Here is a 57,671-nt window from a genome sequence, read left to right on the forward strand (position 1 = left end):
GAAGCTCTGCAATGAAATTGCACACAAATTAAATACGCGCCCACGCAAAAGACTTGGGTATAGGACACCAACGGAGTATATTCATGCGCATCTGTAGCAAGTGTCGCACTTCAAACTTGATACTAAGCTGTATTATTTTTTGTCTCTAGGCGGGACACTTCCTAATACTGAACGTGTATCTGGCTTACTTGGTGGCGGCGGCGGTGGTGGGTTTTTCTTGTTCGACATTGTTCAAGTCCTCTTTAGCGTTTTGGTGGTTTACCATTTTCAATAATTCTTCTTGGTTTGGGTGCTGTTGGAGCATTTGGTGGAGGTGGTGTAGCACCTGATTTTGAGTTTGTAGCCATTCTCTCTGTGCCTCCTGGAAATTTTGGTTATTTGATGCAGCCTGCTCTATGTTATGACTCAGTTTATCAACTTCTTCAACAAGCGAGCGATTATATATCAGGGTTTCTTTACGCGGTGACGATGTGTCAAGGTCAAAACTTACAAATAGCACACTCGCTATTAAAAAAGGAATAGCTGCAACTAAAAGCCACCTAATAGAGTTATGCGTGTGTGCGAACCTAGAATCGTTCACTTTGGTATTGTGTGAAGAACAATCTCTCAATTGTTCATAGATAAATTGTGAAACCATGTCATCTACATCGACTATAGGCTGCTTGTTATCGGGATATTGTTGATTATATTCGACAATTGAAGACGCGTACTCTTGAACCTCTAGACGGTAGTTATCCGTTTCTAATGGACTCGACATTCCTTTATATTCGCTTCCCCAAAAAGCAACGACCAAATGTCGAACACCGATTAAAGAAATAAAACCACTGACAATCGTTAACGCTGCAAATGTTGTTGCTACCTCCTTATATGAGGTGAAATCAAGCATTCTTAACATATAACTGGCGATTGAATACCCAGTGAAAAATAGAGCAAAAGTTATTTGAATACGGGTAAATATTTTTTCGCGGGTTTCCATTTCATGAAAGTAAATTTTCTCATAAAACGAAAACAGTTTTTCTCTATCCACTAAACCTCCTATACAGTTAACAGCTATTAGACAGAAATATTCTGTATTTAGTCATAGAGTTCTTCTGTCTTTCTCCCTAACATAGCTAACACTATCTAACTTTTTCGGCAATTTATCAGTAGCCTAAAATTAGAGCAATCAATGGATGCATTAATGTGCATATTAATTCTATATAATTTGCTTTCAATCAAAAATTCTTCTGCCAACAAAGTAAAAACCGCCCAATTTAGCGGCTTTGTTTAGCGCCTACGTCTTGTTTTTATTGTCATTCTCGTAGCGGTGGCTTTTACTACGCGTCCACCTCTGAGCATATCCACTTTTTGGGGTTGGCCGTTTTGTTTACGACCTTTGGGCTTACAACATCGTTTTGCCATGATCTTAATTGATGATGGCATAGAAACCTAATTTCGAAGCGAGGGCTTCAAGCGGTGTGAATCATTCATAAATTACCGTCAAGTGTAGAATACTATCGATGCTTATTGAAACTCGGTTGCCTCAAACGAAGTACGGTCTTCCGAACTTATTTCTATCATTCTAGGTTCTGTTTCCTAGGCCATATAGCTAAACTGAAACTTTTACGAATGAACTTGCACCTGGGTTAAAACAAGAGTTGATTACTTAAGGCCCTGTTAAGGAGTGAGAAACGCAATACAGCATCTAGCCAGTTGCAAGGAAAAGACAGCGAAGCAGCAGCGGCACATCATGATGAGTGGCCGCTGAAGACATTATCAATCAGAAGTGGATTTTCAACATGAGCGTATCACCAAAGGACGGGATGAGACTATTGTCGACTACCTCGATGTGCAATCCCAACAGATGTCCCATGAATCGAATATCCGCCAAGGTGTAGATATACTCTCTGGAGTTGTAATTGTACACCTCTCCTTGATGGGTGATCTCTACATTGAGATCGAATAACCAGCCTTCAGAGCTGCAGACGGGCTTTTCACTTGGCCATCGACAGAAGACATCATCTGATGTGGCTCTTTCTTTGATTGGTAGCGCTTCAAAGTCGCCTAAGACGTCGGACAACTTATGAAGTTCAAGAAACAGTGTTGCATTAGCAGCGGCTTTGCGTTGGCAAACCTGAAGCAATTGATGCAAATCAGCATGTATCAGTCGGCAGGCAGCATAGCGCACCATTAAGAACAGATCGATACTACCCTCTTCAATGTCATCAAGAGGATCTGGTAACCATTTATGCAAGTAATCACTGTGGTTGATCCCGAAAGAGTTGACTGCGAGCGATTTCATGGCCGGGGAACCGTCGACGCAGAAGCCTCGCTGTACACCAGACTGTAGCAACTCTGCGGTATGCCGGGCTGGTCCAGCGAAGAGCTCCAGGCTTGTAGTCGGGCATTGAGGACAGAGCTGGGCCAGTTCACGGCACTGGGCAGCAAAGTCACGATCATTGGAAAAGGCATCATACAACTCCGGTCGGTTGGCATGAAGTTCAGAAATATCGGCGATGCTCATAGAGGCTTCCTTGCAATGATGGAAATGAAATTGAAATGGGTGAGCCAGACAGTAACGTCGTCAAAGCCCAGAGTGGTTAATCGATCTTGGTGGGTGGCGAGGGAATCTTCGACCAGAACATTTTTAAGCGCTTGACGTTTATTGCTGATCTCTTTCTCTGAATAGCCATTGTCACGCTTAAAGTCGTAGTACAGTTCGGTGGTGTGTGCCGAGCAAGAGACCTTTTCTGATAGGAACAGTAGTCCGCCGGGTTTGAGGCTTCTGTACAATGTTGCCATTAGGGCGTCTCGCTGTATGCGAGGCAGGAATTGCAGCACATAGTTAAGAATAATGATGTCGCTGGGTTCGTACTCAATGTCGTTCGCTGGTGAGCAGACTAATTGTGCATGTGTGCCGATGAGTTTTGCTTGGGCGCGATCTATCATCGGTTGAGAGGCATCGACTCCCACCAAATGTGTTTGGCTAATCTTCTCAGCGGGCAAATAGGAAATGAGTGCTTCTAGCAAACTGCCCGTTGAGCACCCAATATCATAAATTCTTGCCGGAAAATGGGGTTGTCTGCCAATCTGTTTAATGATGAACTCTTGGACGGTTTGATAGCTAGGAATGCTGCGAAAGATCATGTCGTCGAAGCAAGCCGAAACCTGCTCATCAAAAGTGAATGACGTGACGTCGTCACGGGTGAATAATTTGTCTTTGGTTGTCAACATAAGTTCTACCAAAATTGCGTTGATTAACTAGTTTGATTGTGATGTTCTGACTTAGGGCGTGCATTGTAAATAAAATAAGGGATGGTAGAGAGTAGGCACGCCAGTCCCAGCAACCATCCTACGGCTTGGCCGCCTGCGTGATTGTATACCCAAGCGCAAAGAACGCCGCCGACGATGCTGACTCCCTGCTTGGCCGATGATTCAATCGATAAGAATAGAGTCCGGTGCCGATCGCGGGTGATGGCTTGATTGATCCCACTGCGTAAGATCGGGCCCTCTACAAAACTCAAGACATAGATAAGAATAAGGCAGAGGGAAAATACCCAGCTGTTACTACTTAAACCCAACCCGATAAAGGAAAGTCCAAAGAGTGAGCGTAAAAGGGGCACGTAGCGTTCGTCAAACAGGGTGGCGCGTTTAGCGATGATGTACCCGAGTACCAGTGCACTGATCAAATACGCGAGTGAATAGGCTTGGGAAATGTGAGTTTCACTGAAGCCTTTGCTGATCCCCATTGGCATCCAAAACGTCTCCAAAAAACCAAAGCACAACCCATAGGAAGTGGTTAGGAAAAGAAAACGATTGAAGGAAAGCTGTCTAATCACAGGCCAAACTTGATTGAGCAACGGGGCAGAAACTGGGGTTACATCGCGCTCCGCGAGAGTTTTCTCATGCAAGATCACCAGAGAAAGAACGGAGAGGATGATCATCAACAGGCTCGCGAGGGCGAATACGATGACGTAATGATAGTGACTTGACACGATACTGGTGACCCCGACACCGAGCGCGATTGAGGTGGCTGTTGCAACGCCGTTCCATGCAAAGGCCTGTTTGCTTTCTCGCTCTCTCTCCGGTTTGTCGAGCTGATTAATATACCAAGACTCCAGCGTACCGGACTGGAAAGAACGAGCGATACCCCAAAGACCATAGGCGACGAATAGGCACCAATGGGTCTCCGCCAGTGCCCAGATGAGGAAAGTGAGCGCGTGGAGCAACAAGCTAAACGCAAAAACAAATTTCTTTTTCACCCTATCGGACACATAACCTGCAGGAATGTCGCAAATCAGGTAACAAACCGACGTGATTGCCACGGCGAAGCCAATATCCAATGCGGTCATACCTTGCTGCATCATGTGCACCGTCAAGATCGGGAAAAGCAGTGCGGACAGCAACCAGTAGACACTGTTGAAGACAACATAGATACAACTAACAGGCTTCATACTCACGATCGTTGGTAGTGAGGCGTTGTAAGCAGGTGTGTATCAGGTTAGCGGCACTTTGCTGAGCCGTGCCTAAAAATACCTCCCCATGCTCTTCCATGACAATGCAATTGGCCTGAGTCGAGGCTCGACATTGGGTGATTGCATCGCCTAATTCGGGTTCCCCATACGCCATTTCACCGATCATTGGAAACAGTGCTTTTGCACGCTCATTGCGGGTAAAATTAATACTGTCATGGGTATGAACGATCTGATTGACATCAGGGTTACGATCAAAGATCACGCATGCCTCAACCGCATCGGATGAAGGGATGTAGGCGCCAGAATAAGTGATGAGGTTTCGCGAGCGATCGAAGGCTTCTATCATGACAATACGATGCAGGTCCAGCTGATGAGCCTTAGGTGTTTTCGTCGCGGTAATATAGATTTTCCCTTCTGCCTTGATGGCAAAATAGCCATCGGTTTCAGAGCGATGGTACATATGGTGTGTCCCATACCGTTGAGCAGAATCTATAAAGAACTGACGAACTTGGTCAGGCAGTTGGTTTACGATGCTTTGGTCCGAGCGGCAATGGGTACGGTACTTGATACGTATGGTGTCGCAGATGATGTTGTCCACCAGTTTCTGGTGGGAAGCCGTAAATCGGCTGCCGTTGTAAATATTGGGCCTGATGAGATTAAAGCCGTCTAGGCGACCTAGCGTCGTTTTACAGGTCGAGATTTGATTTTCGTACCCGACCGCATCGTGGTCGTTGGCATAGGAAAACGCCAGCGAGCTTGATGTGTAGTGAGCGGCCGTTGTGTGTTTGACACGATGAGTTAAGGCTTCATCATAAGCGTCTTGCAGCCGAAGAATCGAGTGGGTGATCGGCAATTGACTCTGTTCTATAGCTTGCAAGGCGTCATCGAGTGAGGCCATGACCTGAATATTCAAGCCATAAGTTCTGGACGTTGCAATGGCCTGATTGATCAGCTCGGGATCGTTGAATTGATCGTAAAAGATGATACCTACATCGGCAGGTGCTAACTCCTGTCGGTACTTAAGCATGGTTTAGATCTCCAGTTTCGATTTCAAAACGAGGTGGTTTGGGTAGGCACCAGACGTCTTGAATGCTAAGTGCTCGATAGTGTCTGCCACGGTTTGGTGAGGGAGCAAATCGTCGCCCATACTGCCTAGCGTAATGTGGGTAAAGGCGCACTCTTGAAACAGGCTTTGCAGCATGTCAGTAACGTCATGCTGAAGCTTTTTGCTCAGAGCGAAACACGGGTTGCGAGTTTGACGGTTGAATTCGGCAGTGGAACCAATGGAGACGAAATGACTGCCGGGTTTCAGCAACTGATTATCATTGAGCGCGTGGAATACTTCGAGTAGACCGAAAGGTCCAGTGGCCAAGAATGGCGCGAGTTCATGAGGTCGCAAATCACCGCTTTCGCCCCAACTGGCAGGCAAATACACGACCAGATCGAGCGGCTTCTCCTCAAAGTAAGCCAAGGCTTGATCAGAAAGGCCTTGAGTCACATCACATGGGACATGCGGATGGGGATTGCCCTCAGGGACACTCCTGGATAGCGTCACAACGTCGTGCTGCGCAAAATGTGTGGTTAGAGATTGGCCGAGTCCTTTGCTCGCACCAACGATGAGAATTCTCATTGTAATCTTCCTTCTGATAATGGAATGCGTGAGTCCCAGCCATGATCGACATAAGGAATGGAGGGGTGCTCGAGCAAAGCCAGTGTGCCTTCACTGGTTTGCAGATCGGCCAACTCCGAATCCAAGATTTTTTGGTAAAAATAGCCAAAGTACTCATAGAGTTCGGCGACGTGATCACGAATCGAGTCGATATTGAGCTCGCCAGACTCGAATTTCTCGAGAAACAACGCCATGATGCCCAACGCAAACTCAGGCGCGAGGTCGAAAAATGCCTCGACTTCGGGGGTGTCTTGCAAGCGATAGTTGAGTTGCGCACTTTTTTTCGTGATTTCATAATGGGCGATCCGATAGACTTCCATCAGAGGCTCAAAGCGGGCATCAAAAATGGCGGTTTCATGATCAGGCTGATCCTTGTAAAACAGCAGCCACTTTATGTACGTTTTATCCGACAGCTTGTGCTCGCCCGCCCCACTCCAAGACGACTCCATGTTGAACAGAAAGTTTGGCATGCCAAGAAACGCTTTATTTGGGTGTGCGTGTAGGGCTTTCAGGGTTTCGATATTGGTTCGCAGTGAATCAATGGTCGTGTTGCGGTTGAAGGTGATGAAGCTGAGTGTCATGTAGATCTCTTGCTCCATCAGGTGGGTAATTGATGCGATAAGACGAGTTTTCCGCACATTTTTGTTCATCTCGATCAGATCATGTTCATCGAGTGACTCCACTCCGATAAATACATTGACCAATCCTGCTTGTTTGAGTAACGCCAATTCACCGAATTTAGCCAATGTGTCGGCACGAGAGTAGATCATGAACTTGATATCAGGGAATCGTGCGATGATCCCTTGGGCAATCGCGCGTACTTCCTGGTGTCTTGCCTTAGTCAGACCGATGAACTCTGAGTCCATAAACACAAAATGGCGCACGCCATGTCGGTAGTATGCTTCAATGTCATTTAAGGTGTTAGCCGCGCTCCGAGAAACGAAAAATTTCTCACCTAGGTTCTGACTGATGTAGCAAAAATCACAAGAAAACTCGCACCCTCGCGTGGTTTCGATTGCGGCTTTAAATAGGTGGCGTCGCTCTGGCTGGATCGTACATTGCGTGAAATAAGGTTGAGCCACAAAGCCGTATTCAAAGGTAATGTCCGGATTGGGGCTCACACTCGGGCACAGTGTGGTCAGCAACTCGCGCTCATTTTGCTCGATTAAGGTGACTTGTTGGATGTCACTGATGGGCAAATGGCGAAAACGTGCCACTTGACCGTAGATAATGACGGGCTTGTTCAGCGCACTCAGTGCGCTCGCCAGTCTGATGGTATAGTGCGGGTTAGAGCCTGTCTCTCTCGTAAAGATGACATAGGTGTCGACGTGTGGATCATAGACACTCTTGAGACTGTTGTTTTTGTCGAGCACAAAGTCATGAATTTGGTAATCGAGTGTGATGTTTTGCGCTTGGCAATAGCCTAGGAAATAAGAGATAAAGTTGTCTTCGCGTAAGTCCAAATCGTTATAAAAGGACTGTTGAGGTGGGCGAATAAGCTTAATCATAAGACTCGTTCTCTGTTGAAAAGTGTAAGAGAGGGAACAGAGCTCCCTCTAAGTTACCCATTTAGTCGCGGTCTATGGGCTGACGCCCATGGTTGAGACGTAAGACGTTTTTACGCTTGACTGGGTGTTTTCTTTGGTTTTTTTCTCTTCGACCAACTTATCGATCCATTTCATCTTTTATATCCTTAACAATAGAAAAGTGATTAAATATCTTATTGATAAATAAACAATTAGTTGCACATCAACTAATTGTTTAACAAAGTATACAAAAAAGATTAAATGTAAAGAAGGTGTTAATGGATTTTGTGATTATGGTCTCTAGTTAGTAACGTGTCGCGAGAGTTTGGTGTAAATAGTTTGATAAAAACAATGGACTTTCTCTCGTGGTAGTGCGATGAATCGCCGTGTAATTTGGTAAATCAATGACGACGTACCTTTAGCCTACTGCATCGCTCTTAATGGTGGAGGTTATTAGTGATTATTATTATTGATCCGATGGAAGGGGGAGATTTTCAGGGCTAAGGGTGACTGACCGAGCCCACTCTCTGTGATTAGACAACTAGGGCTGTCAAAGCCAAGCCACTAGGTCCCTTGCACCACTGTTTGGGTGTTCGATCTGATACCCTGGGCAACGTTGAATCCAACAAGAGGACATGAGAAACTGGCCATTATCGATTGTTAGTACCCATAGGTATTTGTTTTTATTCATATCTGATCAATGAGGTCAAGGAAGTATTCTGGCCTAGTCAGTTCTATGGATACAAGGCGACGTAAATTAATTGAGCGAGTGACGATATGTTTGTAGAAAGAAAATTCAAAAACCTGATGATCTCCAGCGTCAACCCTATGGCGGAAAGTGTGCTAATTTTATCGCACGGGGGCTATACCCCCAGAAGAGATAAACTCAGAAGAGGGAGTGGGTTTGTCACGATCCCACTTGGGATCACGGTTGAGTTCAACTCTGATGAAGATCGACCTTCGATTGGTACGAAAGCGAACCACCTTCTAATGGGAACGCCTATCGTACCAATCAGTACGTCGTTGCCTGGCAGTCTCATTCACGATTATTCGCTATCACACAACCCATTGTTTGACAGTTACAAACCAAACAACACTTATGATTTGATTAAAGTATCAAGTGATGGCAAGGCGCACATGAAGGATGTGTTTGCGGCAATACAGCAACATGGATTGAGGTATAAAACTATTCGAAGCTTTCACTGTCGAATAAATAAGCTCACCTACGATTTCTAGCACTTTTTACGCCCCTGCGACAGCCCTGCCTATTCACATCTATGCGCATTGAAGTGTTTCTTAGCACATTTTAATGCGTAGTGTGGATCTCACGAATGGTCAACTCTTTCAATGAGGGGTCACTCAAAAATGTATCCGCTTTTCCCCTCCAACCAGTAAGCCTTTGATCAACGCGCGAGAGGGAGTGCCGCTCATTTGCTTATTGACCTAGGCTTAAGGGGAACCAATTGGCCGTAGCAGAGACGATTACCAAAAGTTGTCGACCGTTTGATGACCGGCGTGCTTGCAGATAGATCGAATTGACTGCTGATGCCCTCCTCTCCATCGATTGGCGATCGCATTGCAAATTTACCTGTATAAATAATCAGTTCATGTGTTAATATACGTCCTAGAACTGCCATTCTAGGACGTATGATCGTGTTTAAGGGAGAAAGATCGTTTGACGACGTTATCGGTGTTGAGTGAGGTGCCGTTTGAGCGCTTACTGCCGCATGAATTTGCAGAGGGGCTCGCGGCGGCGCAGCGCGCGGGTGAAGCGCTCGAAGGCCATCCGCTGGTGGAGGCCGCGATCACGCATTATCAGGGTGAGTTCTTTCGCCGAGCAGAGCGCTTGCAGCCGGCCAGTCTGGTGCGCTTAAAAAGTGCGTGGGCGACCTTTGTCGCCTGGTGTTGTGAGCAAGATCGATGTGCCCTACCCGCTTCACCGCAAACGGTAGAGGCGTACTTGATTGCGGAACAAGATAGGTTACACCGTAACACTTTAAAAGTGCAGCTTTGGGCGATCGGTAAGACCCATCAAATTTCCGGATGTCCCGATCCCTGCCAAAACGATTATGTCAAAGCGCAGCTGCAGCAGATCCATCATCGTAAAGTGCGCCAACGTGAAGTGATCAGGCAAGCGGTGGCGCTACGCGAAAGCCACCTGAATGCGTTAGTGGATCTGTGGGACCGACCGGAAGCGAGCTTGACTGAGTGCCGTGATTTGCTGATCGTGAGCATGCTGTACGAAACCTTGCTGCGCAAAAGCAATCTAGAAACCTTACGTGTGGGGGACGTCGACTGGCAGGCTGATGGCAGTGGGTTGATCAAGGTGTTTGTCACTAAGACTGACAAAAGTGGGGATGTGAAGTACAGCTATGTGTCGCCCCCGACTATGGATCTGCTGGCTCGCTATCTCGGCCATGCCGATATTGTTGATAACCCGGAGGCTTTTCTCATCCAGAGAGTGAAACTGTCTAGTCAACAACTAAAAGGATCGGCGCGTACTCAAGCGGCGATATCACCAGTCTCGGCTAAGTTGATTGGGCGAGTTTGTGCCAAAGCGGCTAAAACGCTTGGTTTAAGCACTGATCGCCCTTTTACAGGCCACAGTGCTCGGGTCGGCGCGACGCAAGATCTGCTGGCCGAAGGGTTTTCATCTCTGCAAGTGCAGCAAGCCGGGGGCTGGAGTTCGGAGAGAATGGTTTTGCGCTATGGAGGTAGTGTACTGGCTTCTGAATCTGCGATGGCGCAACGAAGACAAAGAAAATCCCCGAAATAAAGGCTTTAACGGCTATTTAACCAGGGTGAAATGGCCCCTGGTTGTAAAGTCCAAGGGCCATCGAGTGAAGATTATTGTGTCATTCTAGCGTCGCCAATAAGGCGTTGATCGCGACGTTCAATTGGTGATCTCTATTCGCCGCCACATCCGCGGGGGAATTGTAGGCAACAATATCAGGCTTCACTTCGTTGTTCTCCAACCACTTCCCCTCATCATTTTTAAATCCAAGTTGAGGGACACCGTAGTCTAGGAAGGGTTCTTGTTGGATTTCCCACAACACGAAAGTGCCGGTGCCAGGGACGGGTTCACCCACCAATTTCCCTATTCCCTCTTTTTGATAGAAGTAAGGGACGATTGAGCCGTCGGAGTAACTCGAAGCATTCGCCAGCATAATACTGGGTTTTGCCCAGCGGCGTAGAGGAAAGGTGCCCACAGAGTAGCCGTCTCTCGACAGGGCGGAACTGTGTCTTACGCCTGACAAAACCTGCATGATTTGGTCGTGTAAGTTGCCCCCTGTGTTGTAACGAACGTCAATTACGACGGCCTCTTTATCGCGGTAGCGGCCAAACAACTTATTGACCAATTGGCGATAAGCGGCATTATCCATTTCAGGTAAATGAATATAGCCAATTCGGCCCTTCGACAACCGCTCAGTGAGCTCTTCGCGCTTCGTAACCCAGCGTTTATAAGCAAGATGGGCTTCATCAGACAAAGAGATCGGTTTGGTCACCACCGATATGGTGTCCTGATTGCCTGGAGTGAGCACCGATAAGCGCGTCAGCTTACCTTCCAGGTTATTGAGCAGCGGATAGATGTCGTGTCCAGATAGGACATCGATACCATTAACTGAATAAATAATGCTGCCCGCTTTTATTGGCTTGCCAGGCAGATCTGCCGGGCCACCACGTAAAATACTGCGAACCCTGATCCCTTTACCTTGGTACTTGTCATCATAAATTAGTCCGAGCGAAGCAGCAGACTCCCATTGATTTGGGTGGCCAAAGTAGGTTGCTCCCGTATGAGAGGCATTCAGCTCTCCCGCCAGCTCACTAAGTAACTCAGCAAAGTCGATGTAGTTGTGAATACTTGGCAAGTGTTTTTCATAGGCCCCTCGATACCACTCCCAGTTTACACCATGCAAATCCTTGTCGTAGAATTTGGTTTTAGTCAGGCGCCACACGTGGTCAAAGATATACTGCTTCTCTTTGGTAAAATCGTATTCAGCTTCCAAGCTAAAATGCACGCCCTCACTCTGGCCACTGGCGAGATCGATTTTTTCTAACTGACCATTGCCAATCAGCAACAACGTCGATCGGTCCTGGGTCACCGTCATGGATTTGATGTCATCCACTGAACGAGTCAACATCACTTCATGATCGCCCGTGACTAGATTTATGTGAACAAACTCGATGTGGTCATCACGATGATTTGCCACCACCATTTCAGTATTATCTGGGGAGAGATAGCTTGCAATAACGGACATCGAATAAGGCGTTATTCGATGAATTCTGTCTTGCAGATCGTGGACGTCCACACTTGTCCCGTTATCTTGCTCAGCGCTTTGATCTTGCTGTTCCGCCAACCACGCTTGATCTTGAGATAAACCTAAGCGCGCCTCGATGCGTTTGTTAAGGGTGACGGCATACACGTTACCATTAACCGCACTGCCATCTAATTCGGTGAGGCCACCCTTTTCTGAAGTCCAGTACACCATCTGTCCATCATCAGAAAATTTTGGCTGAGTTTGGCTAAATCCGCTATAACTGAGCGTAATGGGTGCGCGTTGACCAAAGCTATCAAGCAATAAAATGTTGTTGGCACTCAACGTACTGCCATCACGAGACACAATGTACTCGCCATCTGGTGACCACTGGTAATGCCAATCAGCATCTTCATAAGAATACATTGACTGGCTGCGAATAAGGGTTGTGGTCGAGCCGTCTTCAAGCGTCATGACTTTGAGCGTGTTTCTGGATGTTCGATATGCGACGCGTTGGTCGTCGGGCGACAAGACTGGCTGCGTTTCATCGATTGGCGTATCGGTGAGTTGTTGCTCTGTGATCTGAGCGGCGGTAAAAAAACTCTTGTCTTGTTCGCTGATGTGACAGGAAAATAGGTCCCAACTTCCCTTACGTTCAGAGCCGTAAATGAGGGTTCTACCATCACTTGAAAACGAAACGTTTCTTTCTGCTTGTGGGGTGTTCGTTATTCGGCGCGTCTCACCGGTGAGGGTCGATATCACAAAGATCTCGCCTCTTGCGACAACCGCGATCTCAGGTGCGATTGGCGAGGCCGCCATTTCAGTGATTTCATAACCTAGGTTGACGTTCGTGGTGCTGGTTTGGCTCCGCGCAGTGGGAATTCGGATGTCGACTTGATGTGGTGTGGCTTCATTGTTCTTTTTCAGCCAAATGCCGCCATCAAACCCGTAGGCTAGATCACCGCGTTGACTTATCGACAAGAACCTCACGGGCAGTTTGGTATGGTGAGTCACCGCCACGGCATCATCTTCATGCCCATTGAGCGATTGCTTCCAGACATTAAAGCTTCCCGAACGCTCAGATAGGAAGTACATGGATTGGTCATTATCGGCCCACACCGCATTTCTGTCTTCACCGCGAAACGTGGTGACTTGAGTGTGGGTTTGGGTGTCGACGTCATACTTCCAAATGTTTCTTGCGGCATCCGATAGCGATCCTTTGCGCCACGGTTGTTCTGTATAGGACGGCAAATCAGTGTACAACGCTTGTCGACCATCATGAGACACTGAGTAACTGCTGACTGAATTGGCTAACAAGACCTGTTCTCTGCCCCCGCTCGCGGGAATGGCATAGAGTCGGTTTGAGCGGCCGAAATACCCATTGTTTACTTCGCTGTCTCCGTTACCAATCCGTTGTGATTGAAACAGCACTTGGCTTCCATCGGCGCTGAAAGAATAAGGTGTTTCTTTGCTACCGTGAAAAGTGAGACGCTGAGAGGTATGGGTTTGCATATTGAGGACAAACACATCTCCTGGACCATACTGATTGGCTTCGTATGCTAAAAGCTCGCCGTCAGAGGACCAAACTGGATTAGAGCTATGCACGCTTTCACGCGTGAGTGGAATCGCGTCCCCCCCTTCGGAGTTTGCTAGCCAGATTTGCCCATTGAAGGTGAAGGCGATTTGCTCACCGTTCGGAGAAATTGCAATATCGCGATACCAAGATGATCCTTCTGGTGTTTGTGCGAAAAGCAGAGAAGCGTGACTGGTCGTCAATAAGGCGAGGACCACTTGGGCAATATGTGAAAATTTCATAGATTTTACTTAATGTGTTCTTTTTCATCATGATATAGCAAAATCTTGACGTCGATTGCATCTATTTTGAGACATTAATGCAAGCCATTACGGGCGTTTCCGATGCATTCATCAGTCTCATGATGGATTAGGCATTGGCGGAGGCGATGGTCTGTTCTTCTTCTGTGTCTCCGTATTTTTCTATACGTCTAAAAACATTTAGTTATAGTGCGTCAGGGATTTTCAATATGCACAAGCGTGCACTATGACCATTGCCCTTAACTTTGCGCAAACGCCATAATCCACTCGTGCTCTTTAACAACATCGCCATGGCTAACAACTCACTCGTCTTCCCGCGTTGAGAAAGGCAAGAAGTATGCGACAGAGTTGTTCTCGATGAATGCCCATAATAATTCATCAATCACACCCCACGTTTAGCAAACGAGGCAGGGGCTTTGTACCGTCCGAACAAATGAAAGTGTAGGACACCAACTCTGTTGATAAGGAGGTCGCATGTCAAAAGCACCAACCAATCCACTAGACACACCGAAGGAAGGCACTTCTCGCACCAAATTATGTACTCAATGGCAGGGGGCGACTGTGACGTGGCAAACATCAGACAAAAGCGAAACGGTGAATACGAGTTTAAGCCCCTGCCGTGTCAGGTGTTTTCGATCGTCTACATGCCATCGCTATCTCTGCTGCACCCAACCACGAACGAAAGTCGATAGAGCGATTTATGCCGGTCAGCTTTTCTCGAGTCACGCGGATCCACTGAAACAGCCGGGGTACTTTGTTTAGTGCACAGGTTAGAGAGGCGGGCTAGACGGGTAAATCCCCCGCCTATTCGCCTCCAACGCGACGGCGAACAAGTCAATACAGTGGCGGCCCCCATATGTACGATAGATTTGGTCAACGCACACCTTCCTGTCCACATTGGGTGCGCTTCTGACGCTCTCACTAGCAACGCTATCAACGCAAGATTGACGTCCTTGCGTGTGCGCACAGACGCCTTGGTTACATTAGGAGTTTACTCATGACTTCACAGCACATTGGATACACGTTTGTCCTCTTCATTGGTTTTGCCATGTTGATCACTTACCCTGTCCTCGCCGCTGACCTTTTTGCCACCGGAAAATCAATCATTAAGGACACCGCGGGTAAAGGCTCGACGGTAGAAACCGCTATGCTAGGCACAGGCCTTATTGTCAGCGCGATAACCGGTCTAACCACACGAAACTGGTTAGCCGCGGTGGGGGGCTTTATTGGCGGCAACATTCTGTGGTCGGTCGGCGCCCCGATGGTCGGACTCGCCTAAATGGAAAATCCTGACCTCTTTTTCAGCATTCCCAGACACATGAATACGGGAAAACGTCTCGCGGGTTTTCCGCGCGATGAAATCATCCCTGCCATCGTCGTGTTCGGTCTGTGTTTTTGGCAAGGCTATTCAATCCTCGGGATCATACTAGGACTGGGGTGGTTCGGTGGCATTCGATTTCTCAAAGTGGGCTACGGAGAACACATCGTCGCCCTTACTTTTTATTGGTGGACGGAAGGTTTACTGAGCCAAGCTTACTTCACTCGAACGCCCTCTTCTGAGCGGCGTTATTGGATATTTTAAGGAGACCCCTTTGGATTCCTTTATCGCAGACGAGCGCCTCAAGACAAAAAGCTTACTTAACGCGCTCCTTTTGGCCGGTTTCCTAGCCATGCTGGTGACCAACATTATGCTGGGTGTGAGCGTCCACAAGGCCTTCAATAGTAAAAGCCGAACCTTTGTTCCCCCGCTCATCTCAAAAGCTTTCTCTGTCTCGGATGGCCAAGTAGATGCCCCCTACCTAGAGATGATAGGCGAGTTTTTGGTGTACAAGAAACTCAACGTTACGCCCGCTAGCGTCCATAGACAATATGGCCTGCTGCTTGATTATGTCAGCGAGCAATACTGGCCGTCCATCCAACCTCGACTCTTACGCGAAGCAGAGCAAGTAAAGTCCGAGCACATTTCCAGTCGCTTCGATATTGAACACGTCGAAGTCGCCGTTGAGGACTTAAAGGTACGGTTTACCGGTGTGCTCCAAAAGCACGTCGGTCGCCGTCCACTCGCGCGAGAAAAAGACGTCGTTTACCAAGTGTCGCTGGATTATGCGCAAGGCGAAATTTCTCTTCTTTCCATCAACCGTGTGGATCCCGAACAATGAAAACGCTAATGCTTCTTCTCGTTACACTGATGTCTCCATGCCTTGCGCTCGCAGAGAACGTCAGCATGCTCAACTACACCTTTAATGATGGCGACACCATCCCCATTTCGCTGTCTAGCCTAGACGTCAACCGACTTCGGGTAGATGATGACCGCATTATGGATATTACCTGCCCGCGCGGCTTCTGCACGTCGAGCGCCGAACAAAGAGACAAGACGGGCTCCATCAAGCTCACTATCAATATCCCCGCCCCGTTTACCGCGCAACTGACCACAGAGAAAGGGCGTCTATTCGCCCTGTTTGTGACCCCAAAAGCCACCCCTGGTGTTATTACCCAGTTCACTTACGCAAGGGCACACCTTGAGCAAACGTCCGTCTTTGAACGCAAGTTTGATTACCCGACCGCGTTAGTTGAGTTCACCAAAGCAATGATGCATTGGAAGCAATATCAGACGCCGGTGGTGGGGTTCTCGGTGCATCGCGTTGACCCTGATACGTTGCCAGAAAAGCGTTCTGCCTTACCCCTGACACCACAAGTGGTCTTTTCTGGGAAAGACTACTCAGGGATCATTTATCAGGTAACCAACAACGGTGACACCGCCGTCAACCTCACGACGGCTCAGTTCTATAGCGATTCGGCTCGCAGTGCGGCTCTTGACGACGTTTACCTCAAACCGGGGGAGTCCACCACGCTCTACTTAGTGACGGGAGGGGGAGTCAATGATGTTCGATAAGTTCTTTGCCCGTTTTTTAGAGCCCAACGGGGATTTCGAACAAGGTGCCAACATCAATCAAGCCACCAAGAAACGTAACCGTATCGTGACGGCGTCCGTCTTGTTGGTGTTGCTGATGCTCGGGAGTGCTTTCTGGGCCTATGTTGAGCAATCGCCGCACCCGGATGAACAGCGGCCTCAACAGGACGTCGCTTTCGGCGCCGTTGTGACCGATGATTTCACCGCGAAAGACAACCAAAGCGCCCTCACGTATCAGCAGATGCAAATTGATGAGATGGCTAAGATGCTTAAGACCTTTGAAGGCACGTTAGACACGTTGGATCAGAGCTTAACCAATGGGTTAGATGACCTTACAGAAGCAAGTGAAAGGCGTCATCAAAACGGTATGGACACACTTAAACGCGAGTGGCAGCTAGAAATTCAACAAGTTAAGCAACTGAAAGAGCAGCTGGCAGCCCAACTCGACCATGGCACATCACCTTTGAGTCGGCCCGTGAGGGTGAATGGAAACGGGGAGGACTTCGGTGACGACACCACTCGTTTTCCCCGCACGGCCACTGCGTACTATGCCGACACTCCCTCCAACGACGGGGAATTTGCCTATCAGGAAAACCCACGACGTTCTGTCGATAGCACCGGGTTTGAAACCCAGTCTTTTCACTGGCAAGCCTCGATAGAAGAAACTACCTCCCTACGCACCACTGAAAATTATGTGCCAACCGGTACTTTTGTCACCGCCGTGGTCACCGGTGGCGCGGATGCGAACGCGGGGGTGTCGGGTCAAGGCGATACTGCTCCGATTGTCTTTCAAACTATTAATTCAGGCATTCTGCCCAATGGCAAAAAATCGAAGCTAGACAACTGTACGATCACGGGGTCGGTGTACGGGGAAATATCCGCCAGTCGAGGCATTACAAGAACTCATCGCATGAGCTGCATTCAACCTGATGACGCGATCTTAGACATTCCCGTCAAAGCCACCGCCTTTAATTTCGGTCGCAACGGCATTCGTGGCACCACCATTTTAAAGAATGGCAAAATCGTTCAAATGGCGGGGGTGTCAGGGATCCTCACGGGGCTCGGTGAGACAGGGGCGGCACTTTCTCAAACCACAACATCCACCGCTTTAGGACCATCTCAAACCGTCGAAAGTGAAGAGGCCTTAGTCAACTTACTGGGTAACGCTACGTCCAGTGTGGGCAGTAAACTCGCTGACTACTACATCAAATTGGCCGAGATCTACCATCCTATTGTCGAGGTCAATCCCGGCGCCGTGGTAAACATTGTGTTTCTTGAAGGTTTTCCCCTTGATCCCCTGTTTGCTGAAGAATACGAAGCGGCCGTCGAGAGAGAGGCGCAAGCCGCGATGACCCTCCCTCGGAATCCACTGATGAGTGTCATGCCCCATCCCCCCGCCATGGCAACAGGACAAGCGATTAATCCATTGGCTGAAAAACTCGCTCAAGAAGGTCTCCCCGTCTCTCAATTTGGTCGTGAACAATAGCGCCACTGAGTTTGTGCTCGCAGGCGTCAACAAGGGATCACTGACCGTCAACCATAAACGGCCACTCAGCCGAACTAAAGTGGTCAGCAACCGCTTTTCAGATAACCATATGAGCAACGCGTCATGCTCATCCATTGTTAAGGATACCATTATGCTTAGAATCGGACTTACATTAGTGAGTATTGTCCTGTTATCAGGGTGTGCCGCAGGACTCGGTGAAGAGTTTAGTTGCAACAACGTGGGCGGAGTGAAAGGCTGCACGCGCATGAACGACATTCGCGACAATATCGACGTCTATCGCGCCCCCAATGCCATTGTTCATTCTCGTCCTTCTAGGGCTAAAGCGCCACCCTTGATGTTTGCGACGCTCCCTCGTCGTGAGCGCCACGGCCAACCAGGACGAACGCCGGATAAGGTCAACAAAATTACCATCTTTCCTTTTAAAACTTCCACGCACGAGCACTATATCGACACGCTCGATATCTATTTTGTTGTCGATGAAAGCACGTGGATAGACAAGCCTGTTCAGGCCATTAGAAAGGACTGACTTATGATCCCCTTTATCAATAACGCTATGACAGGCCTCAGCGCTGTGTTTAAGGATGCAAAAAAGAGTCAGAACCATCTGCATCAAGAGCTACCCTACCGCCACTACGACTACACAGAAAACCTCTTCGACAATCGCACCTCTCGTGGCTTTGGTTTGCAAATCAGCGTGCTTGGCGGCGCAAATGACCAACTGATCATTTCACTCAACAACCTGGTGACGACCCTCCCCCAAGGAAAAAAGTGGGATTACCAACTTCAGCTCATTGGCCATAATCGGGTCGGTCACTACATCGATGCTAATGAGAAAGTGCTGGCGCAACGTGGCGGTATCTTGGCTGAAATGGCCAAGCGGGATGCGCAGTACGCTCGTTATGCTGCCAAACAAGGGTTTTTCCACCATCAGAAGAACAACCACTTCGACCTACGCGATTATGAGGCTTATTTCTTCGTATCAACGACCGGCAAAAACCCTGACGCGCTCAGAGACGTGCGAAGTGAGGTGGAAACGGCCTTGGTTCAACTCGGGTTTGACACTTTGACGGTTTACCCCGAAATGTTGTTATCGCATGTGGGTGACATTCTCAACTTTGACCCTGGGCAAGATAGACCGTTAACCCGCAACTACAACCCACTCGACCCGCTCAATCTCCAAGCCTTATCGCCCGATACCGAGTGCCTCATGCGCCGAGACCATTTGGCCCTTCGTCATACCTCACCAAAGGGCGAAGAGGTAAAGACCCGAGTGGTCAGCATGGGGCTGTCTAAGCTGCCTCATGACTTCAGGCTGTACGGACTCCCCGAATGCTTTGCCTCGATTCGCAATGTCAGCCGCACAATAGTGTGCCCGCACATGCTCACACTGAACTTCCGTTGTGAGCCGACAGGAAAACAAGAAGCCGATAATAACAACAAAATCACTGACCTAACAAAAACCGTTGAGTCAAAAATGGTGTTATTGGCGCCAACGGCTAAAGAGGAACTCAAAGAGCGAAAAGACATTCAGGCAGGACTCAACGGCAAAGAGTTTATTGTCACTTCAATGGCATTCACGCTTACGCTGTTCACTCAGGACACCCGGCAGCGCCAAGACGTCCAAGCCGCCAAAAACGCCTTTGAGGGCGCGGGACTCAACCTCATCACACTGAACATGCTGCAATCGCAATCCCTACTCTCTGTCTTGCCTTTCATGATGAGTGATGGGTTTTGGAATGACGCAAAGAAAGCGGGGCGAGTGCGAACGTTGAAAAGTTCAAACCTGGTGAACTTTTCCCCCTGGTGTTGGACTTCAAGCGTTTAAAGCCCGGTATGTTACTGCCGACCATGCGCCAACAAATCTCCTTCTTTGATGCGTTTACGTGTGGCAGTGATAACCAAAACATCGCGCTGACGGGGGGATCGGGCGCAGGGAAGAGTTTCCTGGTTCAAGAAATCGCGAGATGCGTCTACGCCATGATGGGCAAGGTTTGGATCTTGGACAAAGGGGAGAGCTACAAGAAGCTCACGCTCATGTTGGGCGGAACCTACATGACCCACCAAAATATCTACCTGAGCCCGTTTACACATCTAGGTAAGATCGCCAATGGCCAAACGTTTGTCGATGAGCATGGCCAAGAAGTCAACCCACTGGCCGAGGCACTGCATAACATCACGGCGCTGTTTACGACCATCGCCTCACCTTATGATCCGCTCACCAGTTATCAGCAAACCATTTTGGGCAGCGCCATCGTCACGGCCTGGGAACGCAACAAAACAACAACACGCGTCGACGATGTCCGAGAAGCGCTTTTGGAAAAATACCAAGAGCTCGAGGACATCCGTATTCGCGATATCGCCGTTCAACTCGAACAGTATTGTACCGGGGGGATCCATGACGAGCTGTTTAATCAACCTTCCATGCTCGATCCCAATGTCCACTTTACGACCCTAGAGCTTGACGGTTTTTCACCGAGCGTCCTACGCAGTGTGATTTTTGCTCTGATTGTCACCATCAATCAGCAAATGTACCTGTCTGGCAGTCGCTCTACTCCGAAAATATGCATCATTGAAGAGGCGTGGAGCTTACTTTCTGGCAGCAACAAACAAGCGCAAGAATTCATTAACCAAGGTTATCGTACCGCACGTAAGTTTGGCGGCTCCTTCTGCACAGTCACGCAAGGTATTGATGACTTTTTCGCCAATGAGGAAGCTAAAGCGTGTTACAACAACTCCGATATCCACTTCATTCTGCGTCAAGGCGAAGGATTCAATAAATACGTAATGGACAACCCCAATGCCTTCACGCGATTGGAAAAAGACCTCATTCAGCGCTTTGAGAAATCCTCCACCGCAGGGTACAGCAGTGTGCGGGTGAAAGCCGGTGGACACGTCTCATATCACCGATTTTTCGCGGATCCCGTCAAACGGGCCATGTATTCCACCGAGCCTAATGAATACGAGTACTGTGAAAAACTATACCAGAGCGGGATGACGATCAGCGACGCCGTTAACCAAACCTCAATGCACTTCTATGGAGAGCAAATCCGTGAATTCGAATCGCATCTTGCCTCCTTGTAGGCACACCCTGTGTCTCGCCTTAATCTGCACCACCACCATGGCCAGCTCGAAAGACTTTGGGATCATAGGACCCACCTTTCCAATCGGTGAAATAGACATGTTGCAATGGATTGAACAACGACTGAAACACTTCGAACGCACAGGCAAACTGGCGGATCTGCAAAACGAATTTCAAGCCAGAGTGAAACGTAAGGTCCAAAACCCATCGCCTCTGCCATTGAGTACCACCACCACGCCAGAAACGTTCTACGTTAACCCGAGCCTGACCTTTCCAGCACCAGTGCTCCATCCACAAACAGGCGAAATTATTGCGCGTAAAGGGCAAACCATCAATCCATTTGATAGCGCAACCTGGCCAACCAAGCACGCCGAGGGGTTTCCCAACGTTGAGCTATCCAAAGTGTTGCTGTTTCTCGATGCGCGCGATGCAAAGCAAAGAGCCTTTGCCAAGCAGTTTACCCACAAAAAGCCCATCAAATACATCCTAACGGGTGGCAATCTTGAGCAAACCGCGCAACTGTTAGGAGCACGGATTTATCACGCGCAAGACGGTTTTATCACCCACAAACTCCACATCAAACACGTCCCGTCACTGGCTTACCAAGAGGGCGTCCGTTGGCGGATTGATGAATTTGATGTGTCCTCGTTAAGTGAGGAGGATGCAGAACCTACGCCCTAAGGAGGCATCATGAAACCTTGGTTCGTTCTAACGCTGCTTCTCATCAGTAACCAAGCAACCACAAAGGGAGCCGCGTGTGTGAGTCGGTTCATTAACCCTTTAACCGATATCTGTTGGAACTGTTTATTTCCTATGACGATTGGTTCGGCAACCGTTGTGCCTTCACACTACCCTGACACCAATAACCCAGCCTCCCCTATTTCCTACTGTCCTAAGCCGCCGCCCATATTCATGCAAATCGGATTAAACATTGGCTACTGGGAGCCTTATGCCCTCACCGATGTCACTCGCGTTCCTTACTGCATGGTCAATATGGGAATAAAGCTGGGCGGCGCGAACCAACAGAAAATGGGCGGGCGCGTCACGGCAAGAGACAGTGACAGCAGTGATGGTGGATTTTATCACGCTCATTGGTACAGATATCCCGTCATTTGGTGGCTGCAACTGTTGCAATCCACCGCCTGTATGACCACGGATAGTTTTGATATCGCCTACATGACAGAAATTGATCCCCTATGGGGTGATGACGAACTCTCGTTAGTCCTCAACCCCGAAGCGCTGTTGTTTGGCAACCTGATTGCTCAGCTCGCGTGTGTGCCAGAGGCCATGCTTACCGCATCCAATACCACCTTACCGATGGATGCCCTCTTTTGGTGTCTGGGCGCTCAAGGCAGCGCCTATCCATTAACGGGAACAACCAACTATCGCGACACCCCAATCCAAGCAGGGACACTTATCATGGAACGGCTCAACTATAAGCTCCATAGACAGGGCATGATCATGGAAACACGCGGTGAAGATGGCGCCATCTGCTACCAATATCCCACCCCAATCCTGCCTAAATCTCGATACCGCTATCAAATGACCGGACCGATCCCAGATGCGAGATGGTGCCACCCCTATACCACCACCACAACCCTTTGGGAGTCGGGCCATGATAACCCTGTGACAGGGGATAACTTTGGGTTTGCTCAATGGCGAAAGCGAAACTGCGTATTTTTATAACCCTAAAGACCGACAAGCGCTCCCCTTTCGCCAATCAACGTCTTCGCCGCCTCAGACAACCGATCTGGTCAACCTGAGCATGGCCAGTGTCAAGGTGTGAATCAATCGGAGAACACTCATGAAAACGCTCATCTTGCCTTTATTGGCAGTCTGGTTCAGTGCCCAGAGCCAGGCTTATACAGAAGAATTGAACGTTTTGGCGGCGCGCGAGCATCCCATGATGCCCTCCCCTCCTGCGCTAAATGGGAGTAAGGTGTGGGATAAGGCCAGACAACATCAGCAAGCGACGACACAGTTGGGCCGACACATTCAATCTCTGGCGAAACCCAACGCCTTAACCAAACTGCTCAACACTCCGCCGCTGACCCAAAATCCCGACCGTGCGCCAAAAGGCGTGATGGTGTTTGTCTCCCTTACGATGCCAAGCCCCTCTCTGAAACAATTGCTCAAGCAAAGTGAACGAACGGGCGTCCCGATGGTGATCCGTGGTGTTCTGCCGAAAGGATTTCCGGCCACCACAGCGCGGATCAGCCAACTGATAGGCATCCACCGTAAGAAGCCCATCCAAGCGGGCTTTTCGATAAGTCCCGAATGGTTTCGGCGGTTCAATGTCGAACGTGTTCCGGCTTTCGTTTCTGTCAAAGCGGGCCGCTGTTTCCCCAAGCAAGCCTGCAAGCCCAAAGACTACGACATTGTCTACGGGAATCTCTCACTCTATCAAGCCCTCGAGGTGCTCACGCAAGGAGACACCGGAGAAAACGCGAGGGAGCTCTTGACAAGGTTAGAACAATGAACAAGGTACTCATTCTGGCCTTCGTCCTTCTGACAGTGAATGTGATGGCCAACCAAAAGCAGCCCTTCAATGAGTCGGCCAACTGGGCAAAGCAAACCGCCAAAAACATGCTAGAACCAAACCAAATCCCACTCGATGTGAACGACTACTGTCAAGACGCGAACTGCCGCGCCAAAGTGATCAATCCCGACGAAACATCGCTCAATGATGGCAATATGGAAACAAAGGCAGCCCAAGCCTTTGCGGCCAGTGACCTCGCTCAAGGTATCCGTAAGAACACCAACAAGAAACGTCCCGATTTTAGGCATGATGAGAGCCTGCGTTATGCACTCCTTGGTCAAGAAAACGCGTTTGAGATCAGCCATGGACAATCCAATAAGTACGTCAATTGCGAGCGCGATACACAGTGTTTGTTTGACGACGTCGAAAAAACATGTCACGCCCCAACTCATACCCCGGTCCCTTGTTATAAAACCCCTCGTTTCACACCGGAGATCATCGCCCCAAGCTACCAATGCGACGCAGGCCAATTAACGGGGCACCGCTGCCTGCGTTATCGCAATGAGTGTCGGTATAGTTCGCGCGACCGTTGGATCGTTTCTCATCAATGTCAATCAGCCACGAGGAACTATGGACTGTGGAACGGAAACATGGTTCGAGCCCCATTTTTCAAAGGCCGATTACGCACGACCAGAAGCACGCCGTGCGAACGCGGCGGTGCCACCGCCTCTTTCACCAGTTATGACATTTGCCGGCAGGTGGCTTATTACATCCCGGCCACTCCTGTCTGCCCTGCAGGCTATGGTCTCAGCGGCAATCAATGCGTTAAAAATCACGTTGACTGGCGCGTCGAATGCACCTTAATCAAAGCGTGTCAGCCCCTGAGTCAACGATGCATCGAGGGGGCCGCGTCTCGGATGATAAACGGCGTCGCGACCTACTTACCGTGTTGGAAATATGAAGTACGACATGAATGCGATTTACCGGATAACTGTGGCCAATACGCCGAATGCAAAGAAGACAAACGGGAATGCTGCCTCAAGCAAAACGGGGTCTGCATTGAAGAAAAAGTGACCCACACCTGTACTAAAAAAACCTGCCGCACAATGACACTGAACTGTGGAGAGCAATCCTTCTGTCTCGATGGGGAGTGTTACGACCCACTCCCAACCCTCAATCGCCACTTTGATCAATCCGCCGCCGCGTTAGCGGCGCTCGGAGAAGCAGCTAAAGGGCTCGGTGACCCACCAAACATTTTCTCGGGAGAGCCCATGCAATGTTCCAAAAAAGCGGCGAGCATCGCGAATTGCTGTCGGGATAGCGGTTGGGGCACCGATGCGGGTCTCGTGACTTGCAATGAAGAAGAAAAAGCCCTGATCCGCGCCAAAGACAAAGGACTCACGCTGTATGTGGGGGAATATTGCGCAGAAAAAATCTTAGGCGCGTGCCTGCGTAAAAAGCGCTCATACTGCGCGTATGACAGTCGATTGGGCAAAATCATCCAAGAGCAAGGCGCTATCAATCAACTCGGTAAAACGCTCGGCTCGGCAGAGAGCCCGACCTGTCCGGCCCTCACCCCAGAAGAACTCGGGCAAATCAACTTTGACCGCATCGACTTCAGAGAGTTTTACCCCGAGCTTCACAGCAGGATCCATCTCCCTGATCCGAATGTTATCAAGCAGCGGATCCAGAATTCCTTGTCGGGAGAGGCCAACTAGCAAGGAAAGACTATGATGTGGCAACGATTGATCGCACTGCTTATTGCCGTGTTTTATTGTCTCCCCACCGGCGGCCACCCAATACCGCCGGGTTGGCGTTTTTACAACGAACCCAAACCAGCCAACCCCGTCACGCCGAAAAAGTTGCCCGCTCCGATGCCGGCCAATACCACTCAGACCGTAATGAGTGCCACCGAGCAGCTAGAGTGGTTTAAAAAGCAGTGGAACGAAGCCAACGCCGCGGCCACCATTGACCCGAAAAACAAACAGAAGGTCAGGCGTTTTCTCGCGCTTAATCGCTACATTACGTCACAAACCGACCAAATAGGGATGACCTTCAAACAACTGTTGGTCGAGCACCCTGAACTGTCCTACACGCGAGAGCACCCCACCGAGCAAACCGCTCGCCAACCCTACCTTGCCGCACTGGAAACCAAGCATAAAAACACAGTGCGCGAAATGGCCAGGCAAGGATGGGGACTGTTTTTTGTTTATGAAGGACACGATGCCATCACGCAGCAGTTGGCGCCTTCTATGCAGTCTTTTGCGGACGCTTACGACTTAGCGCTACTCGGGCTGAGCGAGGATGACCAATTCATTACTGCCATCCGAGAAAACCGGCACAACCAGGGCAAGATAGCCGCCGATTTTACCCCGGCCTTATTCCTGGTCAACCCCAACACCAAAGAGATAAAACCGCTCGCTTATGGATATATCTCGCGCTCTCGGTTGCTGCAACGCTTCTACAACGTCGCCACCGATTTTTCACAATCCAATTACTGACCCCGGAGAGCCATTATGCGTGTCCTGTCGATCTTGTTTGTTTGGCTGAGCCTGACAGGCTCCTCTTCGCACGCGGCGAAGAACCATGAGTATGCGCTCGTGTTCCTGATGCAAAGCAGTTGCCCGTACTGCCACGTCGTGGCACCAAGCATCACCCAAGTATCTCGACAGTTAGGGTTAACCGTTTACGCCTTCACCTTAGACGGCGGTGGGCTGCCCGGCTTTCAGGTGCCTATCCCTGTCACCCAGACAATTCGAGAGAAATTCCTCAGCGTGAGCAATGTTGTGCCAGCGACCTTTCTGATCAACGTCAACAGCCAAAAATTCACCCCCATCAGCCGAGGAGAGGTGGATTACGCCACCCTGTACCGCGGGCTCTCGAACGCCCTAAACGATCCCGAAGTGAGGAAGGCGCTGCAATGAGTCCTGCCACTCGACATGTCCTCAAGGGCGCACTCACGCTCTTGATGTGTCCCTTAGCGCAAGCCAGTACCACCAGTTCGTTGCAACAGTTCTTCGACGATTCAGGTTACAACGCCAACGTCACCAACCCAATGGCTTATCAAGGGCAAAGTGCGAATTACTACAGCGGCGGCTCGTTATTTGTTCGCACGAAAATCGTCAATGCGCAATGGGTGAATGCCACGGTGCCCTCCGTCAGTGCCGGCTGCAGCGGCATTGATATGTTCATGGGGGGCTTCTCTCATATCAGCTCGGATGAACTGACCAAACTCGGCAAGGCCATCATTCACAACGCACCGCCGTTTATCGTGGATTTAGCCCTGCAAACGTGGGCGCCTCAGTTGAAACAAAACATGGATAAGCTGCAGGCGGTGGCCGATAAGTGGCTCAACCAATCGATCAATTCTTGTGAAGCCGCGCAAGCGACCATGGGCGGCTTGGCGGCCCTGACCGCCCCGGCCACGAAAAAGCATGTGTGCGCCACATTAGGCACGCAAAACAACGCCTTTGCCGATTGGGTCGAAGCGGCCTCAAAGTGCAACAACGATAGCACGGTCAATGGCCAACTTGACGCGGCCAACAATGATCCCGCTCTGAACGCGATGACCATGCGTAGCCACAACATCGTCTGGTCCGCCATCATGAAAAATGCCTACTTCAGTAGCGACACGGACCTGGCGCAATTTGCCATGAGCTTGTCGGGCACCTTTGTGTACGACAAAAATGGCCAGCCCCGTTTCTACCCTAGCCTGCTGACTGACGACAACAATATGGTCGATGCGTTACTCAATGGCGGTGACATCCAGCGCTATCAATGCGGAGACACCTCAACGGAAGGCTGCTTAACGCTCACAATGAGAAAAGTCACCATCCCGGCCGACACGGCATTTAAGGTTCAATTGCAAAAAGAGCTCGATACCTTATGGCAGAGCGTCCTGACCGACCAAGCCCTTGTCGACAAGCAGAAGGGGTTCATTGAGCTTATCCACACCCCCGTCTTGAAGTTTTTCTTCGACAATGCGGCGGTCGGTGCCGTGCCGAACACCCCGGCGTACGCCAACCTGCTCGCCATAGAACTGTTGAATCGCTACCTGACCAATACGCTGAATCTAGTCGAGCACGCCCTGTCGGCGTCCAACAGCAGCCTAGCCAATCTCGAAGCGATCAAGAACGATACGGCGAGAGCGAAACAGTTCATGGTTGGTTTAACGCAAGACGCGATGAGCTTGATCAACGCACAAAACGACTTGATTGCCGCGGAACGCGAGACACAGCGCACAGGCAAAAAGCAGCTGTCGAAACTCATTCCCCATCCCGAAGATTACCAGGACTGACCGATGGTTCTTGACTATTACACTTACACCTCTGGCGCGGTGGTGCAAAAAGCCCTCAACGCTGTCGCGGTGTTTTTTGCGACCAACGCGTTTGGTGACTACCTTCGGATTTGCATCATGCTCGGTTTACTGATCACCACCGCCACTTTCATGCTGAGCCGCAACCCGAGAGACATTGGCAAATGGATGGCGGTGTATACCTTGGTGCCTTTGCTGCTCATCAACATGAAAGCCACTGTCCTGGTGGTGGACAAAACTGAGCCCGGGCGAGTCTACAACGTAGACAATGTGCCCTACTTAGTGGCCCTTCCCGGCTGGTTTTTCAGTGGCATGATGGCGGGGTTTACTGAAGGCGTGGAATCCATTTATACCCGTTCAGACGATGAACGCTACGGCAGAACAGGCATGCTCTTTGGCTCCGAACTGTACCAGTTGTCCAGACAAGCCAGCGTGCGCACCGCCGAACTGAGTGAGCAATGGAACGACTACTTTGACAACTGCCTGTACCTTGATGAACGGATCAACAACAAGTTCACCTGGGATGAACTGTTTGGGGCCGAAGATATCTTTGCCTTTCTCGATACCATCCGACAGAGCCCACTGCGCGGGATGTACATTCAAGGCACCTTCCAAACCTGTGCAGCGGCTTACCCTGTGATTAAACAAGGGTTCGAGGCGGCTGCAGGCAAAGACATGACGCTACTCGCGCAGCACTTATGGGGCAAAAATGCCACTCGCTTTAAATCCCAAACTGATATCGCTCTGCAGCGAAGTTACCGTCAATTTGTTCAGCTCAGTCGAAGCGCGTCGAACATCTTGAAACAGAATATGGTGATGAACGCCATTCGTTACAGCATCGACTCGGCGGATCCCACGCAAAGCGCGTTAAACTATGCTTACACCGCCAATAAGTTACAGACGACGTCGATGTGGGCCTCGCTCGGTTTAATGGCCAAGGAATATTTGCCCATGCTGCAAACCATTATGTTTTTGCTCTTTTCCTGCTCAGCCTTCTTTACCGCGGGGGTGGCGATGTTACCGGGGATGACCGTGATGGTGTTAAAGAGCTACGCAGCGACCTTTTTCTACTTGGGGACATGGCCCATGTTGTTCGCCATCTTGAACGCGATTCAAATTTGGGGACTGGAGCAGATGAGCGATCCTATCGCCGGTCGCTTTAGCGGCCTTGCCCTATCCAACGCCAATGCGCTGGATGAGCTCCACAGCCGATTCTCCTACATGACCGGCATTTTGATGATGAGCGTCCCGGTCATCGCGGCAGGACTGCTCAAGGGAGGCTCGGCGGTGTTGTCCAACATGAACTACCAATTAGCCGGCATGATTAACGCCACCAACGCGCGCGCTACCGCGGCGGCGTCAAGCGGGAACATGGACTTTGGTAATCTGCAAATGGACAACCATAGCTTCAACAATACGGCGGCCAACAAGTTCGACGACAACACCTTAACCAATACTGGTCATAACTACACACAGAATGCGGACGGCTCTATCACGACGCAACATGCCGATGGCCGAACGACGTACAACGCGACCCCGGCGGTCAGCCAAGCTAACTTTCAAATGGCGATTCAACAATCGATGCAACAAGGTATGCAAGATAACTTGACTCACACACAACAATCGCTTGAACAGCAAAGTATGCAGCTTAGCCACAATATCAACACGGGCCTTGCTCAGAGCGATCGATGGGGGGAGTCTCTCAGTCAATCGCAGTCCTACGGCAGCGGTCATAGCAATAGCACGGAAGGGCAAATCCTAGCAGGCTACAACGAGATGCAGTCGGCGGTGAACAGCGTGTCTCAAGCGACGGGTTGGAGCCAGGAGCAATCGCAAGCTTACTTACATGCGACGAGTCTCAGTGCGAATGCAGGACTCCGCGTCGGCGGTAAGGGTAGCAGTGGCTTGCTAAGTATGCTTAATGCCGGAGTGAACGCGAGTTCACGTTGGTCCGCCGAGGACCGTGACAGCTTCTCTAAACAAATTAGCGAGAACCAACAAGCACTGGCGCAAGCAACCCAGCAGTACACTCAAGGCGCCAGCACCGTGACACGCGCCGCGGAGCAAGTCGATAACAAGCAGCAGCACAGCGATGTTGAACACTATGCCAAAGACTTTGCGGTCAACTACCAAGACGGCAAACACATTGCTTCACAAGCTGCGAAAAGTGAGTCGGACATGCTCGCATACAGCCAAGCGCTGACGCGTATGGAAAGCGACTCTGCCAGCTTTACTCAGAATCACTTGATGGGCTTCCAACACTTCTTAGAGAATCAAGAACTCAACGAAAGTGACATTCAACGCTTAATGACCGCTCACCGCCCTGAAGACCTACAGGAGGTTAAAGATCGTTATGGCCAGTACATTCAGACCGAGGCGTTCAAAGAGCTTTCTGAGGTAAGTGGTTCAAGGACGGAAATAGAGCAGGCTTACCAAGAGAGATATGACTCTGATAAACCAGTGTCTCATCCCGTGCCTGAATTCACCCCGATGCAAACCAAGTTGATGCAAGCCGCAAGCACCTTAGCAGAGCTCAAAGCCGACACACTGCGAGAGCAAGGCCTGGCTGCACGCACACCTTGGGAGCATTACGATGAAAAAGCGTTTCAGGAAGTGACACAATCGGCGCAGCACCAACAATCACAAACTGAACAGCAAACCACTCGGCCTGTAGAGCAACGTGCTGATCTGACGTTAAAGGAGAACGTGGAGCAAGAAGTCGGTCAAATGAAAGACACGACCCCGGCAGTCTCTTATACACCTGACCAAAGTTATCCCGTAGTGAGTGCTTATACTTACCATTATTCAACCGATGAGACTAAATCTAACGCCAACAGCAGCGACCAAGAAGGGCCCATTTCACTCGCCAATGACCCCAATCACGGCACATAAAACCCTGTTCACGGTTTTCGCAATACTAAAAGTAATCCATTATTCTAAAGCTGTTCACTGTTAATCCCCGAAATGTAATACGGGGTGAAAGTTCCGATCACACGATCTCATTTCTGAAATAGTTACATACAAATCAAGCTTATATATTGTTATGATGCTGCGGACATATGTAACGGTATGAGCATAAATATGATTATAAAAACTTTTATAGCCAAGAACGTCCATGGCTATCTTGATTTTGATATCAAGTTTAAGGATGACATTAACTTTCTAGTTGGGCACAACGGGAGTGGTAAAACAACCGCCCTAAAACTTATAACTGCATTACTGACACCAGACTTGGAAGCTCTGGTTGACATACCTTTCGACTCCTGCATTGTCGAGTTTTTCAACCCGAAAACAGACAAACTGAGTAGCATTAAGGCATCAAAATCAGAATTTGCTATAACAATTGCAAGCTCCCTTTCTTCAGAGTCCATCGAGTACCCAATTGATGAAATAAGGCATTCTCACTTTGAGGATGACAGTATGCTCGATGAAATTAGTAAGTTAGCGAACCCTGTCTTGATAACGTTAGATCGTAAGTTTAATAAACGTAAGTATTATTCTAAAGATATTCGTAGCTCGCACTTTAGAGTCTCGAGTAACATATTCTATGACGAGGACAGTAAAGATCCTGAAGATACTCTCACAGTCGTTAAGGATCTAATACAAGAAGAAGTTGTTCGTGTACAAAGACGACGAGCTCAAGAAGATGTAAGGTTAAAAGATAAAATATTACTAGACGCGTTTAATGTTATTGACTGCTCTGGCGCCTCATTCCCTCAGAGCTCTGCGTATAATAAAGACGAATTGAGTGAAAAGAGAAGTCTGATTCTGTCTACGCTTGAATCTCTCAATCTTAGAGATAAAAACTTGCAAGAAGTTCGGGTCGCGACCGATAACTTTTTCAATGAGTTGTACCGCAATATTGATGAGTTCCATGCATACGAAGGTATAGATAACAGCGAGAAGTTTTCGAACACAAACTATATGGATGCAATGAGCTTTCTTTTCTCTAACCGTGCTCAACTTATTCGAATAGATAACATGGTTAAGTTCATTAAAGAATCTCATCAATCTAAGTCAAAACTATACACAAAAATTGATCTATTCGAGAATATAGTTAACTCATTTTTTCGTCAAACATCAAAGCATATCTCTATACGCTCAGGGACTCTAAAAATAAACGTGAAAGGGAGGGATGTTGAAGTTGACTCGCTCTCTTCCGGTGAAACTCAAATTATCACTTTATTCGCTCACATAATTTTCAATAGGCGACTACTTAATAAAGCTAGCTTTATGATCGATGAGCCTGAGCTGTCCTTACATTTGGCATGGCAAGAAATGTTTGTTGATTCTTTAAAACAAGCCAATGAAAACCTACAAGTCATACTTGCTACGCATTCACCCGCAATTATCAAGGGGATGAACAGTCAGTGCGTATTCGTGAACAATAATTCAGAAGGCTTAGTAAGTTGATTCCACAATATAAAACTGAATACATGTCAAGTGTTGGTTTGTTATATAGGCAATTACAAGATGTAGAAATCTATGTAGAAGATCAAGACAGCGAAGTATTCTACTGCAACCTTTTTACCAGATTATTGCAAGGCGTAGCATCAATCAAAAAAGTTATTCCTCTCAACGGCCGAAAAAACGTAATTGATAGTGCTAAGTCTGAGCCAAATGATAGTCCAAAAGTCTTTATCATCGACGGCGACCTTTTCTGGTCTTCTCAAACATTCGTGAATGATAATGACCGTTTATACATACACGACTTCTACTGTGTTGAAAATGCATTGTTTTGCGCTAATGCCGCTGCGAAAATTGTTCAAGAGTCTCTAGGTAATGTGACATTTGAACAAGCTAAAGCCCTGCTGAAATGGGATGAATGGGTTGAGGAAATATCTCCTCATCTTATTCGGCTTTTTGTTCTTTTCAGTGTTTCTTTTAAATTGAAGCCATCAGTAAAGACAACAAGCCGAGGGTTCACTTCTATTATAACTCAACCAAAGAATGGGCTTCCCAAATTGGATGAAGCCAAAGTTGAACAACAATACCAAGAGGTACTAGAGGCTTTGCGCTTGGATTACACCGATGAACAGATTGAATCTGAACTCGCAGATGTTCTAGGCTTTGCGGAAGAGCACGATTTACGTATTGTATCCGGCAAAGATTTTCTGGTCCCACTGATGTGTTTTAAAATTAAAGAGGTGTGTGGGATCACCTTGTCTGTGAACTCAAGGAACTATCGGTTGTCTAGTCATTGTGACTTAGACTCTTTAGAGCCACTTAAGGAATTTATCAGTCGCATAATTGCCCGTTATAAACCGTCCCATTAATTCAATTGCCCCCGTGTAGTTCGGGGGCAATTGCTTAGAGTGATGCGATAATACGGGCGAACTTTAATAGCTTGGATATCGTCTTAATATCACGTTCATATTGAATTTCTATCAACGCTATCCCTGTGAGTATTTCTTGTGGTGAAACTAGACGCCCTGTAGGAAGTTCAAGACGATTGTTGTTCATTCTAAAACCATACCACTCGGTGCTTTGCCCTAGTTCTAGCCGTTTGTGCATTCTCATGAGTCTTTTACACTCTTTAGGTATGACCTTACCTCTATCCCACTCCTTGATGGTTCTCACACTTTTGAAACAAAGTTCAGCTGTCTGTTCTACAGACAATCCACATTCAAATTCACGAAAAATATAGTTTTTGGTCATTTCGTGATACTTCATGATTCACTCTCTCAAAACCGAAAGAGTTTATAAATCTATAAATTATGGTGATACAAGTTTCATTGAACATAAACACGCAAAGTGCGCACTGTATGAAGACGTATTAATTAGCGAATTTGCCTTATAAAAAGTTATTCATGAATTGCTAATTTAAAAAATACTGGCAAGAGTTTGTCCAAAACCAGGCTCAGTAATTATTGTTTCCTTAAACCATTTGCTTGACCAGCTTACAGGCAGCAAAGTTCTAAGCTTTATTGTCCTCCGGCAACTACCGTTCACCTAAAGTGAGGCGAGTTAAAAACAAGTTATTTGTCTCCATGTACTGTTTCTCGTCTCTCTCCGAGGTGTTTTTGTCTATAACAACCTAACCTCCCCTTACCTGAAAGCGCCTATCTTGGCGCTTTCTTCGCTATTGTACATCGGACAGGATTCGCTTATGAGTTTTCAGCACACAAGTAACCATGCTACTCGTGGTGGACAAATCACCTTTCACACCATTCACATGTTCTTTCAGGTGCACTCTAAACTGGGCAAATACCTTGTGTATGCTGTCGCCGCTTTGACTTTACTCCTTACTTGGTTAAGAGCGCCTGATAATGCTTGGTGGGCGATCTTCTACACAGTGCGAAACCATCTCTACCAGGGTTTTGGCATGCAAGAAACCGCCAAAGTGACCACCTTCTGGAATGGCCAACGCTACGTCAGTACGCTTGGGCTGCAATTGAACAATACAGAGCTAGGCACATTATATGATTCTGTTATTCATCAAGTGCAAATCAATTTTCTCATCGCTTTCTTTTCCGGTTTAGTGCTGTTCATCATGGCCACACGATACTTCAAAGCTCAAGGTGAGAAAAAAAGCCAAGATAAACACATTCGGGGCTCTCAACTGGTCGAACCGAAAGCTCTGAGCACGGATCTCAAGCAACGTGCTAAGGAGAAGAAAAAACGGGGTAATGGCAACGGTAAATTGTCCGATTTTGTCATCGATGGCATCGCCCTATTCAAGCACGATTTTGAAGTACAACACGTCGGTCTCAAAGGGACAACAGGGGTGGGTAAATCCGTGGCCATTCGCAAACTTCTGCGCTGGATACGCAAGCGTGGTGATAAGGCCATTATTTACGATAAAGGCTGCACGTGTGTCAGCAAATTCTACGACGAGTCTCAAGATACCATCCTCAACCCTTTTGATGAGCGCTGCCCAGACTGGGATATTTGGTGTGACGCAAAGGAAGCCCCCGACTTTGAAAACATGGCCAACGCGTTGATACCGCAACACGGTGAAGGCGATCCGTTTTGGGTCGATTCTGCGCGAACCATTTTTTCGAGTACGGGCTATCGCATGAAAGACGACCAGGACGACAAGCGGTCCACCGAACGCTTACTCAACCTGATACTCGCTTCAGAACTCGAAGAGCTCGGCAGTTACTTACACGGGACCGAATCAGCGTCGCTGGTCTCTGACAAGATCCAAAAAACCGCCATTTCGATCAAATCTGTTCTGGCGACTTACATCAAAAGCCTACGCTTTCTTGATGGGCTCAATCGAGAAAATGAAGATGGCCAACCTGAACGTAAAAAGTTTTCGATCACGGACTGGATACAAGATGACAACCAACGCGGCTTTTTGTTCTTATCCAGTGCCGCTCGCCAACACGCCTCTTTGCGACCGCTTATTTCGAGTTGGTTAGCCATCGCGTCCAACGCCATATTGGGGTTAGCAGAAAACCCAGATCGTCGCATTTGGGTGATCATAGATGAAATGCCCAGCCTGCATAAACTTCCAGAACTTGGGGAAATCATTGCTGAAGTACGCAAGTTTGGGGGTTGTTACGTGATTGGCCTTCAGTCCTACGCACAATTAACAAAAACCTATGGTAAGAACGCGGCGGAAGAAATGAACGACTTGCTGAACACTCGTTTCTACTTCCGTTCCCCCTCAAACGCCATGGCTGAAATCTCGTCTAAGGATTTAGGCGAGCAGGAAATTGAGCTGTCGAAAGAACACATTTCTTACGGTGCGAACCAGCTCAGAGACGGAGTATCACTTAGCCATGAAACCCGCACTCAACGCCTTGTCATTCCCAGTGAGCTTCAGTCGCTCGATGATTTGCAATGTTATCTGCGTGTACCAGGATCTTCATTCATTACCCAACTCGATTTGAGCTATGACCAAATGAGGAACATCGCCTCACCTTTCATCAAGCGCGAATTCCCCCCCTCCCCTGGGATGTTAGAAGCGTATGAAAAAGCCGTTTATCTCGAAACCGTAGTACCTGGTATGGCACTTCCAGAGTCAGAGAAAAAGGTCTTGTGTGCAATTCAGGCCTCACAGTTTGACAGTGAAGATGAAATGAACGTCGAAGCGTCTCAAATGAACGCGGCGCTGAAGGGGAACACTGTCAATAGGCTCAAAAAGCAAGCCCGACGTGGTGATGCCGAAACCGTAGAACAAGATACAAGTACCCAACAAGCCACATCAACAGCCACTCAAGAGCGAATGAACAAGGAAAATGACGGCGCTTCAACCAGCAAGGGGGGAGTCAATGACATTGAATTGTACGATTAAATACGCGCTATCGCCGCTTTTGTCAAAGGGGAAACGCCCCGAATTAACGCTCTTCATCATCAATGACGGTGACACCCTCAACGATCCGAGTGCCGTTCACTAACCTGACTCGAAGCTTTCTGGTTATTAAGGAACTCTCATGCTATCGATTACTGCCCTCTCTAACCCCAAAAAAAACGCCGAGTATTATCTCAATGAAGAAAAGCACCACGACCTTCCTAACCTTTCTCTGGAAAAAGGAAATGAGGACAATTATTACCTTAAAGAGAATAGTGACAACCGAAATACCCAATGGTTAGGAGCCATCGCTCGACACTCGGGAATGGAAGGTCAAGAAATCAATCAAACCACTTTGGAAAAAGCCCTGCAAGGACATTGGGGAGAAGAGACGGTTCACGGCAAACGTGATAAACACCGACCTGGCTTTGACATCACCTTCTCTGCCCCAAAATCGGCCAGCCTGTTAGCGCTCGTTGGCGGAGATGAACGTCTACTCAATGCCCACCATCAAGCGGTGAAGTTCGCACTTTCGGAACTGGAGAAAGACGTGGCTCAAGTGAAAGGCACCGATGAACAAGGTAAGCAAACCTTCGAAAACACCGGACAAATGCTCTTTGCCGCCGTGCATCATAAAACCAGTCGTGAAGACGATCCGCAACTGCATACACACGCACTGGCCGCGAACATGACGCGAGATGATGAAGGCAAACTGCGCGCCCTTGCGTCGTGTTTACGCCAGAAAGACGGAGTCATTAATGGGTCATCGGAACGGCTCTATGCTTCACAAAAATATTACGGCATGCTTTATCAAAGTCAGTACGCCAAGCTTGCTGAACAAGCCGGCTACACCATCAGAGGTACAGGCAATGGCCAATTTGAAATCACCGCCGTTCCTGACAATGTCCTAACCCTCTTTTCGAAGCGCCAGCAACAAATTGAAGAGAAAGCCCAAGAGCTGGAATTTAATTCATTGGCAACTCGGGACTTAATCGCGAAAAACACCCGCAAGCCCAAAAGTTATGCCAGTGGCTCCTCCCTTCACCACAAGTGGCAACAAGAAATCAAAGCGACGGACTTTGATATTCACAACGTGGTCGCTCAGGCTAAAGCCGGAGGCGCCATGGCTAAAGTGCAAGTAACGAAAGGGGCCCATCTTCACGCAACCCTCGACCGCACCGTTAATCATCTGGTTCTGTATCAAAGTGCCTTCTCACTAGAAACCGTTATTGAAAAAGCAGTCTCTGAATTCAGCATCGGTGGGGAAGGCAACGCTATCGATCTTAAAGCCGCTGCTGAAGAAAAAATCGCTAAGGGTGAATGGGTGAGCCTAGACAAAAAAGGGCAATACACCACCCAAGCGATGATTGAAACAGAAACACGCCTACTCACGGCAACCGAAGGTCGCTCGCAGCACATGCGAATTCACCCGAACCAAACCGCCCTTGATGACTTAAATCTGAGCAAGAACAGTACTCAGAAAATCCAAAACATCCTTGCGTCCACTAAGCAGTTTCAAGTCGTGAATGTGTTTGGCCCAACTGAATCGATCGCTTCGCACCTCCAACATGTTGGAACGCAATCTCAAAAGCGCGTCCATCTAGTCTCTTCCAACAGCGCAGACCGAAAGCGCGGAGAGAAAAACGTCATTGCGCAAAATCACCGTGTCAGTGACTGGGTGAGAAACTACTTCAACTCGACACAGCATCACCATTTGCAAGCGTTCTTATCTGGCGACACCCCATTTACCAATAAGGACGTCATCCTGATCGATAACGCGCACAAGCTCAGCGCCACTGATTTACTGGCCATTACTGAGCAAGCGCAAAAGTCCAACACGAAAATGGTTTTCCTGAACAGAACATCCGCGAGGCAGGGTTTCAAATCACACTCGGCAATGACCCTGTACAGCAAAGGCAACGTCAAAATCACACAATGGGTGAACCATCGATGGACCAGCACGCACGTGCAACTGCATAAACAGGACGCCCTCCTTATCGCCAAACACTACGCCGCGCTTTCCGACAAATCCCACACTCAAGTCTTGGCCACTTCACAAAAAGAAATCACCACTCTGACTCATGAGATCAGACATACCCTTCAGAACGAAGGGCAGCTTGCCCAAAGCGAGATCAGCGTGGAAACCCAAACGCCTGTTTCACTCAATGACGCGCAACGCGAAGTGGTCGCTCACTATCGTACTGGAATGACGGTGAAAAGTTGGAAAGACAAGCAGCCATCTGAGTGGCTCATTTCTGGCCTATCCCGAAAAAGCAACACCATCGATCTCATGGACAAGTCAACGGGCGAGGTCAAGACATTCAATGTCAAAAGCGCGGTATTTAAAAAGCTTAAACCTCAGCTCTTTGAGTCAGGAACGATCAACCTATCAGTTGGAGAATCGATTGTCTCACTCGGCCGTCACTTAGCGTCTGGGCTGAAAGCCAATACACCATACTCCGTTTCCCAAGTGAAAGGCGACACCTTGACACTAGAAACCCCAACAGGTGAAACGCTCGAGACAACCACTAAAGCGCTGAGAGACAGCCCAATTCAGTATGGGTATGTGCAACGGGCCAGCCAGCTCGACCCAGACAAAAGTCATGTGATGATTTCAGGAAAAAGCTATGCCTTCACCAGCACGCTTATCGACGAAATATCGCAAAATGGTCAAGCTCTGGATATCTACACCGACAACAAAGTGAAAACGGAGCAAGCAATGCAGAAAATGGAGCATAGACCCTCGGCCATTACTCGGGTGTTAGAATCCAGCGTAACAAACGACCGTTTTGTTACCCACCACACGGCGGAAGAGATTCAGCGGGATGTCTGTTCGGCGTTGGCAGAACGGGCAGTGGAACTGCCTGTCATCGAGCGCGCGGTGAGTTTTGCGATCCACCACATCAGCGAGCGTGAAGCCGGATTCACGCAAAAGCAACTCGTAGAAGAAGCAATTCGCTTCGCTTTTGAAGAAGCGGGGCAAGCGGTGACGAAAGAAGACGTGGCGCAGCTCTTGAATGAAAAATCGGAGCTCCTTTCGGCTGAATATCAGGATGGCACACGTTGGACAACCCAGGCTGCCATCGAGACAGAACACACGATCATCGAAACACTGAAAAAGGGCCAAGGACAAGTCATCCCCTACGCCACTCCCGACGACACACAACGCTTCTTATCTGAGCAAACGCACCTGACCCAAGGCCAAGGTGACGGCGTCACATTAATAGCCACCACAGAAGATCGCTTTGTGGCCATCCAAGGTTTAGCAGGGACAGGGAAATCCACCATGCTGGAAACGGGCATGTCACTCGTCAAGCAAGCGCTGGGTGCTGGCACCACCTCACCCAACCAGATCATCGGTCTGGCACCGACCCACGCCGCCGTCTCCGAACTCAAACAGAAAGGCATCGAAGCCCAAACTCTGGAAAGCCTACTGTCTGATGTCCGCCGAGGGACCGTCGAACCCGAGCAGTACCGCAATGCCCTTTTCCTCCTTGATGAAAGTTCGATGGTCAGCAACCGACAAGCGAAAGAGTTTGTGGATATCGTCACCGAAGCCGACGCAAAAGCCGTCTTCTTGGGGGATAAAGAGCAGCTTCAATCCCTGTCTGCGGGTAAGCCGTTTGAGCTTGCCATTTCTCAAAGCGCCCTCAGAGCGGCCTTTATGACCGATATCGTTAGACAGCAGCAGGCGACGCTTCAGGGCGCGGTCCATAACATCATCGACAAGCAACCAGAAAGCGCCTTGGCCAAACTGGCACAACAGGCCACACAAGCGGAAGGCACACACAAAAGTGAACATGTGGTTTCGACACTCAACGAAGACGCCAAAGATAAGGTCAAAGCCCAGGAGGAAGCGACCCAAATACTACCGGGTTGTGTGGCTCAAGACTACCTCGCTCGAACCCCTGAAACGCGCAGCAACACACTCATCATTGCTTACACCAACATCGAGCGCGACCAGATTGCCTACCAAATCAGAACGGGATTGATCAAAGAGAAAACCTTGGGATCAGAAAACATTGGCGTCCTTCGCATTCGTCAGACAGGGGCTTCTAGAGAAGAACTCTCGACGATGCTGCCCTATCAAAAAGGCCTCATCGTTTCCACCAAACCAGGAGACTACGCGACGATAGAATCCGTTGATAAGGAGAACGGCGTCGTGATGTTGCGCGACCCAAAAACGAACCAACTGAGCCCTTTTCTGCCGCGTCACCGTTCCCACCAGTTTACCAACGTGTTGGCGGTCAGCATTCAACCCATCTCCGTTGGAGAAAGCATACTGACAAGATTTACGGACAAGAAGAGAGGAATTGTGGCCAACCAGACCTACACCGTCACCACGGCATCGAGCGGTTTGATAGAGGCACAGAATGTGGAAGGACAACGATTGTCTCTCGACCCCAAGTCGTTAAGCGATGGTCACTGGGACTACGCTTACACAAAAACCGCCGATATGGCACAGGGCTCAACGTACCCCCACGTGATTGCCGCGGTAAAAGGGAAAGGCGCGCTCACTGACATTCGCCGTGCAGGTATCGACCAAACCAGGGCGAGCCAACATATCAGAATCTATACTGACCACCCCAAAGCGATGCTGAAACAATGGATCAACCAAGACACCAACAAAGCGAGTGCCCTGGAAACCCAACAAGGGAAAACGCCGGTTATCACGCAATATTTCAACGACGCCCCCCTACCCAAAGAGAATCCCAAATACCACGATATCAACGGTGAATTTGATGCACATTGCTTCTCTGAACACATCAAAGAAACCTTACCCAAATTTACCGAGTCATTGGCGATACATTTGCTTGGCACACCGAATAAGAGCCTGTCCAATAAGCATACCATGGTATTCGGCCAAGGTAGAGAAACGACTGAGATACAATTAACCGGGGAGTTTAGGGGGTATTTCAAAGATAACGTGACGGGCGAGCGAGGCGCTTTAATCAATTTATTGATGAGTAGAGAGAACATAAACTACAAGGCGGCTTTGTATCAGGCTGACAAGCTTATAGACGACAAGGACAAATATGGCCTCAGCAAGAACCCTGCGCATGACCAATTAACCCAAACCTTGACGGATAAAACGGCAAAATTTATTGGTTACGCGAAAGAATACTGGAACCAGTCGATCCCCATAAAAGGCACGCCAGCGGAAACACTTTTAAATTCGAAGGCATTCAACACGGAAGAAAAAACAAACATTCGGTTTCATCCCGCCGTCTACTCTTCTGAAACCCAGGCAACCTACCCGGCTATGCTGACCCATATTCACGATAAAAGAAAGCGCACGCAAGGAATAGAAATTACCTACCTTAAGAGCGATGGATCTCTAGCAGACTTAGGCGTCATTTCTCGAACGCTTGGTTATAAGGCGGGTAACTATACTGAATTTCATCAAGGTAAGGAGGCGAACACGAGCATCATAACGAATACGCTTTATGAGGCATTCAATATCCAGAAAGCAACCAACGGCAAATTTGATATTTATATAGTCAATAATCCAAAAGACATCGTCAAAATGCCTGATGAAGAACTGAGACAACGTGTGATCATCGCACTGGAAAGTAAAGAGACTGTCTCTGGCTATCACATTGATAAAATCAAATCGGCACTCTCCAATAAGACACTGTCATTTATCGATGGGAAAGACATTCAAAAAGAGATGAATAACGAAGCGTTGAATCACTATAAAGATATCGTTAAAGATGATATTTCAGGCAGTGAACGTAAGTTACCAGAAGAGCAATCTAAACAGACATACCGATTAAAAGAACGCTTTGAGACTCTTAACCGCAACCCATATGAACCACCACAAAAAGGAGAGGTTGATAAAGATTTCACCTTAGATAGAGAGCGATAAATAAGGGAGCTTCGGCTCCCTTTTTTATTTCGCCAACCACTCTTTGACCTTTTCCACCACACCATCAACGATGCCCCGTCTTGTTTCCGCAGCCTCCACTTCCACCTGTTTCATTTTATCCCTATCGTAAGTTTGGCCATGAACCATATTAATCACCGCCCCACTCTTTTTCGTCTGAATATAGATTTCTTCAAGCAGTTGCCTGTTGGTGACGCCCTCATCATCGTTCTCCAAGATACGCAAAGCGAGGTCAAACAGGTTTCGCCCCGCCTCTGCATTACTCGTGATCTGTTCTTTCTTCATGTACGCATAAAAGCGTTGTTCGAGCTCCTTAAGCGGAACTTGAATGACATTGGGACGACCCATGAGCGCCTACTCCTGTATCAACTCGATGTACTAAAGGTGTACTAAATTGCATGTCGTCTCTCTTAACGAGAGAAACACTGAGTGTACTAACATCTAGTACACATTTGGCACCGATACAACTAAGCGCTTATAAAACAATGCTATAAGTGTACTGATTTTTTAATAGAAAACGCCCTAAAATACAGGGCATCAACGTCTAGCCCTTGATACATAAAGGATGAGTACGAAATTAGTACATTGACAGTACAAATGTACTAAGAATAAAACAAAGAATGAATGTAGATTTTAAAAATTCGAAAATCGATAAGTCCAATTATTGAAGGGTTGTAAATAACTGATATTTTTAAAAACTCCTCACATTTGAACATCATTTAAATGACAAAGTCATTTAGCGTGGTGTGTAGTGAAGATTAAGAAATACAGTGACGCTTTTCTAGAATATTTTCCTATCAGTTTTTGTTTTCGCTAAGAGTCTAAATTATCGGCGAAAAATGCCCCTACTGAAAGGGGCTGGGGTGTATTTTTGACCACACTGTTTTTACATTAAGACCAAACTTCTCGTTTACAGGGGCACTTTCACTTCAAGAATACAGACCGCTTTTACCACTCAATTAGTAATAGTGAGATGACAATACATGACACCGTCTCTTGGTGATTACATCGCTACATTGCTTGTGCTAGCGCATTTTGGGACAGAAGTGTGCCAGTGCTTTCCCTAGATTAACAATCTATGGGTAACTAGTGGTATGGAAAGTTGTTAACCTTATGTCCAGTCTCCATGCTGTAGATCAGTGGAGATATTCACGGCGACTATGGGGTCATATCACCTATACTCAATAGGACAAAGCAATTCACCTTATTACTGAAAGAACACTTTCACAATTAAACAAGGGATATGCGTCATGGCAGACATAGATACCGCTCAATTAGTCGTTCCCCATTCTGTACTCCAGAGTTGGCAAGAAGTTGTTGATTTGGTTGCCAAAATGACACAATGCCCCGCTTCGCTAGTCATGCGTATTCATAAAAATGACATTGAGGTGTTTTCTAGCAGTCGAAGCGAAAACAACCCCTACGCACCAAATGCAAAAGACTCACTTGGGCATGGTCTGTATTGCGAAACCGTGATTCGCGAGCGTCGCATGTTGAACGTCCCCAATGCGCTCAACGATCCTGAATGGGATCATAATCCAGACATTAAGCTGGGTATGATTTGTTACTGCGGACTGCCTGTGTTTTGGCCAAATGATACCCCCTTCGGGACTATCTGCATGCTCGACAGCCAGGAACGCTACTTTGATGAAGATGCAATGTCGCTGCTTGCTCGCTTTCAAACAGCTATCGAAGGTCAACTCGAAACCCTATACCGTAAAGAAGAACTTGCCCAATTCAATCAGGAGTTAGAAAACAAAGTCGCGGAGAGAACCAAGACACTTGCCGATCTCAGCAGCCGTTTACTCAAAGAAATTGAGCAACGTACCGCTGCGGAAAACCACTTGGATTTTCACCTTCACTACGACCCGCTCACTAAACTCCCCAATCGAATTACACTGGCGGACGACCTCGCTAAACAGATGGCTTCTCTAGAAGACGATGAACAAATTACCCTGATTTATTTCAGTTTGAGAAACTTTAAGTTTGTTAACGCAAGCTATGGTTACATGTTCGGTGATCAGATTTTGTCGTCACTGAGCCAACGGATCTGCCACAAACTGCCCAAAAAGTGGAAACTGGCCAGAATTGTTGGCTCTGATTTCGTTCTGGCCGCCCAGCACCTGCGTACACCCGAACTTCAAGAACAAGCCATAGAACGCATTACCAATGCGTGCACCCAACCTTTTAGCGTCAATGGTATGAGTATCAATTTGCAATGTAACTTAGGTATCGCAGTGGCCCCATTAGATGCAACAGACTCGTTCAGCCTCATTCAGCGAGCCTGCTCAGCAATGAGTGAAGGTAAAAACGAAGGTTTGCAGGTCGCCTACTTTAACTTTGCTGCACAAAAAGCCGCCGAAGAGCGCTTACGACTGGAATCACATCTTTCTAAGGCGCTGCAGAACAACGAACTCGAAGTCCATTTCCAGCCGATCATCTGTCTCAAACAAGGAGGGAAAATCATTGGTGCTGAAGCGCTGTTACGATGGAGTAATCCCACGCTGGGGCAAGTCTCGCCAGACCGTTTTATTCCTCTAGCGGAAAGTAACGGCCAAATAATAGAAATCGGCTACTTCGTTTTGCATCAGGCGCTGAAGCAAGCTGCAGAATGGCATCGCACATCCACGCACTCGTTTAAAGTGGCCATCAACATCTCACCAATCCAATTCCAAGAACAACACTTTGTACAACACTTACAAGACATTATTGATCTTTACCAACTGCCAGCGAAGTGCGTTGAATTGGAGCTAACAGAAGGTATTCTGCTTCAAGATGAAGAGTATGCGCAAAATGTCCTCGCGCAGTTGCGTCAATTCGGCGTCAGCATTTCTCTTGATGACTTTGGTACAGGGTACTCTTCACTCAGTTATCTACAAAAATACGCTTTCGATACGCTAAAAATTGATCGCAGCTTCATCAATCAGTTAGAGCACAACCAACACAACCGAGAGCTTACAAGAGCCATCATCGCAATGGCACACAAACTCAATATGATGGTGATAGCAGAGGGGGTAGAAGAGCGGTATCAAGAAGACTTCATTCGAACCGAAGAATGTAACTACGCTCAAGGCTTTTTGTATGGTAAAGCCGTTCCTGCTGACGAGTTTACGCAACAAATGATAAGTAAACTTTAGTCAGCGTCAAACGTTATGTGCATTCGCCAACAATAACCACTTGTCACCAAGATCTCTAAGCGAAAACCTTGCATAACGTCTTGAAAATGAGCCGGTCCTCATTTTTCCACACCTAACTTATAAACTGATTGAGTGGCTTCTTAGAAGCAATAAACCCAAAGGTTTGAGCGGTAACCGGTCATTTCAGCGTCTGTTTAACCTATTAAATCACGTTCTACCTGGGAGACTCTGATTCTCCCAACCCCGCACGGTGTAGAGTAGCGGTCAGACCTTTTAGCGGTTGAGGAGCAGAGTGGAGCGCACATCCCAAGTGCGTGTCACAAAGACATGTACGTCACCTGTCACTTCATCGTCAAAGGTAAGCACGGCAGTCTATTACAAAGCTCCTCTACCTAAAACACGAGGTGAAAGCATCCACCTCCCACAAGTGTTGCCACTAGCAACGACAAACTGGTGTGCTCGGTTTTAGCGGCGAGAAAGAACTCAGCCGCGACCGAAACCCTGTTACCAACAACGTTGGAATGATTAACGTTTTCGGCGTGGCCCGTACATATACTCACCTTAAAACCTTTTCTAAATAGTAACGTTCAAGTTCGTCAATACGTCCGCTACACAGCCACTTCATTGCGCCTTGGATATGCTCTAAAGGCCAATCCCACCATCTGAGCTCCAACAATAGCGTTACTGTTTCCTCATCAAACCGCTGTTTGATAACAGTATTGTTACCCACAACAACGGTATAGGCATCTACGCTTTTTGAAATCACGGCTCTCGCCCCTATCACAGCGCCATCGCCAATTTTGACGCCGGGCATAATCATCGCTTCACTGCCAATCCAAACATCATTGCCAACAACAGTATCCCCAGCTCTTAGAAAACCGTTTTTGACGTCTTGTCCAAACACGTCTTCTGAAAATGGAAATGTTGATACCCAGTCTAATCGATGACCTTGATTTCCCGCCATCATAAACGTTGCACCAGAGGCGATTGAGCAAAATTTACCAATGTGTAAGCGATCAACCTCACCAAATTGGCCACTGTGCCATTCGTCTTGAGTAGAAGCATCACCTAACAAGTACCGTACGGCCTGATCTTCAAAAGATTTTGAATGGTAAAAACCGGAATAGTAGCTAAAGTCACCGACCTCGATATTCGGATTCTTTACGTGTTCTTTTAGATTCTGGCTCTCTAGCCAATTTTGAAAATTCCTCATTGCCATGCTCTCTCTGCTGCTTGTTGCCGAGAGTGTAAATAACCCCTATTATTTCCTGTAGTGTGAAATTAAAAACTCAGAATTACCATATGGAAATAAAATGGCTTCCCTACCTCCCCATTTACGTTGCACTTTGTGAAGAAAAAAGCATTGCTGGCGCAGCAAGGAGACTGAGTTGCTCCAATGCGCACGTGAGTAGACAATTAAGGCAATTAGAGGCGCTGCTGTCAGTCCAACTTATTCATCGAACCACTCGGCAGTTCAACCTGACTTACGATGGAGTGGAGTTCTATAAGCAGGCGAAACACTTGCTTGAAAGCGCGGAAGTGATCAACGAAAAGCTGTGCCTCAGTGAAAACGCTGCTGGGAAACTGCGTGTCGCCGCCTCAGCGTCGTTTGGGTCACTGCTCTTAACGGAACCCTTGGTCGAGTTTTATCGAACTTACCCAGACATCAAGATCGAAGTCATTTTCACCGAAACGCCGTTTGACCTCATCGAAGCGGGCTTCGATGTGGCGTTTTTTCTGACGGACACTCCACCGGAGGGGTACGTTGGGCATCGCCTTAGCTCACTTGATTGCAAGCCGTATGCCCATCAGCAGTACGTGAAACAACATGGTCAAATAACGCACCCCAACGAACTGCACACACTTACCCATATCCTGTACAAAAACACTGACCTAACGTTAGATCACTGGACGTTTCACCATGCTACTGGCAATGAAAAGGCCGACATCAAACTTACTGGTGGGTTTAGCGTAAACTTAGTCTCATCAATGGTTGATGCTATGGTTAAGGGGTGTGGCGTGGCGATGTTGGATGAGTTTGCACTGTCAAAGTTGCCGCAGACTGAGCGGCAACAGGTTGTACAGCTCCTTCCGGAATGGCAAACGAGCGCGATCTTACCCTTGTATATCCTCTACCCAAAACGCCAGCATTTACCAAAACGTACACGTTTGTTCGTGGAGTTTTTTCGTAATTCCCTTGAGCACATTTTGCCGCAAGCGCAAAAGAAGAAAGACGCCCCAAGTAGAGAGCGCCTTTCATAACAAACCAATGGTTGGACTTTGATAATCTCTCGATGCGAATAGCGTTATATCGTTTGTCTCACACAGCCACTTGTAATGAAGAAAGCTGCTGCCTAACCAGGGCTTTAAACTGTTCGAGGTCATTGGCATTTAAGACTGAATCAGACGCTGCAATGCCAAGCCCGACTCTGTCGCCATAGGGCACCAATGTCAATATCAAGCCATAGTGCCCCTGAAGTGGGAAGTTAAATCCCCCCGCTTTAACCAGCTGAGTACCACTAAATGCCAGCGCCTCGTTATCGTTACGATTATAGTGACCAAAATTTGAAATATAGCAGTTAGATTTGGTGCTTATTAGACGAAACCCCTCCATCAATTGTTGGGGCGAAGCTTGAGCAAAACCACGGGCAAAGCTGGCATATGACAGTAACACGCGCTGAGGTGCCATCGTCACCCGATCAATTTGTTTCTGAAAAGCCTGGCTCATCAAACGCATATCTGAATCGTCGAGTTTCACGGGGATAGCGCTAACGTAATTTCCCAGCAGTTTACTCTCTTCCTGGCGTACATTAGCAGTAACTGAAACTGAGATGCTGCCCTTAAGGGTCGAGGCCTTAAGCGCAAGTATCGATTTTGCAATTGCCGTCGAGACCAGGCTATTTAGTGAGATCCCTGGCGTTCGAACAATGTGGTCAGTGTCGATCTCAAAATAGTCAAAATTGACCGTGTTTGAGTCCCCTTCGCGATAGAACAAATGCACTGAATTCGCATCCGATAAATACGCTCTCGACTGCGATTGGTAATCCTCCAATTGCTTGTTGAACAACTCACGGTCGTTCACTTGTTGGCCAATGAACTCTTCATCTGAAATGCTCTTTATGACTGAAGGTAAGTCGCTCTGCATTCCATTATAATTCGACACCAAAAGTTCTTTAATGAGGTAGCCCGATGGCCCATCGCAAAATACATGATTAAACAGAAGGCACAGTAAGGTACCCGCCCCATCCGGTGTATCAATCTTAAGCATTATCACAGGCGCATTGGCTGATTGACCAACGATCAGATCCAGCTCGGCACCGAGCACAGCCTTTAGGGTTTCAATCGCCGATTTACGCGCCTGTCTAACAACAAACGTATTGTCGTACTGACATGGTACATAACGATAACTCGCCTCTTCGTCCATTAATCGATGGCAGAGTTTTGGAAGTTGCTGATACACCTTATCAAGGGCCTGTTGCAAACGTAGGCTGTCTAATTGACCTTCCCATTGCCAAAATTGAATGAAGTATTGAGGATGATTGCGCTTATTGATTTCAAATTTAACTTTATCGAGAAAGTTTACGGGAATTGACTGCATGTAACACTAGAGGGGCTAATTTCTGAATCTACCCCATGGTAACGAAATATCGATGCGCACGTGATAGGCATTTAAGACCATTTTATGGTGACAATAGGAATAAATGGAAAGATGTAAGATGAACGTCTCTGGTGAACTGTCTGGAGCCTGTCACTCATAGACACTTCCGCGTCGTCGACCCTTTGACTTCCTATGTCATCAATTCCATTTTTTAGGCCAGCGTTGGTCTTAATTGCCCCAAAAGACGTAATAACGAAACACAATCTTTTTGAATTCAGGAGCAGCGCAATGGACTTAGAATTGGAACTAATTGAGGGCGGATGTTATCTAGCGGTAGAAATCCGTGGAGACGAACGACGAATTCTGCGCTCTAACACTGACGCATTTATCAAATACCAAAACCTATCGCAAGCACGCGCTCATTTGGCGCACAACAATTATGCATCCATTACGCTGATCGAGCACAACACATACGACGAAATGTGTGGAGAGAGTGTTAATCAGGAAGTTACTGCCACTCGACTCGACTGGTCATAAGTCCCGTATTATCAAAGTAGCGCAAATGTAAGGCTGCCCACCCTCTAACGAAGGTGGCGCTTGTCTTGCGACCTCGTTCATGAATGATTGGTGCACCCATTTTATCCCTCCCAAACCCATAAATGTTATGTTATAACATAACCATCATGATAGAATTATGGATATAATGAGCTATGACTCATTTTTCAACCACTACTCCGCACGCTGATGAGGAGTCAATCGAATATTGCATCGCAGCTGGTAATGACAACGCCAAGGTGATTGTTCCGCCAAAGATTCAAGTACAAGGACTTGGCTACCACCGAGGTGATTCTCCGCCAATTATCGATAGTGCCACGTTTGAGCTAATGAAAGGTGAAAACTTGGCCGTCATCGGCCCAAACGGTTCAGGGAAAAGTACTCTACTCAGATTACTTGCTGGTATCTTGAGTCCAACGTTTGGCGAAGTACACTATGACGCGATCCCACTCCGTCAATTGTCACTTAGGCAGCGCGCGACAAAAATAGCCGTCGTGAATCAACATGAAACACCAGATCCAAGATTATCGGTAAGAGATTATGTACGGCTTGGCGCCCTTCCTTATGAAAGCCATCGCTCGTTAGAAGCCATCAACACGAGTGTTGAACAAGCACTAACAACCATGAACCTGCAACAGTTATCGAACAAAGCCATGCATCGACTTTCTGGTGGCGAACGGCAGAAAGCGCATATCGCAAGAAGTTTATGTCAAGAACCTGAGGTACTTCTACTTGATGAGCCAACCAATCATTTAGACCCAAAAGCAAAAGGTGAGGTTCTCTCATGCATTGTGAATTTGGGACTCACCACCGTCACCGTGTTGCACGAGCTATCACTTGCGGCACAAATGTGCGACCAACTATTGGTGCTTGAAAGTGCGCGACTTCGCGCTTTTGGACCGCCACAGACCGTACTCACGTCTTCATTAGTCGACAGTGTCTTTGGCGTCGAATTGCATCATTTTCGACACCCACGAGAACACCGCTCGCTACTCTGTCTCGATATCCCATTACTTAGAAACGTTCAATCAACGGAAACTATATGAAAAAAATACTGCTTTTCGGATTTCTTTTTGCATCCGTCACCTCCTACGCAAGCGTTACAGTGGAAAACTGTGGCAATTCGATTACGTTCGAAACACCGCCTAAGCGTATGGTGGTCCATGACATTAATATGGCGGAAATGGCCTTCGCTCTGGACTTACAAGACCGCATTGTAGGTTTAACGGGCATCACTGGTTGGTATAAAACAGGTCCCGAGTTTGAAAAAATGCGAGGAGATATTCCGGAGCTCGCGCCCAAATACCCAACGATGGAAAACTTGCTTGCAGCCGAACCAGACCTTTTCTTCGCAGGATGGTATTACGGCATGAAGCCCGGTGGAGAGGTCACCCCAGAGACGCTAGCAAAAAAAAACATCGACACCTTGGTCCTCAGTGAGAGTTGTGTTCACTTAGACAAACAAAAATCACAAGTCACCATGGATCTCCTATTTGACGATGTCATGCGTCTAGGTAAGATTTTTAATAAGCAAACACAGGCGGCTTCCCTGGTGAAGCGGTGGAAGTCACAACTGAATGATGTCCAGCTAAAGGTTCACGGTGCGCCGAAAACACGGGTGTTCCTGTACGACTCGGGGGAGGAAAAACCCTTTACAGCCGGGAAGTACGCCATCATAACACCAATGATAGAAGCCGCTGGTGGTCGCAATATCATGGCCGATATGCAAACCAGTTGGGGACGCACAGCATGGGAGAACGTCGCAATGAAAAACCCCCAATTCTTGCTACTGTTAGATTATCAAGATGGTAATGGCGTGACCAAATTGATGGACTTTTTAAAACAGCATCCCGCTATGAAACAGACAGATGCCGTCAAGAACGAGCGCTACATTGCTCTAAGGTACGCAGAGCTCACACCAGGCCCTGCAAATATCGATGTGATAGCGAAACTTGCTAAAGCTATCCACCCTGAGCGTTTTTAGACTAATGACCAGTACAACGCGAATGCAAAGTGGCATCATTGTTGGACTGTGTGCGTTGATAGCGTTAACCGCGCTGTCTGTGCTCCAGGGCTCGACAACAATTCCGCTTCGCGCCGTGGGCGATGCATTTCTTCTGTGGTTCTACCAAGGAGAAAATCACCTCGGCCCAGTCTATAGCATCGTCATTGACTTACGTCTTCCTCGGGCCCTGTTGGCAATGATGGTAGGCGCAGGTCTTGGTATCGTCGGTGTTTTGCTGCAAACCACGACACGCAATGATTTGGCAGACCCCTTTTTATTCGGTTTAAGCGCGGGGGCCGCAGCTGGCGCGGTAGCGGTAATCACCATTGGCAGCAACTTACTGGGTATCTGGACACTGCCTGCTGCGGCTTTTATTGGCGGAATGACCGCATCCGCACTTGTCATTGCACTGGTGAGGCAAATGTCCGATTCAGGACCAGAGAAACTTATTCTTGCTGGACTGGCCGTCTCTTTTATCTTTACCGCGTTAACCAATTATTTGATTTTTTCTGGAGATCAACGAGCCGCTCACTCGGTATTGTTTTGGTCATTAGGGGGCTTAGGTCTTGCTCGGTGGGATAACCTATGGTTGGCATTCCTCGGATTTATTGCCGTGTTTGGCTATGCCCTCTATCATCACCGCAATTTTGATGCTCTACTTGCAGGAGAACAGACCGCCTACACGCTTGGAGTCGACCCTATTAAGTTGAGAAATCTAACTTTTGTCATTTGCGCCTTCAGCACGGCGATTTTTGTTTCCTTGACTGGTATCATTGGCTTTATTGGCCTTATGGTGCCGCATATTGCAAGGACACTGACGGGCGCACTGCACAAAAAGCTAATTCTCCTATCTGCATTACTCGGGAGCCTCATTCTCCTCGGCAGTGATTTAATCGCTCGGATTATTTTAACGCCTCAAGAGCTGCCTCTGGGTATTGTGACCACATCGGTTGGCGGTTTGTTTGTGTTTTTCTTACTAGCGAAGAGCTCACGATAACCTGAAGCTAACCTAAGCCTACTCTTTGGCCTAGGTTAGCACTCACCCAAGGACACAGATGCGGTTACAATCTGATCACGCGGTCGGCTGTTGCAATCGTCTCTTTTCGGTGAGCAATGATCAATCGAGTCATATTCATCTGGCGTATGTTAAAGTTAATTTGATGTTCATTGTCTGCGTCTAAGTGACTCGTTGCTTCATCTAAACACAGTACTTGTGGCTGTTTATATAAGGCGCGAGCAAGGAAGATCCGTTGCAATTGCCCCCCAGAGAAGCTATTTCCCATGTCGCCAACTAAAGAATGAAAGCCCAGCGGTAGTTTCTTAATGTCATCCAGTATGTTGGCTTGTAAGCAGCTCTGTTCTAGACGTTCAAAATCATAATCAGACTCAAACATGGTAATGTTTTCGCATAGAGTTCCAGAAAACAGGGCGTCGTCTTGCATGACACTACCAAATCGGCCGCGATAGTCAGGCAAGGCAACATCGCTAATCTTCACCCCATCAACATATATGCTCCCTTCATCGACAGTCAAGATCCCCAACAATAGCTTCATAATCGTTGTTTTTCCTGAGCCTGAAGGACCGACTAATGCCACGCTTTCACCAGGCATCACCTCAAACGACACCTTATGTAACACCCAATCTAAATTGTCTGCATATCGGAAGCTGACATTGTCAAAGCAAATGTGACCGGATAACTGCTTCGGTAAGACCGCTGAGGAAGGCACGATTTCACGCGCTTCAAACACAATATCCGATAATCTTTCTAAATGCAGTTCAAGCAATTTAAATGAAAACAACTTATCAATGAAGTTCGTCATACTGGTAGTAAATTGCGTCTTGTATGCGATAAAAGCGATTAACATCCCGACGGTCAACTGAGCTTCCATTACAGCTAGAGCGCCAAAATAGACGACGAGAATGTTTTCAACACCAAACAACAACTTGTTCACATGGGACTCAGCGATTTGAATACGGCCTAACTTTATCTCCGCGTTAACGACTTCAGCAAACCGGTTCAGCCACATGTTTTGCCGGTTTGTTTCATTGCTAAACAACTTGATCGTTTGCATGGCTCGCAACGTTTCTAAGAAATTAGAATCTTCTTTTGCTGACACGAGGATCAGTTCCGCAGTTAACCGACGGTTCGGGTAGTAGAAAGCAAGCTGTACCGCATAAGACGTCGCTACAACCGCAATCACGATGGCCGCGAGTTTCGCGTTGTAAAGAAACATCATGACGACAACAACGACGGCCATCAGGCCGTCAATAAGCGACTCAACCAACCCAGTTGTGAGCATATTTCGAATAGAAGCGATGGAACCAAAGCGAGAAACGATATCGCCAATATGGCGTCGTTCAAAGTAACTAATAGGCAACCGCAAGAGATGATGAAATAAATTGGCGCCCATCTGTATGCTCATCATGCTATTAAATTTGAGAATAAACCAGCTTCTTAACGTACTGACAGACACCTGAACAAACAACAGCAACATAAAGCCAATCGCCAACACTAGGAGCAACGGTTGGTCATTGCTTAGCAGCACCGAATCAATGACCCACTGCATATAATACGGGGAAATCAGCGCGGCAAATTGCATCACCACAGACAAACAAACAAGCGATACCAATGCTCGCTTGAATCCCTCTATCCTCTCCCACAATTGAGAGATTTTCATCGTCACCTGACTATCTTTCTTCTTGAAGCTTGCACTCGGAGTAAGCTCTAACGCTACACCAGTGAAGCTCTTGCTTACTTCTTCGAGACCCAGTTTTCGCTTTCCTACAGCTGGATCATTGACAATCACAGCGTTTCTGGTCACCTTGGTCAAAACAACGAAATGATCCAAATCCCAGTGAAGTATACAGGGAGTAGAAAGGTGGCGAAGATCTTCTAAATCACACTTTACGGCACGTGAAGAGAGCTGCAGCTCGCTTCCAATGTCCATAATGTCTTTCAAGCTCATTCCTTGCGTCGCCGACAAAGTGTGCTTTCTCAACGACGCGATATCCACCTTGAACCCGTAGTACGAGCAGATCATCGCTAAACAGGCCAGTCCACATTCAGACATTTCTGACTGAGTAATTAGGGGAACCGATTTGAGAGATGAGAACGACAGTAGTTCCGTGGGGTTAAGCGATTTAACAGCAGATTTGGGTAGATTAAGCATGACTATCCGAGCTTTCCTTTGATTGCATAGATCGGGTCCAACAGCCATTCAAGTAGGCTACGTTTTTCTTGGATAATATCGGCTTCAGCGATCATACCGACTTTAAGTGGGAACTGTTTTCCATACGCCCCTATCGCTTGAGTCGCTAATGTTGCTCTCACACGATACATCGCTTCCGTAGTTTTAATCGGAAACACTTTATCGCTAGGCAGCACTAACGCTTGATCAATATTCGTGACCTGCCCTTTAACCAATCCGAACTTCTGATAAGGAAATGCGTCGAACCGAATCCTGACTTCGTCACCCAGTTGGACGAAACCTGCGGAGCGCGTAGGCAATAGTAGCTCCATTTCCAACGGCGAGTTTTGAGGAATGATACTTAGTATAATGGTGTCGGTGGTAAGATAAGATCCCACAGAGGGCTGAATCGCGGTGACCATGCCAGACTCTGGAGCGGTAATAATAAACTCGTAATCGTTGTCGAGCTCGATCAGTTGGGTCTCTAGCTGGGAAATTTCTCTTTGTATGGTCGTCTTCTTTAGAAACCTTTGTTCCGGAAGCAAGATTTTAGCGGACTTAAGCGCGTCAATCTCGACCAGTACCGATGCCAACTCCTTTTCCAGTCTATCATACGACTCCAATGCTTCTAGGTACTCCTCATGAACTACCGCCAGTTCTGTCGACGATAGGTAGCCTTTGTGGTGAAGGCTTTTATTCTTTTCGTATTGCTGTTCTTTGAGCTCTAAGCGCAGCAAACTCGTGGCCTTTGCTTTTCTAATCGCGTTGAGACTCCGGTTTCTTTGCGTCAATTGCGTGTCGATACGACGTTCTTCTTTGTCAAAGATTGCAGTTTGAATACTCAACTCTGACTCAAGCGCTTGACGTTGCTGTTGCAGCTCATTTTTCAGTGCCATGGAAACGTCGACCCCTCCGGTCATCCCCTGACTGTCTCTGATCTTAGCAATGGGTTGGTTACTGACTACGTTGCTGCCTTCCTGAACGAGTAAACGAACTAAGACCCCTTTTCGACCAGACACAACCTTGATAACACCTTTGGAGGGTAATAAGTACCCTTTCACGGTTTCTTTTCGAGAGTAACTGCACTGAGAAAGGTAAACAATGACAGCCAGAAACGTAACGAAGATAAGCAGATGTAAAGGGTAGCTCGACAGCCGTTGATGAATAATGATTTTTCCAGTGAGGCGATTTTTCTTAGCCTCAATTGCTTCTTTTCGAAAGATCATTCGCGTCTCTTTTAAAAAAGGGAAAGACCATCGTCGTCCTTCCCTTACCGAAATGGATGAAGAATTAAAATCTTCACCTGATCTTAGCGTTTCCAGTGGCTATGCCCAGAAATCACTATTTCTGCCAAAGTGCTTGCCAATCTTTTTGTTTACACACACAGCCGATGAGGAAACAAGCAGGCTCCACGACTAAACGTACAGCTTTACCACGCAGGGAGCCTTTTTCCACAATCTTCATTTGGTAAGCCAATTCGATCGCTCGATACTTGGCGATTGGGTACATGATTTTTTCAGCGAGAGGACTTTTGCGCATCAACTCTACGTACGGAATTGCCCAGTAATGGTAGCCACGTACGGTGGTCTCTGACAGATGGTTCTGCGTGTACTGAAGGTCTGCGCGCCAAACTTCAGCATCAAGCATTCCTTTACGATAGAAGTGAGTACAAATAACGCGGCTGCTACCTCCACGACCACCGCCGCCTCGGTTTTTACCCGCTTCCGAACCGCAGCCACCTGAATGATTCATATGAGTCCCCATATTGCCGTCTCGTGCATCGCGAGCACCGGATCCACAGCCTTTATCACCACCAATAGCGGTGTTCGCTGCGTCAGAAATGCTCATGCCACCAACCACATGCTGGGTATCGCTTGGGGCTAATACCGTAATTTTACTGCATTCTACTTTTTTCATAGTTATACTCTTATAGTATGATTTACATTTTAAATTGAATTAAAAGATCGCATAAGAACAACAGCGATCATATTTAATCCTGCCGATATTGAAAAACTCATTCATTAACTTAAGCGTCAGTTTATTTTTCTACACTGATATTTTTCAGTAAAATTCTGAGTCATTGAAAGCTGTGAGTCTGTAAAATCTAGTATTTTAAATTTATCTACCGTCGGCTCTTCACAACGAGAAAGTAAAGCCTGGTAAACGGCGTCATTTTTATTAGAACTTACTTTTTCAAACTCACACCCACTCTGATTCAAGATCAATTCATCTTTGTCTAGACTATATTTTCCATATTCATCCAAGATGTAAATTTGATTTCCTGAATTATTATTTCCATAAACGGTTATCGAAAACTTTGATGTGTAATTTATATCATCTTCAAAATTTATTTTAATGTTAGCCTTACCGCCGCTCGCCCCTCTATAGAATTGGCAGTCCCACTGACCTTGTAAATTCTCGTTTAGTCCACTAATATTGCCTGGTTTATAGTAACCTTCCCCATACTGATATATTGCTAACGCCCCTAAAACAATAACCAATGGGATTAATGCTTTTTTACATCCATGATGACCTCATATGTTCTGGTGTATAATTAACTTGATGATGAAACCCCAAAAAAGAGCGTTCGATGCGAAACAGATATGATACTGAAAACGGCGATATCGACTTCGGTAAGTGGCACACCTCATAAAGCAGACCTATTAGCACTTCATGTATCAAGCATGGCCCTGTCAGTATGAGAGTTACGTCTGTCCCTTGACTGTGAGTGATTGAGTCAAACCGATATCTGTCTAATCGAGCAAGATACCCATCAACGTTCTTCTTTGTCGATTCGGTGGAAAAGAGCAGATTGTTACTCTCAAGGTATTTATATCGACGGCTCATTTCACGCAACACTATACGGGTGGTTCGGCTGCCCTTGTGCGCGATCAGAACATTATTGTTCACCTCATAGTATCGATTGATCGTCGCAATTTTCATGATGTCGCGATGCACGCACACAGGGGGCTGAGAAAACAGCGCTTCGACCCGCTTTACAGCTTGATTTTTTAGAGCGTCAATAAATTC

General features: G+C 47.7%; 43 protein-coding genes and 1 pseudogene (1 of these 44 running past the window's edge). 27 read left to right on the forward strand and 17 right to left on the reverse strand.

Going from position 1 to position 57,671, the window contains the following annotated elements; genetic code table 11:
- Positions 1-184 precede the first annotated feature (184 nt).
- From ZX61_RS13335 to ZX61_RS13365, 7 genes are all read right to left on the reverse strand, one after another.
- The gene (locus tag ZX61_RS13335) at positions 185-1,027 is read right to left on the reverse strand and encodes a hypothetical protein (RefSeq protein WP_049845128.1); all 843 of its coding nucleotides are present in this window, start codon (positions 1,025-1,027) and stop codon (positions 185-187) included.
- Positions 1,028-1,759: 732 nt separating this feature from the next.
- Positions 1,760-2,503: a hypothetical protein gene (locus ZX61_RS13340; protein WP_049845129.1), complete on the reverse strand. Its 744-nt coding sequence runs from the start codon at positions 2,501-2,503 to the stop codon at positions 1,760-1,762.
- A complete protein-coding gene (gene cmoA / locus ZX61_RS13345) occupies positions 2,500-3,213 on the reverse strand; it encodes a carboxy-S-adenosyl-L-methionine synthase CmoA (protein ID WP_049845130.1) in 714 nt (237 codons plus the stop codon). The genes ZX61_RS13340 and cmoA overlap by 4 nt, the downstream gene beginning before the upstream one ends.
- Before the next feature lie 23 nt (positions 3,214-3,236).
- On the reverse strand, positions 3,237-4,433 hold the full coding sequence (locus ZX61_RS13350) for an MFS transporter (RefSeq protein WP_049845131.1): 1,197 nt from the start codon (positions 4,431-4,433) through the stop codon (positions 3,237-3,239).
- Positions 4,420-5,481, reverse strand: a complete 1,062-nt coding sequence (locus tag ZX61_RS13355; RefSeq protein ID WP_049845132.1) for a class II aldolase/adducin family protein — start codon at positions 5,479-5,481, stop codon at positions 4,420-4,422. The genes ZX61_RS13350 and ZX61_RS13355 overlap by 14 nt, the downstream gene beginning before the upstream one ends.
- A gap of 3 nt (positions 5,482-5,484) precedes the next feature.
- Positions 5,485-6,084, reverse strand: coding sequence for a hypothetical protein (locus tag ZX61_RS13360; protein WP_049845133.1), 600 nt, complete (start codon positions 6,082-6,084; stop codon positions 5,485-5,487).
- Positions 6,081-7,631 carry a B12-binding domain-containing radical SAM protein gene (locus ZX61_RS13365; protein WP_049845134.1) on the reverse strand — a complete coding sequence of 517 codons (1,551 nt, stop codon included), beginning with the start codon at positions 7,629-7,631 and terminating at the stop codon, positions 6,081-6,083. Before ZX61_RS13365 ends, ZX61_RS13360 begins: the two co-directional genes overlap by 4 nt.
- 795 nt (positions 7,632-8,426) lie before the next feature.
- Between ZX61_RS13365 and ZX61_RS13370 the strand changes: the two genes are divergently transcribed.
- Positions 8,427-8,885 (forward strand): putative adhesin, encoded by a 459-nt coding sequence (locus tag ZX61_RS13370; RefSeq protein ID WP_049845135.1) that lies wholly within the window; start codon positions 8,427-8,429, stop codon positions 8,883-8,885.
- A gap of 439 nt (positions 8,886-9,324) precedes the next feature.
- Positions 9,325-10,425 (forward strand): tyrosine-type recombinase/integrase, encoded by a 1,101-nt coding sequence (locus ZX61_RS13375; protein WP_049845136.1) that lies wholly within the window; start codon positions 9,325-9,327, stop codon positions 10,423-10,425.
- A 79-nt stretch (positions 10,426-10,504) separates the two neighbouring features.
- On the opposite strand, the gene ZX61_RS13380 is transcribed toward ZX61_RS13375, so the two are convergent.
- Entirely contained in the window at positions 10,505-13,720 is a 3,216-nt protein-coding gene (locus ZX61_RS13380) for a S41 family peptidase (protein ID WP_049845137.1), read from the reverse strand.
- Positions 13,721-14,735: 1,015 nt separating this feature from the next.
- Between ZX61_RS13380 and traA the strand changes: the two genes are divergently transcribed.
- The 17 genes and pseudogenes from traA to ZX61_RS13465 all read left to right on the forward strand — a co-directional run bounded on the left by traA (position 14,736) and on the right by ZX61_RS13465 (position 33,305).
- Positions 14,736-15,017: a type IV conjugative transfer system pilin TraA gene (gene traA, locus ZX61_RS13385; protein WP_049845138.1), complete on the forward strand. Its 282-nt coding sequence runs from the start codon at positions 14,736-14,738 to the stop codon at positions 15,015-15,017.
- Positions 15,018-15,320: a type IV conjugative transfer system protein TraL gene (traL, locus tag ZX61_RS13390; RefSeq protein ID WP_004744182.1), complete on the forward strand. Its 303-nt coding sequence runs from the start codon at positions 15,018-15,020 to the stop codon at positions 15,318-15,320.
- Between the two features lie 10 nt (positions 15,321-15,330).
- On the forward strand, positions 15,331-15,897 hold the full coding sequence (gene traE / locus ZX61_RS13395; protein ID WP_049845139.1) for a type IV conjugative transfer system protein TraE: 567 nt from the start codon (positions 15,331-15,333) through the stop codon (positions 15,895-15,897).
- Positions 15,894-16,631 (forward strand): type-F conjugative transfer system secretin TraK, encoded by a 738-nt coding sequence (traK, locus tag ZX61_RS13400; RefSeq protein ID WP_004744180.1) that lies wholly within the window; start codon positions 15,894-15,896, stop codon positions 16,629-16,631. The genes traE and traK overlap by 4 nt, the downstream gene beginning before the upstream one ends.
- Positions 16,621-18,135: a TrbI/VirB10 family protein gene (locus ZX61_RS13405; RefSeq protein ID WP_049845140.1), complete on the forward strand. Its 1,515-nt coding sequence runs from the start codon at positions 16,621-16,623 to the stop codon at positions 18,133-18,135. Before traK ends, ZX61_RS13405 begins: the two co-directional genes overlap by 11 nt.
- Positions 18,136-18,286: 151 nt before the next feature.
- A complete protein-coding gene (traV, locus tag ZX61_RS13410; protein ID WP_004744178.1) occupies positions 18,287-18,682 on the forward strand; it encodes a type IV conjugative transfer system lipoprotein TraV in 396 nt (131 codons plus the stop codon).
- A 3-nt stretch (positions 18,683-18,685) separates the two neighbouring features.
- Positions 18,686-21,237, forward strand: a pseudogene (gene traC, locus ZX61_RS13415) (type IV secretion system protein TraC).
- Positions 21,191-21,916, forward strand: coding sequence for a type-F conjugative transfer system protein TraW (traW, locus tag ZX61_RS13420; protein ID WP_071881328.1), 726 nt, complete (start codon positions 21,191-21,193; stop codon positions 21,914-21,916). Before traC ends, traW begins: the two are co-directional and overlap by 47 nt.
- Positions 21,917-21,925: 9 nt before the next feature.
- The gene (gene traU / locus ZX61_RS13425) at positions 21,926-22,921 is read left to right on the forward strand and encodes a conjugal transfer pilus assembly protein TraU (RefSeq protein ID WP_049845141.1); all 996 of its coding nucleotides are present in this window, start codon (positions 21,926-21,928) and stop codon (positions 22,919-22,921) included.
- A 118-nt stretch (positions 22,922-23,039) separates the two neighbouring features.
- A complete protein-coding gene (gene trbC / locus ZX61_RS13430; RefSeq protein ID WP_049845142.1) occupies positions 23,040-23,714 on the forward strand; it encodes a type-F conjugative transfer system pilin assembly protein TrbC in 675 nt (224 codons plus the stop codon).
- Complete coding sequence (gene traN / locus ZX61_RS13435; RefSeq protein ID WP_049845143.1) at positions 23,711-25,432, forward strand: type-F conjugative transfer system mating-pair stabilization protein TraN; 1,722 nt, start codon at positions 23,711-23,713, stop codon at positions 25,430-25,432. Before trbC ends, traN begins: the two co-directional genes overlap by 4 nt.
- 12 nt (positions 25,433-25,444) lie before the next feature.
- Entirely contained in the window at positions 25,445-26,215 is a 771-nt protein-coding gene (gene traF / locus ZX61_RS13440; RefSeq protein WP_049845144.1) for a type-F conjugative transfer system pilin assembly protein TraF, read from the forward strand.
- A 15-nt stretch (positions 26,216-26,230) separates the two neighbouring features.
- Entirely contained in the window at positions 26,231-26,638 is a 408-nt protein-coding gene (traF, locus tag ZX61_RS13445) for a conjugal transfer protein TraF (RefSeq protein ID WP_049845145.1), read from the forward strand.
- Complete coding sequence (locus ZX61_RS13450) at positions 26,635-28,011, forward strand: conjugal transfer protein TraH (protein WP_049845146.1); 1,377 nt, start codon at positions 26,635-26,637, stop codon at positions 28,009-28,011. Before traF (ZX61_RS13445) ends, ZX61_RS13450 begins: the two co-directional genes overlap by 4 nt.
- Positions 28,012-28,014: 3 nt before the next feature.
- The gene (traG, locus tag ZX61_RS13455; RefSeq protein WP_082173489.1) at positions 28,015-30,921 is read left to right on the forward strand and encodes a conjugal transfer mating-pair stabilization protein TraG; all 2,907 of its coding nucleotides are present in this window, start codon (positions 28,015-28,017) and stop codon (positions 30,919-30,921) included.
- Positions 30,922-31,110: 189 nt separating this feature from the next.
- Positions 31,111-32,442, forward strand: a complete 1,332-nt coding sequence (locus tag ZX61_RS13460) for an AAA family ATPase (protein WP_049845147.1) — start codon at positions 31,111-31,113, stop codon at positions 32,440-32,442.
- Complete coding sequence (locus tag ZX61_RS13465; RefSeq protein ID WP_049845148.1) at positions 32,439-33,305, forward strand: DUF4435 domain-containing protein; 867 nt, start codon at positions 32,439-32,441, stop codon at positions 33,303-33,305. The genes ZX61_RS13460 and ZX61_RS13465 overlap by 4 nt, the downstream gene beginning before the upstream one ends.
- A gap of 34 nt (positions 33,306-33,339) precedes the next feature.
- On the opposite strand, the gene ZX61_RS13470 is transcribed toward ZX61_RS13465, so the two are convergent.
- Positions 33,340-33,702, reverse strand: coding sequence for a phage protein (locus ZX61_RS13470; protein WP_049845149.1), 363 nt, complete (start codon positions 33,700-33,702; stop codon positions 33,340-33,342).
- Positions 33,703-34,138: 436 nt separating this feature from the next.
- Between ZX61_RS13470 and traD the strand changes: the two genes are divergently transcribed.
- Together traD and traI are read left to right on the forward strand one after the other, a co-directional pair.
- Positions 34,139-36,274: a type IV conjugative transfer system coupling protein TraD gene (traD, locus tag ZX61_RS13475; protein ID WP_049845150.1), complete on the forward strand. Its 2,136-nt coding sequence runs from the start codon at positions 34,139-34,141 to the stop codon at positions 36,272-36,274.
- Positions 36,275-36,413: 139 nt separating this feature from the next.
- Entirely contained in the window at positions 36,414-42,140 is a 5,727-nt protein-coding gene (gene traI / locus ZX61_RS13480) for a conjugative transfer relaxase/helicase TraI (protein ID WP_049845151.1), read from the forward strand.
- 24 nt (positions 42,141-42,164) lie between these two features.
- On the opposite strand, the gene ZX61_RS13485 is transcribed toward traI, so the two are convergent.
- Positions 42,165-42,506 (reverse strand): hypothetical protein, encoded by a 342-nt coding sequence (locus ZX61_RS13485; RefSeq protein ID WP_049845152.1) that lies wholly within the window; start codon positions 42,504-42,506, stop codon positions 42,165-42,167.
- 902 nt (positions 42,507-43,408) lie between these two features.
- Here ZX61_RS13485 and ZX61_RS13490 point away from each other — a divergent pair.
- On the forward strand, positions 43,409-45,295 hold the full coding sequence (locus tag ZX61_RS13490; RefSeq protein ID WP_049845153.1) for a bifunctional diguanylate cyclase/phosphodiesterase: 1,887 nt from the start codon (positions 43,409-43,411) through the stop codon (positions 45,293-45,295).
- Positions 45,296-45,851: 556 nt separating this feature from the next.
- Here the strand turns inward: ZX61_RS13490 and ZX61_RS13495 are convergent.
- Positions 45,852-46,508, reverse strand: a complete 657-nt coding sequence (locus tag ZX61_RS13495; RefSeq protein WP_049845154.1) for a CatB-related O-acetyltransferase — start codon at positions 46,506-46,508, stop codon at positions 45,852-45,854.
- Positions 46,509-46,597: 89 nt separating this feature from the next.
- Here ZX61_RS13495 and ZX61_RS13500 point away from each other — a divergent pair, with 89 nt between their 5' ends.
- Positions 46,598-47,557, forward strand: coding sequence for a LysR family transcriptional regulator (locus tag ZX61_RS13500; RefSeq protein WP_049845155.1), 960 nt, complete (start codon positions 46,598-46,600; stop codon positions 47,555-47,557).
- Positions 47,558-47,615: 58 nt separating this feature from the next.
- On the opposite strand, the gene ZX61_RS13505 is transcribed toward ZX61_RS13500, so the two are convergent.
- Entirely contained in the window at positions 47,616-48,893 is a 1,278-nt protein-coding gene (locus ZX61_RS13505) for a hypothetical protein (protein ID WP_049845156.1), read from the reverse strand.
- 288 nt (positions 48,894-49,181) lie between these two features.
- Between ZX61_RS13505 and ZX61_RS13510 the strand changes: the two genes are divergently transcribed.
- From ZX61_RS13510 to ZX61_RS13525, 4 genes are all read left to right on the forward strand, one after another.
- Positions 49,182-49,430 carry a DUF6482 family protein gene (locus ZX61_RS13510; protein WP_049845157.1) on the forward strand — a complete coding sequence of 83 codons (249 nt, stop codon included), beginning with the start codon at positions 49,182-49,184 and terminating at the stop codon, positions 49,428-49,430.
- A 173-nt stretch (positions 49,431-49,603) separates the two neighbouring features.
- Entirely contained in the window at positions 49,604-50,494 is an 891-nt protein-coding gene (locus ZX61_RS13515; protein ID WP_049845158.1) for an ABC transporter ATP-binding protein, read from the forward strand.
- The gene (locus ZX61_RS13520; RefSeq protein WP_049845159.1) at positions 50,491-51,432 is read left to right on the forward strand and encodes an ABC transporter substrate-binding protein; all 942 of its coding nucleotides are present in this window, start codon (positions 50,491-50,493) and stop codon (positions 51,430-51,432) included. The genes ZX61_RS13515 and ZX61_RS13520 overlap by 4 nt, the downstream gene beginning before the upstream one ends.
- A 4-nt stretch (positions 51,433-51,436) precedes the next feature.
- The gene (locus ZX61_RS13525) at positions 51,437-52,450 is read left to right on the forward strand and encodes a FecCD family ABC transporter permease (protein ID WP_049845160.1); all 1,014 of its coding nucleotides are present in this window, start codon (positions 51,437-51,439) and stop codon (positions 52,448-52,450) included.
- 64 nt (positions 52,451-52,514) lie between these two features.
- Here ZX61_RS13525 and ZX61_RS13530 read toward each other — a convergent pair whose 3' ends face one another.
- The 5 genes from ZX61_RS13530 to ZX61_RS13550 all read right to left on the reverse strand — a co-directional run.
- Positions 52,515-54,623 carry a peptidase domain-containing ABC transporter gene (locus ZX61_RS13530; RefSeq protein WP_049845161.1) on the reverse strand — a complete coding sequence of 703 codons (2,109 nt, stop codon included), beginning with the start codon at positions 54,621-54,623 and terminating at the stop codon, positions 52,515-52,517.
- A gap of 2 nt (positions 54,624-54,625) precedes the next feature.
- The gene (locus ZX61_RS13535; protein ID WP_049845162.1) at positions 54,626-55,867 is read right to left on the reverse strand and encodes an HlyD family secretion protein; all 1,242 of its coding nucleotides are present in this window, start codon (positions 55,865-55,867) and stop codon (positions 54,626-54,628) included.
- Positions 55,868-55,982: 115 nt separating this feature from the next.
- The gene (locus tag ZX61_RS13540) at positions 55,983-56,558 is read right to left on the reverse strand and encodes a hypothetical protein (protein WP_049845163.1); all 576 of its coding nucleotides are present in this window, start codon (positions 56,556-56,558) and stop codon (positions 55,983-55,985) included.
- Between the two features lie 116 nt (positions 56,559-56,674).
- Entirely contained in the window at positions 56,675-57,142 is a 468-nt protein-coding gene (locus ZX61_RS13545) for a hypothetical protein (RefSeq protein WP_049845164.1), read from the reverse strand.
- Positions 57,143-57,158: 16 nt separating this feature from the next.
- On the reverse strand, positions 57,159-57,671 hold the 3' portion of the coding sequence (locus ZX61_RS13550; protein WP_049845165.1) for a TcdA/TcdB catalytic glycosyltransferase domain-containing protein. 846 nt of this gene lie beyond the right edge of the window; 513 of the gene's 1,359 nt are visible here — the last part of the coding sequence; the start codon falls outside the window, past its right edge; it ends in the stop codon at positions 57,159-57,161.

Source organism: Vibrio sp. VPAP30 (genome assembly GCF_001188205.1).
Lineage (GTDB): Bacteria > Pseudomonadota > Gammaproteobacteria > Enterobacterales > Vibrionaceae > Vibrio > Vibrio bivalvicida.

Excerpts from the sequence above, each read along its gene's own strand:
- ZX61_RS13340 (WP_049845129.1), bottom strand. The coding sequence starts at position 2,503 with ATGAGCATCGCCGATATTTCTGAACTTCATGCCAACCGACCGGAGTTG.
- cmoA (WP_049845130.1), bottom strand. The coding sequence starts at position 3,213 with ATGTTGACAACCAAAGACAAATTATTCACCCGTGACGACGTCACGTCA.
- ZX61_RS13350 (WP_049845131.1), bottom strand. The coding sequence starts at position 4,433 with ATGAAGCCTGTTAGTTGTATCTATGTTGTCTTCAACAGTGTCTACTGG.
- ZX61_RS13355 (WP_049845132.1), bottom strand. The coding sequence starts at position 5,481 with ATGCTTAAGTACCGACAGGAGTTAGCACCTGCCGATGTAGGTATCATC.
- ZX61_RS13360 (WP_049845133.1), bottom strand. The coding sequence starts at position 6,084 with ATGAGAATTCTCATCGTTGGTGCGAGCAAAGGACTCGGCCAATCTCTA.
- ZX61_RS13365 (WP_049845134.1), bottom strand. The coding sequence starts at position 7,631 with ATGATTAAGCTTATTCGCCCACCTCAACAGTCCTTTTATAACGATTTG.
- ZX61_RS13370 (WP_049845135.1), top strand. The coding sequence starts at position 8,427 with ATGTTTGTAGAAAGAAAATTCAAAAACCTGATGATCTCCAGCGTCAAC.
- ZX61_RS13380 (WP_049845137.1), bottom strand. The coding sequence starts at position 13,720 with ATGAAATTTTCACATATTGCCCAAGTGGTCCTCGCCTTATTGACGACC.
- traA (WP_049845138.1), top strand. The coding sequence starts at position 14,736 with ATGACTTCACAGCACATTGGATACACGTTTGTCCTCTTCATTGGTTTT.
- traL (WP_004744182.1), top strand. The coding sequence starts at position 15,018 with ATGGAAAATCCTGACCTCTTTTTCAGCATTCCCAGACACATGAATACG.
- traK (WP_004744180.1), top strand. The coding sequence starts at position 15,894 with ATGAAAACGCTAATGCTTCTTCTCGTTACACTGATGTCTCCATGCCTT.
- ZX61_RS13405 (WP_049845140.1), top strand. The coding sequence starts at position 16,621 with ATGTTCGATAAGTTCTTTGCCCGTTTTTTAGAGCCCAACGGGGATTTC.
- traV (WP_004744178.1), top strand. The coding sequence starts at position 18,287 with ATGCTTAGAATCGGACTTACATTAGTGAGTATTGTCCTGTTATCAGGG.
- traW (WP_071881328.1), top strand. The coding sequence starts at position 21,191 with ATGGAGAGCAAATCCGTGAATTCGAATCGCATCTTGCCTCCTTGTAGG.
- traU (WP_049845141.1), top strand. The coding sequence starts at position 21,926 with ATGAAACCTTGGTTCGTTCTAACGCTGCTTCTCATCAGTAACCAAGCA.
- trbC (WP_049845142.1), top strand. The coding sequence starts at position 23,040 with ATGAAAACGCTCATCTTGCCTTTATTGGCAGTCTGGTTCAGTGCCCAG.
- traN (WP_049845143.1), top strand. The coding sequence starts at position 23,711 with ATGAACAAGGTACTCATTCTGGCCTTCGTCCTTCTGACAGTGAATGTG.
- traF (WP_049845144.1), top strand. The coding sequence starts at position 25,445 with ATGATGTGGCAACGATTGATCGCACTGCTTATTGCCGTGTTTTATTGT.
- traF (WP_049845145.1), top strand. The coding sequence starts at position 26,231 with ATGCGTGTCCTGTCGATCTTGTTTGTTTGGCTGAGCCTGACAGGCTCC.
- ZX61_RS13450 (WP_049845146.1), top strand. The coding sequence starts at position 26,635 with ATGAGTCCTGCCACTCGACATGTCCTCAAGGGCGCACTCACGCTCTTG.
- traG (WP_082173489.1), top strand. The coding sequence starts at position 28,015 with ATGGTTCTTGACTATTACACTTACACCTCTGGCGCGGTGGTGCAAAAA.
- ZX61_RS13460 (WP_049845147.1), top strand. The coding sequence starts at position 31,111 with ATGATTATAAAAACTTTTATAGCCAAGAACGTCCATGGCTATCTTGAT.
- ZX61_RS13470 (WP_049845149.1), bottom strand. The coding sequence starts at position 33,702 with ATGAAGTATCACGAAATGACCAAAAACTATATTTTTCGTGAATTTGAA.
- traD (WP_049845150.1), top strand. The coding sequence starts at position 34,139 with ATGAGTTTTCAGCACACAAGTAACCATGCTACTCGTGGTGGACAAATC.
- traI (WP_049845151.1), top strand. The coding sequence starts at position 36,414 with ATGCTATCGATTACTGCCCTCTCTAACCCCAAAAAAAACGCCGAGTAT.
- ZX61_RS13485 (WP_049845152.1), bottom strand. The coding sequence starts at position 42,506 with ATGGGTCGTCCCAATGTCATTCAAGTTCCGCTTAAGGAGCTCGAACAA.
- ZX61_RS13490 (WP_049845153.1), top strand. The coding sequence starts at position 43,409 with ATGGCAGACATAGATACCGCTCAATTAGTCGTTCCCCATTCTGTACTC.
- ZX61_RS13495 (WP_049845154.1), bottom strand. The coding sequence starts at position 46,508 with ATGAGGAATTTTCAAAATTGGCTAGAGAGCCAGAATCTAAAAGAACAC.
- ZX61_RS13500 (WP_049845155.1), top strand. The coding sequence starts at position 46,598 with ATGGAAATAAAATGGCTTCCCTACCTCCCCATTTACGTTGCACTTTGT.
- ZX61_RS13505 (WP_049845156.1), bottom strand. The coding sequence starts at position 48,893 with ATGCAGTCAATTCCCGTAAACTTTCTCGATAAAGTTAAATTTGAAATC.
- ZX61_RS13510 (WP_049845157.1), top strand. The coding sequence starts at position 49,182 with ATGGACTTAGAATTGGAACTAATTGAGGGCGGATGTTATCTAGCGGTA.
- ZX61_RS13515 (WP_049845158.1), top strand. The coding sequence starts at position 49,604 with ATGACTCATTTTTCAACCACTACTCCGCACGCTGATGAGGAGTCAATC.
- ZX61_RS13520 (WP_049845159.1), top strand. The coding sequence starts at position 50,491 with ATGAAAAAAATACTGCTTTTCGGATTTCTTTTTGCATCCGTCACCTCC.
- ZX61_RS13525 (WP_049845160.1), top strand. The coding sequence starts at position 51,437 with ATGACCAGTACAACGCGAATGCAAAGTGGCATCATTGTTGGACTGTGT.
- ZX61_RS13530 (WP_049845161.1), bottom strand. The coding sequence starts at position 54,623 with ATGCTTAATCTACCCAAATCTGCTGTTAAATCGCTTAACCCCACGGAA.
- ZX61_RS13535 (WP_049845162.1), bottom strand. The coding sequence starts at position 55,867 with ATGATCTTTCGAAAAGAAGCAATTGAGGCTAAGAAAAATCGCCTCACT.
- ZX61_RS13540 (WP_049845163.1), bottom strand. The coding sequence starts at position 56,558 with ATGAAAAAAGTAGAATGCAGTAAAATTACGGTATTAGCCCCAAGCGAT.